Genomic DNA, 57,671 nt, shown 5'->3' with positions numbered 1-57,671 from the left:
CTATGCTGCGAACCAGAAATTTAAACCTGATGCTCCCTTTGAATTTATGGATGTAATGATCGGGGAGAGAATATTTTCTACTGTCGTGTGGGAAGCAAAAGCCAGGGCGCTCATCATGGCCGACTGGGTCTCTATATTTGCGCTGCTGATAATAATAATAGCGGTGATTTTCTACGTTGCCTTGTGCATGTACGCATTCATCATTTATCTTACCGCATTTGTGGGCATTACCTTTCTCATTGCGCTGATGCCCATCATGTTTATTGGTATAGTATTTTCCAGGTTTAGGAGCCTTTTTGACGGTTGGCTGACGCAGTGCATTAGTTTTTCAATGCAGGCGATACTAATGTTCACCCTAGTTGCGATGTTTGGCTCGCTTATAATGCACTACTATTACAGGATTTTTGGCTTTACCGCTTGCTACAACGAAGTTGTTCACATCAAGTTGTATTTTCTCGGGCACAGAATAATTGATCAGAGGTATTATGAGTGGACTCCTGGGCAGAAGTATAACCCTATATTGATAGGATGGGGTGGGGCCTATAGTAAATACTCGCAAGAGGATGCTGGGAGCTCTGCAAGGTATACATTTACCGGTGGTGGTGCAGTTATTAGGGTTCCCCCTGACTACAGAGACGAGGATTTCCGCTATGTGGACTATCCATTCCTTGATCCTGATGAAAGGGTCTCTGCGCCTCCTGGTGGGGTGTCTCCGATCAAAGGTGCCGATAAGCTGGGGCCTTTGGCTTCGATGACAAATTCGCTGATTGCCAGTTCGCGCGGTACATCAACTGCCAGATTAGTGGACAAAATAAAAGGCGAACTAGAAGTTCGTAGGAAAGATGGTACCGTGACAGATGACTCGGTGAATAAGTTCCTTGATGTTATCAAGAAAAGGGAAGATGAAGACAAAAAGGCGAGCAAAGATGTAACGTTGAAATACAAGGATTCCAGATTCAAGGAGGAATTGGTCAGAGTACTGACTGGAACTGTTATAAGCCGTGATAAGGTCATAAATCCCACTACTACGAGGGATTTAGAAAAACAATATGACTATAACATCATAAAGGATATCAAGAAGGGATACATAGTGGCATGGCCAGAGGTATTTGGGCTCATTCTTGTGGCGTTTTTGGTATGGCAGATGAGGGCATTCGTGCAGAATGTGGCGGTTGTTCTGGCAGGTGGTAGTATGCTGTCAAGGACTGTAGAGTCCATGTACAGTGAAGGGTTTATCAGAATATTCTCACACATACCTGTTGTGGGTACCGTGATAGATCGTCTCGATAGAGGTATAGACGGAATCAGGATCTTAATGAGGGCGAAAGCGGGGGACTTGGTTTCCACTGCAGCGAAAGCTCCGGAGAACATTCTAAGGAGAACTCCGATAGTTGGTGGAATGCTAGGCACGTTGGTTCATGGAACAAGGTCACTTGCCGGCGCGTTGACCACCCCGTACACAGAAGAATATTTGTACAAATCGCACTCCTCCATTTCGCCAAGATTTGATTATGCAAGGGCGTGGGTTGGTGCTCATTTAGGATACTCTCCTTTGGATGCTATGAAGTATCTGGGTGGGTACGCCATGGGGCGCGTAACAGGCTCTGAGACCGAGGGATTACTACACAACATTGCCCATGACAGGGCTGCATTTCTGAGTAGCCTTAAGTCACTCACGATTGGGCTTGATAAGCATCAGCCAGGGGAGTATGCGCCTGCGCAAAAGGATGATGATTCGAATCCGTTTACGCGCCCTGGGGTATCCGATGTTCTGGATGGTGAGCGTGGTCCCGATACTATCAGCCATAAGCTCTTCGATAACGACGGGAATTTGTGTGTTCACAAGGAAAATTTCTGGGATGCAGTTGACACACTACATGGGCTGGGTGTGCTACGTGAGCACGCAGAAGACCCAGAAGCAAGGGATAGAATAGATAGGGATATGAATAGGCTCAGAAGTGAGATTTCTGCTGTATCTCGCGAGAGGTCGGAAGAAGTTCCCGAGCTCCAGGAGTTTGTTTCCCCTTCGGGTGATGTCGATTTTGCAGGGTTGGTTGGACACTCTCTCACGAGGCGTGGCGCACAAATTGGTGACGATGCAGCGGGTTCCCGGGGTAGTGTCGAGGAGTCGGTTACGGGTGGTGGCGATGGACCCGGAAGGATGGCTGCTTCTGAAATGATGGATGATATTTTACGAGAACCCGACACTGACACTCTGAGCGGGATGACGAGTGAAGAGCGTCACGCAGACACTACGGAGGAGGGTAGATTATACGAGATGCAAGCCAGACCCGAAGAGGATGAGTCTCGTGAAATGTGGGGTAAACCCGAGGAAGAGGGTCTTTCAGGGGTCTCTGTGCCTGATGATTTGCTAGGAGATGTGCTTGCACGCAATGAGGAAGCCGAAGGTGACTCAATGATGGCGCAGACCAAGCCCGAGGAAACTGAAAGCGATTCAATGTTACAGACTAAGTCCGAGAAAACCGGAAGTGGTTCAATGTTACAGACCAAGCCTGAGGAAGCTGAAGGTGATTCCGAAAGTGACTCAATGCTGCAGACCAAGCCTGAAGAAGCTGAAGGTGGCGCAATGATGGCGCAGACCAAGCCTGAGGAAGCTGAAGGTGATTCCGAAAGTGACTCAATGCTGCAGACCAAGCCTGAAGAAGCTGAAGGTGGCGCAATGATGGCACAGGCTAAGCTTGAAGAAGCTGAAGGTGATTCCGAAAGTGATTCAATGCTGCAGACTGAGCCTGAGGAAACTGAAGGTGGCGCAATGATGGCGCAGACTAAGCCTGAGGAAGCTGAGGGTGATTCCGAAAGTGACTCAATGCTGCAGACTAAGCCTGAGGAAGCTGAGGGTGATTCCGAAAGTGACTCAATGCTGCAGACTGAGCCTGAGGAAACTGAAGGTGGTGCAATGATGGCGCAGACTAAGCTTGAAGGAGCTGAAGGTGATTCCGAAAGTGACTCAATGCTGCAGACTGAGCCTGAGACATCTACGAGCGACGTAACAGAAGGGCCTTTGGGACGGGATGAGCAGCATGAGTCTACCGAGGAGGTTGTGCACGGAGCGCCAGAAGATCACGGGGACACTCGTAGTGCGCAGGCGTTTGTGGGTTTTGAAGACATGCTCGCGGATGAGAGCCCGACTTCAGTTACTGAGGGACAGGGAGATGCTGCTGAATACGATGTTAACTACAGTGCGGCTCAGGATCCAGAAACGTGGGCAGGCGCAGAAGACGCCACTGATGATGGCAGCAGCGGCTACGGGGCCGTGGATATGGCGGATGCAGGCGATCAAGTGGAAGAAGAGCAAGAAGTGACAAGTGAGCAGGCAGAGGGTGCTACCGATAAAGCAATGGGTGCGTCGCAGGGGCTCGCTGCTGGTTTATGGGGAGCATCGGGGGGGCACTCTACCGGTAGGAGTGGTCGTAGTCAGAAGGAAAAGGAACGTAAGGAACAAATTAGTAGCTTGCAAGAAAGAATTGTGGAACTGAGGAAGGCTCTAGATATACCTGACATTTCGGACAACATGAAGCAGGAAATTGAATCTCAGATTCAGGCTCTAGAGACTGAACTCAACAATCTGTCAGGACAATGACGGGTGGTTGCATTCCGGTGATTTATCTATCACCGCTAGTTTCTAACTTCAATTAGTGGTATGCTGCGGCATCCATAGCTTCCATGTCCATCCAGTGAACAAGCGAGGAAGTCGGTGTCAAATCTGACTAGTACGTCAAATTCAAAGTCCGCATAGACGACCTCTGCATGTGCTGGTGGCTTAGCGAATTTAACCATTCCGTTGGGCGTTATTTCGTAATCCCTGTTACATTGCTGTAGCGCATTGTTCAAGCGTACCCTAACGCTGTCAATTACAGGTCTGCTAATTCTGCGCAGGTAAGAATGCTTTCCCGCTTGGTAACGCTTGACCAAACAAAAATCTGATGTTTGACCATCGCCCACTCCGATATCCTGCCAGGTTGCCTTGTAGTCGAACCAGTCCTTGAACCTGAAAGGTGTGGCCCTTCCTCTGTGCGCGTGAAAAAAGCTTACGAGCGTCGCAAATTGCTCACTGGACTTGGTGCTGTATATCACATTGTATCTGCCACGTGGGTGCGCCCAGTTAACTTTGCGTTGCTCCCTTCCGTCACTAAGTTCAGAAACTGAGGTGGAAAAGGCGGGCCCTCCCACGGACCCGTAAGATATATTTTCGGGAAACTTTGCTTCTCTGTCTGGCATCATATACCGGCTCAACTTTCTGAAAATTTTACATTCCTTTTTGTGGGGCGGTAATCACTTTCTGTATTCTCATTGTCGCGTGGGTCCTCGCACATATTATGGTGAGATTACAACTTACGGTGAAAGAAACATCCCTCAGTTGTTTTATTTGTATGGTTGTGTTATGTAGCGACCTGTGTGTCATTTGGGCTTATGTGGGACTCAAAATCTGTTGAAGCTGCGGCTTCGGGGTTGTGTCGCGGTGGAGACTGGGTATCTCCAGGTAGAATTTCTATAGACACTCGGTCCTTAAACCCGGGTGATGTGTTTCTTGCGATCAGGGGCGCAAATTTTGATGGTCACTGTTTTGTTAGAGAGGCCTTTGATAGGGGTGCGGTTGCTGCCGTTGTGAGCCGAGAATCAGCGTCGACTGCTGATTACGGTCCTGTAATTGTTGTAGAGGACACTTTGCAGGCGCTGCACGATATTGCTGCCTTTCGTATGAAGAATGTACACGCCAAGGTTGTGGCTATTACTGGAAGTGCCGGCAAAACCACCACTAAATACATGCTTTGTAGGGTTTTGTCCAAGTTTGGCAAGGTACATTACAACGAAGCAAATTATAACAATCTCATAGGTATGCCTCTCTATGCTGCGAATACACCAGCGGATGCGGAGTTTGTTGTGATGGAAATGGGCATGAATGCTCCCAAGGAAATAGACACACTGTCGCGCATTGCGAGACCGGATGTTGCCGTGATTACCAATGTTGGCCCCGCACATCTGGAATTTTTTGGATCCATTGAAGGCATTCTTGCAGCCAAACTGGAGATATTCAATCATGTGAAGAGTTGTGCAGCTGCTGTCATAAATTTTGATAGCGCATATTACGGCGAGATGCGTGCAGCTGCTGAAAGATATTGCTCCAACGTGATAAGCTTCGGTGCTGGTGCAGGGGCGGGTGTACAGATCTTGAGAGGTGATAAGCAAGAATGTTCTCCGACGGTAAATGTGAAGTACCTTAACAGGGAATTGCATCTGTCATTGAAAAACTGCTCCAGACACTTAGTGTACTCAGCCGCTGTTGCGGTTGCTGTGGGGTGTATCTTTGCGTTAGACTTGGGACAAGTGGGATATGCTCTTGAGGGATTTGCTCCAATTGATGGAAGGGGTAAGGTCCACATTACGACATTTAAGGGCAGGGAGATTGTTCTTATAGATGACGCGTATAACGCAAATCCACTCTCCATGGTTGTGGCCATAGAGAATCTTAGTGCTTTAGAACATGCCCAGATTTGCAGAAAAGTGGCGGTGTTGGGTGACATGCTTGAGCTAGGAAGTAGTAGCGGGAGCTACCACCGAAGTTTGTTGGGGCATATAGCACGCAGCAACATAGACCTGGTATACACCGTTGGCAACCACATGCTAGAGCTGCACAATGTTCTACCCAAGCGCCTACGTGGCAGACACTTTGCTGACTATAGCGAAGCGCTTAAACGCCTGGAACGTGTGGTAAGACCGGGAGATTGCATCTTAGTTAAAGGCTCATTCGCGACTAAACTATCGCTGGTCGTAAGGCGCATACTAGAACACCAAGAGCACGCGACCCAGCGGTCCTCCAAAACTGTTTGTATGCACCCAGGCTAAGCGCGGCACCTAGATTCCCGTGGAGCCAAACCCCCCCTCTCCGCGACTGGTAGCCGTTATGCTGCTTGCCTCCTCCCAATCTACTCTCTCCACGGGGGATATTACCATCTGTGCAACCCTGTCTCCGCGACTTATTATATAGTCCTCGCTGCCAAGATTTGACAGCACTACAGCTATTTCTCCCCTATAGTCGGAGTCTATGGTTCCTGGTGCATTCAATACGAAAATGCCGAAGTTAGCAGCTAAACCAGACCTGGACCTTATTTGTGCTTCATACCCGTCGGGGAGTTCTAAAGCAATGCCTGTCTTCACTGCACACCTACTTCCTGGACGCATCACCAGCTTGTCATCAACCGCAGCGTATAAATCCAGCCCCGCACTTTTGGGAGTAGCGTAGGATGGCAAAGGCAACCCATATCCGGACGCGAGTCTCAAAATTTTGACTTTCAACACAGCTGCACAACCTCAGATCTTCTGCAATCCTACTGTCTTTTCCGAGAATAATCAAGTACCAGGAGATTACTTGCGGAATCCGTATGTGCAAGTTTTGGCTGTAATCCCGATAACAGGCGCCGACGTGGCTACTGCAGCTTACCGCGATACGACACGTGCGAAACATAGAAACGCTATCTCCTACAGTGTATCTCCGTTGAGCTCCGGTAATTTAAACGTGATATTTTCTTTTACGCCGTCCATGGTATGTACCGTGAGGTCAGTGGCATGCAGATCTAAATAATCCACGATTCCCTGCACCAAGGTCTCTGGAGCGGAGGCGCCGGCGGTGATCCCAATTCTGCGTGCATCCGAGAACCAATCAAGGTTTATGTTTTTGTACGAATCCACAAGAAAAGCTCTAGAATTTTGCGCCTTGGCCAGGTCCAGCAAGCGGTTTGAGTTTGAGCTGTTCTTGCTTCCCACAACAAGAACTACATCTACCATTTGGGATAAAGACTCAACTGCAAGCTGTCTGTTTTGTGTTGCGTAGCATATATCTTTCAAGTCTGGACCTACGATTTCGGGAAACCTGAGCTTCAGGGCTTTTATTATTTCCGTTGTGTCACGCATGCTAAGGGTTGTCTGAGTAACATATGCGAGCTTTGTTGGGTTCGATACTTGGATGTTCCAAACATCTTGCACGTTCTGCACAAGAATCACTGGATCTGATATCTGCCCCATGCTTCCCTCCACTTCCCTGTGCCCCTCGTGTCCCACAAGTACCACTTGGTATCCGTTCCTGTCATATCTTTGTATCTCCAGGTGAACTCTGGTAACCAGGGGGCAGGTTGCATCGACTACTAAAAACCCCCTACGCTGCGACTCCTCCCTGATTTGCTGTGACACACCGTGTGCACTGAACACTAAGACGGCTCCCTCTGGGACCTCATGCAATGTGCTGACGAACGTCACACCCATCTTCTTGAAATCGTTTACAACGTGAAGGTTGTGCACAATTTCATGTAGTGCATACACGCTTCTGATCCCAGAATATCTTTTGGCTACACTTTCGAGAATACGAATGGCCCTTTCCACTCCGGCACAGAACCCACGGGGCTGTGCGAGGATGACCTCCAAATTACCAAGCACTAGACTAATCCTCCAACGGCAAGTACGGAACGGCGGCGCCCACGCTTGCACCCAGAGAGTGCAGAGGCGGAACAACGCAGACCCCGTTACCGCATGCTATACGGCGCTTGTATAATTTTTGGTCAGAGCTGTCAAGTGCTCTAGCAGGAGTTGCACCAAGCCCAGTTGCGGTGTAGGCGCAACTTTCGCATGGGCATCGGGGGTCTCGTGCTGGAGGTAGGAAAATTGGACAAGACCTCACCTTACTGCCTCACAACGGCCTAAATTCACTACCCCTGTAGGATTTGGCAAGACTTATGAAGTCCCTTATTATGTACTGCGAGTCATGTGGGCCCGGACATCCTTCCGGGTGGTATTGAACAGAAAACACCGGGTAGTCCAGCAATCGCATGCCTTCTACTGTGCCGTCAAACAGCGATGTATGAGTTACTTCGACATTCTTTGGTAGAGTACTTGCATCCACAGTGAATCCGTGATTTTGGCTGGTTATCTCAACGGATTTGGTTACGGTATTGTATACGGGGTGATTGCTGCCTCGATGTCCGTGCCGCATTTTTACAGTTCGTGCTCCCATAGAAATAGCCAGTAGCTGGTGTCCCAAGCATATACCAAGTATGGGTATACCGCATTTTATCAAGGTGCGTATCTGTTCTACCTTTTCTTGTGGAGCACAATGTGGGTCGCCGGGGCCATTAGAAATTACTATGCCATGCGGGCGCAGCTTCATTACCTGTGCTGCAAAGTCATCCTTGGCTGCTATAACATGTACTGCGCAACCAAGGGTGACTAGCGCGTTCAGCATGCCACGCTTTGCCCCTGCATCTATCACACAAATTTTTAAGCCATCATGCGAGACTTGGTAGTTTTTTAAGTGTGGGAGTTCAGTGCCCACAGTAGGTGTATCGGCTGCCGCAGCTGCCTCTCTGAGTTTTTGTAGATTAAGGAGATTATAGTCATCAAAGTGGTGTATGATTCCATTTTGTGAGCCGTGCTCGCGCAAATGTAGGATTAGCGCACGGGTGTCAACTCCAGATATTCCCCCAATCCCACTGGCGTCCATCCAGGAGTTTAGATCTATCCACGAGGATATGTGAGACGCGCATGATACCTCTCTGACGACCACACCCCTTGCAAGTGTGTTTTCATGCTCGAAATCCTTGTGGTTTATGCCTACATTCCCTATGTGTGGGAAGGAAAAGACTATTATCTGCCCGGCAAACGACGGGTCAGTGATAGTATACTGGTAGCCAGAGAATCCTGTGGTGAAACAAACCTCCCCAACGCAGCTGCCCTTTTTTCCTAAGGATTTTCCAAAGAAGCTACGACCATCTGACAGCACTAGCACTGCGTCATGGCGGTCATATATCATGCGGGCGACAAAAAATCAAAATCCCGGTATTGTAGTACGAAACTTTGCAGAAGTTAACGGGTTATTTTATAAATTTTTTGATATGTCCCGGCTTCTCCGGCCACACACGTGTTTCTGGTACTGATTCAGTGCTCATTGGGCAAGGGCGTGAGTATTTCCGTTGACGCTTACGCACGCGGCAGTTTGCGGTAGCTCGGTCTAGTTAAAAGCTTTGTAATGTGGTTTGCGACGTACGTAGCCAACGATAGTTGATTGCTATGGCACAGAAGGTATTGTAGAATCTGTGCTGTTTTCATTTAGCCAAGAATAATGTCGGGGAACGCTGTTGTACTTTGCATACTAGATGGATGGGGCAATGGCAATGGCGACAGCTGTGATGCCATACACGCTGCTGATAAGCCATTCTGGGAGTCTGTAGTTTCCAGGTGCCCCCGTAGCGAGTTGTCTGCTAGTGGGGAAGATGTTGGCCTCCCTGCTGGCCAGGTAGGAAATTCTGAGGTTGGGCATTTAAGCCTCGGTGCTGGTAGGGTGATATTGCAAGATCTTCAGAGAATCAATGCAGGAATCGGCGAGATCCACAGCAACCCATACCTGCTTGAGTTTGTGGAGAAGATTAGGCGCGGACGTGGGGTATGCCACATTGCGGGCCTGCTCTCCGATGGGGGAGTGCACGGGTTGCAGGACCATATAACAAAGCTTGCGTCGGTTCTTTCGGAGCTTGGAGTTAAGGTTCTGATACATGCGTTTTTAGATGGGCGTGACGTCCCCCCGCGCTCCGCAAAGAAGTACATAGCGTCTTTGAGTGAGTATATGAGCTTGCGTGATGTTAGTATCGCTACTGTTAGTGGTCGCTACTATGCAATGGACAGGGACAGCAGGCTAGATCGCACTGAGAAGGCCTATAGGACCATTGCTCTGGCGGAGGGACCAAGATACAGAGACGCACTCTCTGCCGTTGAGAGTAGTTACGATGATGGAATCTCTGATGAGTTTGTGGTGCCGTCTGCGATAGGTGACTATCAAGGGCTTTCCCCTGGGGATGGTGTGTTGTTTACCAATTTCAGGAGCGATAGAGTTCTGCAAATCTTGAGAATGATCTTGCATGAGTCACAGGAGACTCCCAACGTTCTTGGTATGGTGCGATACTCAGAAAAAATCCAGATCCCCTCCCTGTTCCCCCCTAGGGACATACGCAATACTTTGGGGGAAGTGATTTCCGGATGTGGTCTGAAGCAGCTGAGAATTGCAGAGACTGAGAAATACGCGCATGTCACGTTTTTCTTCAATGGTGGAAGGGAGGAACCATTTCCTGGGGAGGATAGAGTCATAATTCCCTCGCCCAAGGTTAGTACTTATGATCTCGAGCCGGAGATGTCCGCGTTTCAGATGACTGAAGTCCTGGTAGAGAACATTGGATCCAAGAAATATAGCCTTATCGTGGCGAACTACGCAAATGCAGATATGGTGGGACATACTGGTAATATGGAAGCTGTTAAGAGAGCTGTGTCCACGGTTGATGGATGTTTGCAAATGGTATTTGATGCTGCAAAGAAGACCGGGGCTATGGTGCTTATAACTGCTGATCATGGTAACGCAGAAAAGATGTTTGATTTACAATGTGGGACCCCATTTACTGCCCACACGTCAAGCACGGTGCCCTTAGTACTGTGTAATTGTAGTGAAAAGCGCGACCTGACCAATGGTAGGTTGTGCGACGTTGCTCCAACCATTCTGGAGTTGATGCAGATAAGGAAACCTGATGATATGACAGGAAGCTCCCTGTTAGCCTAAGCCGCGGTGTGGGCCCACACGAATGAAATAGAAGCTGTTGTCACCTATCTTTCGAATATGGATTGTGCCCTTTTCTGAAGATCATTCTTATCGGCACTCCTTGCATGGAAAAGCTCTTGATGAAGCTATTTCTGAGGTATTGCTGGTAGCTGTCCTCAATGTGTTCTGTATTTGTTGATATCATAAAAGTTGGTGGGAGCGCTGATACCTGAGTGATATATTTTAATCTTACTTTTTTATTGTCCTGCAGGTGGGGGGCATGATGCTCCAGTGCCGTGTTCAGCCACTTGTTAAGTTTCGCAGTGCTGATTCTACTGCTGGCAGACTTATAAAGCCCTATGGCTCTGTCCAGGACATCGTTGCACCCAGTGCCATGCAGCGCAGAGATTTTCATTATGGGTACGTCAAAATCCACTCTGCTGTGCTGCCTTATTGTCCGTAGTATCTCTTCCTGTGCGGCTTTGCTGTCTACAAGATCGGATTTATTCATAACAACAACCATACTCTTTCCTTCTCGCATAGCGGCCTCGGCTATGGAGAGATCTTGTCTGTTTATACCTAGCGTGAAATCGACCATTAGAACAACCACATTTGATCTCGACAGTGCATCAGTTGCCGATTGTACAGAGAGCTTTTCCATGCTCTCAACCACTTTTGTTCTTCTTCTGATGCCCGCTGTGTCGGTGAGGAGAAGCTTTACTCCCTTGTGACGGTATTCCACGCTTATGGAATCGCGCGTTGTACCTGCAGAGTCGTCGGTAATAACCCTCTTTTCTCCCAAAATACTGTTCACAAATGTCGATTTCCCAACGTTAGGTTGTCCAATTATCGAGATCGTGATTTGCTTGTCCCGGACATCCGCTTTGTCGTTGCATTCCAGTACGCGTGAGAGGATTTCGTACAGGTCGGGCATGCCAAGGCTGTGTTCAGCAGATATATACACTGGTCCCAGAAAGCCTAGATACTCCATGTCATCTATGAAGGCGCAATGTTTGTTACTTTCACACTTATTGACAACCAGGACCACTGGTTTATCTGTTTTCTTTCTGAGCCATTTTGCGAAGTCTGTTTCTTGAGCATCTGTACCTTTTTTGGAATCTACAACGAATAATATTACGTCTGTACATTCAATGGCGAGTTCAACCTGTTCAGTTACTAATGCCTGGATTCCCGTACCAGCACCCACTCCACCCGTGTCTATGGCAATAAACTTAAGCCCGCAAAAATTGACCGCGCCCTCTTTCCTGTCTCTTGTAACGTGCGCTACACTGCTGACTATAGCCGATTTTCTCTTGATCAGCTTATTGAAGAGGGTAGACTTCCCCACATTGGGAAGACCTACTATAGCCACTTTTTGCATTGTATGCCAGACCTACGGTGGAACCACGCCCCTGGGGATTATACCCATAATATTAGTGGTGTGAAACTACTTCTGAAAAAAGTCCCTCATCCGGCAATGCGCCGTGCCCAACACAGGTGTGTGCCTGCTATGTCTCTGTCTTGCAGGACTTCACACTTAGAATATTGTGCCTTGCTGAAGATGCGCTACTGTAGTGGAGATTTTGCGCAATACTAGGTGGCGTAAGCGCAAGGCAGGTAGACCAGACAAATTGATTGATTTTTAGCACGAGTTGTCAGATGATTGAAGTGATTTTTTCTGTTGCGCTGCACGCATATGTGGTTACTCGCTGCTATTCCGGCGTTCATCTGTCTATTTTGTGCTTCCGGGGCATCATTTGCCGGTCCTGCCAAGCAGTTGGCTATGTCGGAGCGGTTTCGGGCCCTTTCTGCGGCCTTTGTTGGCCCAGAAATTGTTCAGACGTTTTCTCGCGTTCGCAACGTAGCGGGCGTTTCCGGTGTCACTATACCGCCGGTTGTCGCAGACGGTCTGGTTGTGGTCCTGGATGAGTGGGGTAAGTTGACTGCGCTGAACGAGGGGGATCTCAATAACGCGGTGTGGTATGCGGAGCTTGCTGAGGGTGTTGACAGAGTGTACTCAGGCGGTCTGGCATACTCCAATGGGATGTTGCTCTGTGCTGTGGACAATCTGCTGTACGGGATAGACCTGAAGAACGGAAAGGTGAAATGGAAGAAGGTTCTGCGCAACCCTTTGAGCGGGAATCTTGTGACTCTGAACGATGGTGAGGCTGTTGCGGCGCTGGTTATTGACAACTATCTGTATGTTTTCAACGTGGCTGATGGGGGGTTGTTGTGGCACCATGAAGGGGTTAGTGCCCATGGTGTGCGGATGCAGGGCACGCTATCGGTTGCTTATTCCCGCAGGGGGAATGCGATTGTGGTGCTTTTCCCGGATGGTAAGGTGTTGTGCCTAGACGCCCACAGCGGCGATAAGATCTGGGAAGGTGCACTTCAAAAGAGGGACTTGGGCATTGTTGGGCGTAGCGTGGTTTCTCCAGTAGTTGTTGCTAGGGAGGTGTTATTGGTAGGTGGCTCTGGGGTTGTGGAGAGCGTAGAGCTATCATCCGGAAAGAAGGTGTGGTCTGCGGATGTCGGGGCGTGTGACGTCTTTGGCGTGGAGAAGGTCGGCGTCTTCGTTTTGACCAGGGATGGCAAGTTGTTGGCTTTTGACATAGAAAGTAAGATACAGCTATGGGCCTCAGATTTGGGTAAGATTAAGAGAGGTGGCTGGTGGAATTCTCCCGTGCTTGCTGCGGGGAAATTGTGGCTACTAGGAAGCGATGGTCGGCTTTTAGGTATTAACCCTCTGTCTGGTACTATTGAGGAATCGTATAAAATTTCGGGATTCTTTGCTCGCTCTTTTGCTGTTGCGAAAAACGTAGCATACGCCCCTGCGGGGAAGCAGGGATTGGTGGTGCTCTCATAATGGGTTTTTGAGTATGGGTGTGTGCGATTACGACGTTGCGATCATAGGTTCAGGGCCCGGTGGATACAAGTGCGCACTGAAGGCTGCGAAGCTTGGCCTTAAAGTTGTGTGCGTAGACAAGAATTCTTTGCTCGGGGGTACCTGCCTCAGGGTGGGGTGCATTCCGTCGAAAGCTCTACTAGATTACTCATATAAGTATTATGCTGCAAAGAATCTCTTTAAAAATTTTGGAGTCACGGCCAAAGATGTTAAGTTTGACCTCGGCAAGATGTTTGAGGTTAGGAGCAGGGAGATAGGTGCTCTTGGTGCGGGTATAGCGAGCCTGTTCTCTTCTGCGGGTGTTAAAAGATTATGTGGCACCGCGTCAGTGACACGCATCATCGATGGTGGTTTTGAAGTTAGCGTAGTGCACGAAGATAGCTCTTCGTGCACATTATCTGCTGGCAAGGTGGTGCTGGCCACCGGTTCCGTTCCGGCTTCGCTGCCTGGCATTGATATTGACGAAGTCAATATTATGTCTTCAGACGGGGCATTACACATGGATACTCCCGGTAAATTGCTGGTCATAGGGGGCGGAGCTATAGGGCTTGAAATGTCTTCTGTGTGGAGTAGGTTGGGTGCGGAAGTTACTGTGGTTGAATATGCGGACTGCATAGCCGCCGGTTTTGACTCAGAAGTTAGCAGGGCACTGTTGGGCTTTTTAAAACAGCAGGGCATTAATTTCATGCTGTCGCACAAAGTGGTGTCCATATCGGAAACGAAAGGAGGTAGGTTGTCTGTTAGCTGTACCGCGCTATCCAGTGGTGAGGTGTCCACTGTGGAGGTTGACAAAGTGCTTGTCTCAGTGGGGCGTAGGCCAAATGTTGATAAGGCGGTTTCCGTGGATGGGCTGGTACTCGATGATAGGGGTTTTGTTTCTGTAGATAGAAGATATGAGACCAGCATTAAGGGGATTTTTGCAATAGGTGATGTTATTGGCGGCGTGATGTTGGCGCATAAGGCAGAAATGGAGGGCTGTGCGGTTGCTCGGCTTATATCCGGTGATGGTGCTTCAAATGTTGATTATGGGGTTATTCCCGCTGTTATCTACACCCATCCTGCGGTGTCGTCTGTTGGGCGAAGCGAAGACTACGTAAAGAGCGTGGGGCACAATTATAGGGTGGGTAAGAGTAGTTTTGCCGCAAATGGCAGAGCGAGAATTACTGGTGAAAGTGAGGGGTTTGTTAAGGTGGTTTCGTGCGGAAACACGGGCACCATTCTTGGGGTGCATATCATCGGTGCGCATGCGGATACCATGATAAATGAGGCTGTTGTTGCTCTTGGCTATAGAGCCTCCTCTGAGGATATTTGCCATATATGCCACTCCCACCCGGATGTGAATGAGGTCTTCAGGGATGCGTGTGAAGTTGCTTGCTGTAGAAAAAGTTAGCGATATGTTTATGCATGTCCTGCGGCAGGTGACTGCGCGCCTAAGGTCACGCTATGGGCTCGCTGGTCTTCTGCTTACCGCGTGTGTGTTGTGGATCCTTAGTGGGCTGTTTTCAACGCGTGTGGCTAAGCAGCACGTTATTTCTGGTGTTCAGAAGCCATCTCAAATGATCAGTGTAGAGGAATCGCATGCTGAAGACAGGGAGCTGATTATGCATTTTGCCGGTGAAGTGCATGCTTCGAAGTTCATGGACATCCTGTCAGAAGTCAGTGGTAAGGTGGAGCGTATAATTGCTAAGAGTGGCAGGAAAGTTGAAGGTGGGCAAGTTATTCTCGAGATTGAAGAGCGCGGTAGAGCAGAGAGGTTGAAGCAGGCCGAAGCACTGTTAAAGCAGAGGCAGCTTGAACGCGATGCGTCAGAATCTCTCAGTAGCACCGGGTACAGGTCTGAAGCCCAAGACAATGCGGCACTTGTTGCACTTATGTCCGCGGAAGCTGATCTGAAAAACGCCCAGATAGAACTGAATAGCACACGAGTAAGGGCGCCGTTTTCTGGGATAATCGGTAAGATTATCCCCCAGGTAGGGAGTTTTGTGAGAAGAGGGCAGGCCGTGGTGCAGATTGCTAATTTTGATCAGCTGAGGGTTGCGTCACATGTTTCAGAAAAGAGCGTGTCAAAGCTTAAGCTTCAGGGGCCGGCTAGTGTTGTTCTCAGTAGTGGTGAAGTTATGCGTGGTAATATCGCCTTTATTGGAAGGATTGCTTCTCCGGGTACAAAGACGTATATGATCGAGGTTTTGGTCGATAATAAAAATGGGGTCTTTGTCACCGAAGGGATGGCTGCATCTGTCAAAGTACCTGTGGGCAAACTCAGGGCTCATAAGGTTTCTTCCTCTTCCTTGAGTCTCGATGATTCCGGTGCCGTTGGTGTTAAGGTTCTCGATAGTGAGAATACGGTGCGGTTTTTCGAAGTGGATATAGTTGAAGACATGGGGGGGCAGCTCTGGGTTTCTGGAGTACCTGATGATGTGAAACTTATAGCACGCGGTCACGAGTATGTGACAGTTGGTGCAGAAGTTAATATGTGACCTTAGAAGAGAATTTGAAACTAATTGCAATGGTACTGCGTATATTTTACAATGTCGGCCATGTAATTTCTTCTGGTATATGGTGAAAACTAAGGAGGGGGTAGTAAGAGTCGAGGGCGTAGTTACGAAGTTGCTCAGAGATGCCGTTTTTGTTGTAAAGCTGAATGACGGTTGTGAAGTCATGGCTCACGCTTCCGGTAGAATACGTAAAAGCAAAATACGGATCCTTATGCACGATCGGGTCATGGTTGAAGTGAGTTCCTATGGCATAAGCAAAGATGGTATCGGCAAAGGCAGGGTCGTTAGTAGGCTCAGGAATAAAGAATGCTAAAAATAGACAGTCTGGTACTGGCCTCTTCCTCTAAGTACCGGCTGGGCTTGTTGGGGCAGCTTGGTGTTATACCAGGCGAGGTAGTGCCTCCTGATGTTGATGAGGGCATACTGAAAGGGGAGCTACCAAGGCAGTATTGCATTCGCATGGCTAGGGATAAAACAGCTAAGGTGGCTGCTTTGCGGTCCGGTAGGTTTGTGCTTGGTGCAGATACTGTTGCCTATTGTGGTAGGAGGGTGCTGTTCAAAACGGAAGATAAAGATCGCGCAATGGAATATCTTGAAATGCTTTCTGGTAGAAGGCATAGAGTGTGTACCGCTGTCTGTCTATATGCTCCTGGCGGTCTGGTGCACGAGAGGAGCGTTGTGAGCGTAGTCAAATTCAAGAGTATGTCCAAAAGTGAGATGGACTTCTACGTGGATTCGGGACAGTGGAAGGGCAAAGCAGGGGGGTACGGAATACAAGGTCTAGCAGGTGCATTGATTTCTTGGATTCAGGGCTCATATTCCTCAATAGTCGGGCTTCCGTTGCATGAGACATATTGTCTCTTGAGCAGCTATTTCGATCTTAAACATATTCCTTGATAAAGGGCGTGGTGCCTGGTAACATCGTGCACCGGTGTGTTTTCTGCGCCGGCAGCGTGCCATTTCGCACATAGCTGTACAATGGTCCCGTGTATTCGGGTTGTGCTATGGTGGTTTAACTGTTGTAATATTTTGGAGTGATGATGGGCAATCTACCTGAGTTTAGTATCCGAGATCTAGTTGAAGCTGGGGTGCATCTTGGACACAAGGCTGGGCGCTGGAATCCAGCAATGGCTCCGTACATATACGGGGTGCACAAATACAAAGACATTCATGTTATAGATCTAAGAAAAACTCTGGTTCTGCTGAGGGATGCCTTGTCCGTGCTGTACGACATAGTACTCAAGAGGGGTAGAGTGCTGTTTGTCGGTACCAAGGTCCAGGCTTCAAACATGGTTGCTGAGGAGGCCATTCGCTGTAGCCAGTACTACGTAAATCACAGGTGGCTTGGGGGCACTCTCACGAATTGGGAGACTGTCTCTTCCTCAATTAGGCGCCTGGTTGAATTTGAAAAACTCATGAACAATAGCGATGGCAAGTTCACGAAGAAGGAACTTTTGATGCTTGATAAGCAAAGAGGGAAGCTGGAAAGATCGCTAGGGGGGATACGAGAAATGGGCGGGCTACCTCATGCTTTGTTTGTTATCGATACTAACAAGGAGCATATAGCAATCAGGGAGGCCAACAAGCTCAAAATTCCAGTAGTTGCAGTTCTGGATACAAATTCTGACCCGAACGGGGTGGATTACCCTATTCCAGGTAATGATGATTCCGTACGGTCAATAGACTTTTTCTGTCGTGCTGTGTCGAGCACAATTTTGGAGGCCATACGCTCAGACTTGGTAAATTCTGGGGTGGATGTTTCCTCTACTGCGAAGGCGGGTGATGATTTAGCATCTGGGAATGTGGTTCGGGATGAACGTGCACCGGGTAGCGAAATGCCCAGTGTTGATGGATCTGCTGTGGCTGATTCTGGTGTGCCCGAAGCCAGTTTGCCTAGCGCGGAAGAGGCTGCGCTGCCCGAATGTGGCCCGTTACCGGAGAATGCGTCCGGTGCTGATGTGCCTACAGGTGCATCACCGGATTCTGGTGTATAGACGCGATGTGACTTCCGAGTGGCGGATGCACTCTCTTGTTGTTGTTTGAGGTTGAGCATAATGAAGGTTGGTGTTGAAATTATCAAAGAGCTGCGTCAGATTACAGGTGCGGGCTTGGGTGATTGTAAAGAGGCGCTGGAGGCCTGCTCTGGCGATCTGGAAAAAGCTAAGGGATATCTGAGGGAAAGAGGGCTATCCAAAGCGTACAAGAAGTCACATAGGGACGCAGCTGACGGGTTGGTTGCGATCCGTGTCGAGGGAAATAGGGGGGCCATCCTGAAGTTAGGTTCTGAGACTGACTTTGTTGCGCGTAATGAAAAGTTTCGTTTCCTTATCTCGCAATTGGTTGGCAGCTTATTAAAATATGGGTCGGAAGACCTCTCCGGGTTTTCCTCATCTCCTTGCGAAGGTGTACCTGGCGTGAGCATTGCTGATGAAGTACTGAATGCTGCGGCTGTGCTTGGGGAAAACGTGGTTCTGAGCGGAATAGGGTTTTTGGAACTGGGTAGCTCTGGAGTTATTGGTAGCTACGTGCATGGCGCAGTGGCTGATGGTGTTGGGAGGTCTGGTGCCATAGTTTCCTTGGAGACAACCGCCGCAACGCAATCTGGGGAGCTGCTTGAGTTTGCGAAACAGCTTGCTATGCACGTTGTTGCGGCTAAGCCCGAATCTCTTTCGGTTGAGACCCTGGGTGGTGAGCTTGTTGAACGTGAAAGAGAAATAGTGGCAAAACAGGTGGAAGCGCTGGGTAAGCCTGAGTCTGTTGCAAGCAAGATAGTAGAGGGAAGGATGCAGAAGTTTTTTGAAGATATGGTGCTGCTGGAGCAGACATTTGTTGTCGATGGACAGACGAAAATTCGCGACCTTCTCAGTAAGAAAAGTCAAGATTTGGGATGTGAAGTGAGGCTTACCGCATATAGAATGCTCTCTATCGGATAGGGAGTAGTGAGATTGAGGCCTTGTCTTCCTTGTTGAATTCCATAGAGAGCTGCAGTGGGGCTAGCTTTACTGTTCGGGGGATTGTGTACAATGATTCCTCTGTCGTGTTTCCAGATCGTGTCGTAACGCTCACCTCGCGCGATCTGAAGCACTGTAATGTTGAGGTTGTACTCTCTCTAATGAAGGATGATTTGAGGATGGTGCCCATAGGAGTTGGCGGGGTTTTTGAGCAATTTTTGTGTACCCTTGCTGCCCGCTTTAGGGATTTGGGCATACGGCACGAAGTTATGTCGGTGGTTGCGGCGTGTGACACGTACAATGTTTTGCTACAGGAAAGTGAGCGCGTCTGTACTGTTCTACTTCTTCCCGGATTGTGATGTTTGATATTATTTCAGAGGATTTTTTCATTAACGGGATCCTCGCGATTCTGACTGCAAGCCTAATTACGGCGCCTCTGGGTTCGATTATGATCTGGAATAGGCTTGCGTACATGGGTGATAGTATAGCGCATTCATCACTCCTTGGTGTGGGAATTTCGCTGCTATTGCAGATAGATCTGTCCATAGGGGTGTTCGCTGTTGCCGTGATTCTTGCGCTGATAATCTCATACGCCATAGATAAAATACACTCTATAGATACCATTCTAAATATCACTACTAGTGTGGTTATGTCCCTCAGCATGATCTTGTTATCTCTGGTGCCACTGTCTAGCGAGCGTGTCATGAGTTCGCTGTTTGGTGATGTGCTCATGATAGAAGGGAGGGACCTGCTAGAAATGGCAGTGATCTCTGTGAGCGGTATATGCGTACTCATATGGAGATGGAAATACTGGGTGGCTGTTTCAATAAGTAGAGACCTCTCGTTATCTGTTGGTATTAAAGCACGTCGGATAAAAATGGAAATTTTGACGGTGTCTGCGCTTGCCATTGTGCTGTTTTCACGCTCGGTAGGGATATTGCTCATTACAGCGTTTTTGACGATACCGGCGTCAGGTGCCAGGTTGATCTCCCAAACTCCAGTACAGATGGTAATTATTTCTGTAGTAATCTCTGCAACCTCAGGTGTGTTAGGGTTATTATTTGCCGCGAAGTTTGACACATTTCCAGGTCCCATGGTTATTATTGCTTCCTTTTTCGTACTATTACTGATGCATCTTTCCAGGGGGTGGTTGGACAGGCGCTTTTTTGATTGAAACGCAAAGTGTAGGTGCCAGCTTTCCACTGTGGATAAAGCCTCTGTTTTTTTAATTGTTCTACAATCCAGTTGCTGCACGTGTAGGCAAGTACACCCAAGTAGTAAACCTGATCGTTTTTGGATTGAACACTAGCCCAGATGGGCATATCCACAATTATTTCCATCCCGAATAAAATTTTACGCTTGAATTTCTATATCAAAACTAGTATGCCTCTTGGGCCGTCGTTTTATAACATAAATTTGCTGAGGTGACAGAAGTGCTAAGATCTCGAAAGGTAGCGTCGCAATGTTTATCTGCTGCATGCGTTGCAGCAACAATTTCTGTTTTTTGCTCTAAGTATTTTGATGTGTATGAGGATGGTGAGGTTCTCAATGAATGCAAGAGGCTGAAGTCTGAGTTGGAAAACCTAGCGATCAAGCAATCCATAATGAAAAGCAGGGTGTCAGACCACTTCTCTTTGTTTTGCGTATTAGGCTCAATTGATACAGAGATTCCTGAAGGCTGGTTTCCGCCTGTAAACCATACTACTTGTATTGCACTTGATAAAACGGTGCGTACAGTTTGCAAGGTAGTTCTGGGTGCGGTGATTGGCTCTGTCATATTATTGTATGTGTTCAAACAACGTTTGGGGATTGGCCTTCATAAGGAAGGAGGCGGTGTGCTGTCTGACTTCGCAATTGCATTTATCGTGTCTTCGTTTGTAATCCTCGGCGTGCTCGGGTTTTGTTCTTCTGCAAGGCAGCAAGACTTCCAGAGAAAGCAAAGCCGTGAGCTCAAGAAGCTTGCCGACATGCATGCGAGGAGTCAGACAGATTGTGAGAAAATAGTTTGTAGTGCTGAGAGGTACAACTCTCTTCCTGAAGAGGTAAAGTGCAGCATAAGGAGTTCCGAGTATTTATCTGCGTTGGTGAAGGAGAAGATTGTGTCCGGGGTCTTCACAGATAAATCTGCGGAAGACATCAGGAAAAAGGTAGTGGGTAAATGTTGTGAAGAAGAAGCCGCTATCTGTGCCTGAGGTACCATGTGGGTTTATTGTGTTGCGACTCCTCGGAAGCATTCAATGTACATAATCTTCCTAGTGAGTGAGCTTCATTGCTCTTGTGTTGAGGACATATTTAAATACGGACTAGTGCAGCGACTTGTGGTTTGAGTTCGTGTATTTTACTAGGGCTGTGCAGGTGGGGTTTATTACGGCAAAATTTATTTGTGTTGTGTCTATTATTCACTATAATGTAGCCGCTGTGGCTCGTCGGTTAGGGTTCAGTGTACATGCGGGGGTGTTGCGGTGGTTGACGAAGAGGGCAAGCGTGTTCCGCGTATCGAGATGGAGCGTAGGGATTTTCTAGGTCTCACTACGCTTTCCATGGCGTGTGTGGGTTTGGCTTCTTTTGTGTATCCCTTGGTTGCATCCCTGAATCCTGCAGCAGATGTTGTTGCCCAGGCTACGGTCGAAGTGGATCTGTCTAGTATTAAGGAAGGTACCACTAAGATTGTTAAGTGGCAAGGGAAGCCGGTTTTCATACGCAGGAGGACGCCTGAGGAGATCGAAGAGGCTAGGGCGGTTGATGTTTCAAATTTGCGCGATCCTCAAAGTGACCAGCAGCGTACACGAATGGAGAGCGGTGAGTGGCTCATCATGCTAGGTGTTTGTACGCATTTGGGTTGCGTTCCCGTGGGTGCGAAAAACGGGGAAAAGGGGTGGTACTGTCCGTGCCACGGTTCTAAATACGATACTTCTGGTAGGGTGGTTTCGGGTCCGGCGCCCCTGAACCTTCCTGTGCCCGATTACTACTTTCTGAATGACAACACTGTGGTGATCGGTAAGAAGGGTGCCGGGTCTGCTGTATAGGGAGCACAAGATATGTTTGGCGGCAAAAGTAATTCTAGTAGACCGCTTATCAAGGGGATTCGTTCGTGGGTTGAGTATAGGCTGCCTGTGGGTAGCTTCCTGAAGCATGCGGGTGGCTACCAAGTGCCGAAAAACCTTAACTATGCGTGGAATTTCGGATCTCTTGCCGGCATTGCTTTGGTGCTTCAAGTCTTAACCGGTATATTTCTTGCAATGCACTACACACCGCATGTTGATTACGCGTTCGATAGTGTGGAGCGCATAATGCGGGATGTGCGCTATGGGTGGTTAATACGCTACACGCACGCGGTTGGTGCATCCTTCTTTTTTATTGTGGTGTACGTCCACATTTTTCGTGGGCTGTATTACGGCTCATACAAGAGGCCCAGGGAGCTGGTTTGGTTTTTTGGTATTATCATTTTCTTTGTGATGATGGCCACTGCGTTTATGGGGTACGTACTACCTTGGGGGCAGATGAGTTTTTGGGGTGCTACAGTGATTACCAATCTTTTTTCTGCTATTCCGCTGGTAGGAGAAAGTGTTGTTAGGTGGCTTTGGGGGGGATTTTCTGTTGATAATCCCACGCTTAACAGGTTCTTTGCGTTGCACTACCTACTGCCGTTTGTGCTTGTAGCTCTTGCGATGCTGCATATCGTGGCATTGCACAGATTTGGTTCAGGCAATCCCAGTGGTGTTGAGGTGAAGTCTAAGCGTGATACTCTACCCATGTATCCGTACTTTATAGTGAAGGACTGTGTGACTTTCGGGCTGTTTTTCGTCCTTCTGTACCTGTTTGTGTTCTATGCTCCAAATTATCTTGGGCATCCTGATAATTACATAGAAGCTAATCCGATGGTGACGCCGGAGCACATAGTGCCTGAATGGTACTTTCTGCCGTTTTATGCGATGTTGCGCTCTATTCCGGATAAGTTGCTTGGGGTTCTTACTATGTTTTGCTCCATAATAGTATGGTTTTTGCTGCCCATTCTTGATACGTCACCTGTGAAGAGTGGAAAATATCGCCCGATTTTCAAGATTTTTTACTGGGCATTCGTTTTAGATTTTTGTGCGCTCATCTGGTTGGGTGGGCAGGAGGTCAGAGAGCCATTTGTATCAATGAGCAGGTTGGCGACTTTCTATTATTTTTGTTACTTTTTTATCGTGTTGCCAGTGCTTTCTAGGTACGAACGGTGTGGTAAGCTTCCGGAGACTATCAGCGATGCCGTGCCGGAGATGAAATAAGATGTGGGGACGTGCACTAGCTTTGTTGGCTGCTTCCCTAGTGGTGTCTATTGTATGTTTTGATGGGGTAGCACGCGCTGGAGGGGCACATGCCGCTGCTAAACAAAAGTGGAAGTTTAGTGGCATCTTTGGATCTTTTGATAGGAGCGCAATACAGCGTGGTTACCAGGTGTATCGGGAGGTGTGTTCTAGCTGTCATTCCATGAATAGGATCGCATTTCGAAATCTGCGCGATGTGGGGTTTTCCGAAGAAGAGGTAAAAGTTATAGCTGGATCTCACTCCATAAGTGATGGGCCCAATGAAGTAGGCGAGATGTTTGAGCGGCCCTGCACGCCTGCGGATTATTTTCCCAGTCCCTTTCCCAACAAGGAGGCTGCCGCTGCATCAAATAATGGGGCTTACCCGCCCGATTTGTCTTTGATGATAAAGGCCCGCCACAATGGTGCCGATTACGTATACTCTCTGCTGACTGGCTATGGTGGGGATCAAGCTGATGAGAGTGGTTTGTATCCAAATAAATATTTTCCAGGAGGCAAGATTGCTATGGCACCCCCACTGTTTGAGGGTGTGGTTAGCTATTCTGACGGGACCGCGCCTAGCGTTGAAAATATTGCCCGTGATGTGGTAAATTTTTTGCAGTGGGCGGCAGAGCCTGAGATGGAGCACAGAAAAAAATTAGGGATGAAGGTAGTGCTTTTGTTGGTGGTTGGGACTGTTTTGGTTACAATAATCAACCATAGGCTTTGGAAGCCGCTGCGCAAGTAGTCGGGGGAGTCATTTCCCGATTCTAATATCATATCCTAAAGGGTGTTTGACGGGTGCTTTACGTGTGGGGTCTATTGTGCCCAGCTTGGTGTAGCGCGCTATCCGGGTTTTTTGATTGAATACCTCCTCCAGTTTAGTTGCGTAGAAGTTGCCTGAGTGAGTTTATACTCAAGCTCCAATAGATAAAATTCTGGATTGCGGGAGGGGCTTGTATCCGTGGATCAGCCTTGGGAGCATGTTGAGTGGTCTATACTCGTATAGCTGCACATTTTTGGTTGTATTATGGTTACAAATGCTGTAGTCTACCGCAGCGTGTTGCTTCTAGGGTTGATTGTATGCGAATCCTGCTGGCATTTTGTGCAGTTTGTTGTGGGCTGTTTCCCAGCTTTTCCCTCTTCGGTGATTCTATTTATGGTTCCTCTGATAGAGGTGGGATTGTGCCTCATGGTCGGGGCGATGCTGCGCGCGGTGCGGATGATGGGTTCTCGTTCGATGGTGAGATCCTCTTTTACAGCTGGAGAGGGCGTGCGATGCTTCCTAAGTTCTCGGGTGGTATTGGCCCCATGAGCTCGTTTGGAGACTCCATGAGGGCTGAGGGTAGAATCTCGAAAGATTTGGAATGGAGCGGAGATTGTGATTTCATTGGAAACTTGGCGTTTGAGTATGCTGCGGATTCGGGCATTTTGTACGGGGCGGATTTCCAGCTGTTGATACCAGAGGTTAGGAGTGCTGTTGAAGGTTCTGGTAAGGCGGTGGTGAATCGTGGTAGCAGGGTTTTCGCGCTTACTCCATATGGAAAGTTTTCCTTGGGATGTCAGGAGGGTGTTGAGTCTGTTGTTGCTTCTTTGAGTTCTGGCGGCGCGTTTGACGATTTTGTGCGCGGGCGGGACCTGACTTTGGTTAAGTACAAGCTTCCTACGCTAAAGGGTGATTTTCTGACTCACGGTGAGGGGTGGTGGTGGCTGCGTAGTAATGCGGCGCTGCTGTACCCCGGCCTTTATAGCGAATCCGTTTTTCGTGAGAATAGCGTAATAGATTACTATGGCTCTGATGAGCGCAGTAGGCATTACAGTAAGTATTTTGTGAATAATTTGCCGTTCAGGTTCTCTTATCAATCCCCCAAGCTTTTTGGGATCAAGTTTGGTTTAAGTTATTCTCCCACTGGATACGATGAGGGACTCTTCAGAGCGTATAACTATAAAGATGTGTTGTACGATGGAGAGCAGTGGGAGTTCGTTGATAATTATGCCGATGTGAGTGCGGAGCACGTGCGCCGCAGTGGCGGTGGTGCGCGCAGTAAATTGGGAGGTGGCGCACCTCAAGGAAGGCTTGCTGCCAGCGGGGGTGCTGCTCTTGGTTCTTCTAGGATTTTGCTCGCCGATGACGTGTTGTACGCTCCCGCCTATAAGCACGTCATCAGTGCCGCTGTATCAACTGACAGTACGTTGACTTTTGGCAGGGAGGCGGTCAGGGTTGGTGCTGCCTTTGCCGCAGAGTGGGCTCCTGCACGTGGGGTTGAGGGCTATGGGAGTATAGCTCCTGATGGTGGTTTTTGTGCGCTTTCGGCAGTTGGTGTTTCCGCTGGTCTTGGGGTGCGTGGTCTCGATTTTGGATTTGGGTATGGGTACCTGGGTACGTCGGGTTACTCGAGGGGTCGTATCGTTGGCACTGCCATAGAGTGGGATCGCGGTGGTGCGGACCCAGCTTGGCGCCCTTCGAGTTACCTTGTGGCTGGTTTGGGGTATGGCACCGGGCCTGTCCGTGCGGAGTTGTCGTATTTTACCAGTGTGAGGGGTGGGTATTTATTCTCGTCGGAAGTTGATGATTTTGGTGCGAGGGTTAGCTACGAGCTGTATCGGAGCATTGATGTGCAATGTGCGCTATTTCTCCAGCTGCACAGGGTTTCTGTGGGATATGATTTCGCTAAGGGTTTTGTGAGAGATAGCGGCGCTAGTGGCCACCTCTCTTATGATTTTGATGTGTTTATGTCAGGCGTGAAGTTGGTCTTCTAGTTAGGTCTAGTTTCGGGGGTGTATATGATACGTAGAGGTTCTCTTATAGCTCTGGCTGTGGCGGTGTCTCTTCTTGCTTCTGCTCGGGATGCGGTTGCTGCTCCCGATTCTCAGGAAGTGGGGAGGGGGCACGCCTTCGTCACTGGTCGGGTGCTCTCCTACGCGTGGCTGCTGGACGACGATCCAGTTGGGGATGAGCATGAGGGTCACAGGCGGGTTCGCGGTGATGAGAGCGTTCCCTGGCGTCGCAGCAGGTACGACGCGGGCGGAGCGCACGTTTTTGATCACAATCTTGGTAGCTGGGGGACGAATTACGATGCGGCGCTTGCTGTTGGTATGAGGTCGAGGAGTGATAGGCTGGGGTTGATTTATGGTGCGGATTTTGCGCTATCTGTGCCTATAGGGTCTTTTGGTAGGTCGTTCTATGATGAGATGGTTGGTGCTGGTAGCAGGATATTTGCCGATACTCCTTACGGTGATTTCTTCTTAGGATACCAGGAGGGCGTAGAGTCATCCATGAAGACGGATGTGCTGGGCCTGGTGCCCGGAGGAAGTAGCAGTGCGTGGGGTAAGTACCTGAGGTGCTTCTTGGGATATGCTTCTGGCATGCCGTTTCACATGTATCCCGGGTTGTACAGCGAAAATCTATTCCGGTCCATTGGCAGCTTTGATAGGGTTGGGGTCTTCAGGGAGACTCGCAGGTTTTTGGGAGTTTTGCCGATGAGGCTTTCGTACATTTCCCCAAAAGTCGGGGGGTTTTCACTGGGAATCAGCTATTCTCCGTCTGGCTACAGGGACGATCTTTTCAGAGGTGATGCCCATAAGCTCGGGGTTGTCCGCAAGGTCAGTGGCGGCGCGAGCAGCGCCTCTGCTAGCGGCAGTGCAAGCGGCGGCTCGGCAGCTGTTACAACTGCGGCAACAACACCCGGTAAACCAGAGCTTGCTCTTCTTGCTGTGCAACCTACTTTCGACTTGGGGCCCGTTTACAAGAACATACTAAGTGGTGCCCTGCGCTATGATTGGAAGTCTGAGGATGCGACATTTGGTGTGTCTGTTACTGGTGAGTACGCAAAGTCCAAGAGGTACACCGACATATACGTTCCAGGGGCGGATGATCCGTTTGTTGAGTACAACAATCTTGCTGCGCTGTCTACCGGTGCCGAGATAGGGTTTGCTGGGCTCAGGGTGGCTTTATCATACGGTTATTTAGGTAACTCTGGGCGTCCCAAGGTTATGAGCCGAGGTAACAAAGTGTGGGAAGTGCCGTATGGAGCTAGCCTTCCTTCCTATTACTTTGCTTCTTCCTTGGGGTACAGGTATGGCGACCTTTATTCCAGTGTTGTGTACTTTGTCAGCAGGGTTGGCCACACTATAGGTGCTTCTAGTGGTGGTGCGGCGCACAATGATTACAGGCTTGGGTTTGATGGAAAGCACATACTCAGAGACTTAGCTGTTGGGCTTGATTACAGCTTATACGATAGGAAGAATACGAGGCTAGGGTTGTTCGTAAGTTGTCACGCGTTCTCCTTAAAGCAGGAGCTCGGTGAGTTTAAGTTTGTTGAGGGCAGCGGTGGTGATGACGGCGATTATGCGCGCGTTGATCCAGACGAGCGGAAGCGAAGTAAGCACAGTGGAGTTGTAGTCCTATCGGGCGTCAAATTTGACTTCTAAGAGAGAATTCCGGGTTTTATGCTTGAGCAAGCCCGGGCTTCTTCTTGGCGATACTGGTTGTGGTTGGTGGCTGTTGTGTGTTCCTGCGGTCTGGTGTCGGGTGTTCGGATAGAGCCCGCTCTTCCGTCGCAGGCGTTGTTGTGCATTAAGTCATAAATTTATAGTTGTGTATCCTAATAATATTATGCTATATCCGTATTAATTCCTTGACATGCGTATTCCCGCTCATTAAGTATAGCCTGTACAGCTAACGTATTTTCAATGTTTAATCAGGTAATACACAATGACGAGAGTTTCTTTGTCCACTGCTCTTGCGTCTCTTTTGATGTTATGTGGGGTAAGCGATGCGCTTGCTACACCTCGTGACCAAAAATCGCAAGGCAACGGGAGTGCCGCCTCTGCTGAGCGGCGATACGAATATGATACCGAGGTCGAGCACTACGCGAGCACCGTGCCTTCTGTGGATATAGGTGGAATCCTGATTACTCATGGGTGGTTTTCATCCCAAGATGACTATTACAGAGGTAAGGGCATAGAGAGAGGCGGATTTCCTTCTGAATATTCACGAAAACACGGGTTTGCCTCAGACGGAATGTTGCACATATCTGCTGAAGGAGGTAACGATGCATTGGGTATATCATATGGTGGGAGCCTTGAGCTTGATATTCCACACGTGCAAAGAAGTGAATATGTGTCCTTTAAGCAGGTAGGTAACAGGGGTGCAAGTGTGTTCCTAAATACACGCTTTGGTGACCTAAGGGCTGGGTATCTAGAGGGTGTTGATGCACTGATGAAGGTTGATGCTTTCAGCATAGCAGCCGGAGATAACAGCAATCTTTGGATGCGGTATGTAAATCTGAGGGATATTCACGATCCTTTGGAAAATTCTGATGCAGCTGTAGATCTTCCTAGCGAGATGAGGAAGCGGTACCTGGAAAACGCATTTTATTTGTCTACGGGGCTGTACAGTCAGAGCATATTAGAGGGTGGTAACAGGTTTTCCAGAGGGGCTTTGAGCCCTTGTCATGGTACCTCCTTGAACTTGGTTAATGCAATGCCCTTTAGGTTTTCGTACACCTCTCCAAGTCTGGGTGGGTTGAGACTGGGTGTGAGCTATTCACCGTTTGGTTATGATGAAGATAAAGTTACTAGGGCCCATGTTGCTCGCAAGCTTGTTACTGTGCCGAATCCTGATGGGATCTTGGGGCTAAATTTAGGTCTACGAGGGAACGCTGGTACACCAGTAGAGGTAAGAAACGCCAGATCGCGCTACATAATGCCTCTGTATGAACATGTGGTCAATGTTGCTGTGACATACAAAGCATATATTGGGGGCATGGATTTTAAGGTGTCAGCTGTAAGCGAATATGCGAAAAGTAAGACCGAGCTGCTGAGCGAGCACGTTTCCTTTGCCAGAATGGATGACATGAGAAATGTGGCCCTTGGTGGAATGCTAGGCTATAAGAATCTGAAGTTAGCGGCTTCTTACGGATATCTTGGTGCGATAGACAGAGTCAATAACATGTACGACTATGACGAGAACAGCGGTAAATTCGCGCTCAATGACCAAGATAAGGTACTAATCAAAACAGAAAGCACCTCCTTCTGGACGATCGGAGGCGGCTACGAATACGATAGAGCTTACATTTCTGTTGTCTATCGCGGTAGCAATTATAGTGGTAACGAGCTAGACGAAATTGCATTTGGGGCAGAGTATTACCTTTCAAGCGATGCTTCAAGGGTTGATTGTTCGATCTTTGCGAATCATCACTATTTCCGGGCGCAGTCTTCTGCAGTGTTGGATGGTGCGAGAACTAGTGGAGTAAACAAAGGCCGGGTTGTACTCGCTGGGATGAAGGTTAGGTTCTAACTGAAGCCTAGGGTGTCACGAGAAACTCTAAGTGAAATGGGGTTTCTCGTGCTACGGCTGATCTTTCACCCGTTCACTATGCCGTGCCCGAGCCATCTTCTTGCGGGCAGTAGCCAAAATTGTGATTATACGCAGTGTTTGAAGTGGTGCGTGATCCATGGGTTATAACATTCAGAGTCAGCTCACAAAACATGCTTAGGAAACGGTTTTGCCTGCCACTTCCGTATTTTTTCTATGCAATTAGCGTGGCAGTGCAACTCTGAGCGCATATGCAGTGACTTCTAGGATAATGCCTTCCAACCAGGTGGCAGCCGTGGCCATAAAAGTGCGACCCTAACTAACAAAAAACACTACCCCAAATACTGTTCCCAACAACTCCTCAGGTTCATAACACTGTGCTTTGCAGAAAACCGCCCAGGGAGGGAATTTACCCGAGGTTGCCTATCCATGTAGACAGCCTTATTTCAGAAAAAATCTCAACCTTCCTATGCACTCTTCCTGACCCAATATTTCCATGATCTCCAGTATACTTGGAGTGCTCAGCCTGCCGACTATTGCTGCGCGCAATAGGTGGTAGATGTTGCTAATCTCTATGTTACTGCGCTTTGTGTACTCCTTTATGTATGACGATAAGCATTCTTTCGTCCAGGTTTTTTGTTCCATCTTCAACATCGAATCTACGAGCTCGGCTAGAAGCTCAAGTTTTTCTGAGATAGTCTGTTTTGCTTCGTCACTAACGGAAATGGGAACATCTTGTACGTAAAACACCGAATCTCTCGCAAGGTCTACCAGGGTACTAGCCCTCTCCGTAAGCTTTTTCAATCCTAGGGAAAGGCGGGCAATCTTTTCCTTGGGAACTGGATAACCCAACTCCTGCTCCAAAAACGGCAGTAAGGCCTTTGACACCTCGTCCTCGCTTTTGTGGTTCATGTAATGACGATTTAGAAACAGTAGCTTTTTGCTATCCAGGCACGCATGTGATGTGCCTATATTTTCAATGGAGAACAGTTGAATTGCGTTCTGAATTGCAATGATCTCCTCATCCTTGTGGCTCCAGCCCATTCGTAGTAGGTAATTGCATACAGCCTCCGGTAGGAAGCCCAATTTTCTATACTCATGCACCCCAGGTGCACGATTTCTCTTTGATAATTTAGTTCCCCCCTCATCATGTATCAGAGGTATGTGACAAAACTTCGGGCTATTCCACCCCATGGCTTCAGCGAGCAGTATCTGTTTTACTGTATTTGTTATATGGTCGGAACCTCTGATGATATGGGTAATACCCATATCGTGATCGTCAGTCACCACCGCAAGGAGGTACGTAGGGTAGCCGTTTGAGCGCAGTATTACCATGTCATCGATCTGCGCACTGTTTACTGATATTTTCCCGTAGACCCCGTCTGTAAACTGTATCTCCTGGGCTTCGGGGCTTTTGAGCCTTATGACTCCGGCTACAGCTGTGTTGTGCGGGCGGCTATTGTTGTCTTTCCACGGACAGCAGTGCCTGTAATATTTACCTTCCTTTTCGAACTCAATTCTTTGGTGAGCTATTTCATCTTCTGAGCAGTAGCAGTAATAAGCTTTATTTGACGCAAGCAACTCCTTGGCCACTTGCACGTGGCGCTCCTTTCTTGTTGATTGTACAACCACATCCTGGTCATGGTGGAGCCCAAGCCACGATAGATCCTCTATGATAGACCGTGCAACGTCCTCGGAAGATCTTTCTTGATCTGTGTCCTCCATACGAAGCAAAAACCGGCCACCGTGGTGCCTGGCAAATAGCCAATTAAACAGTGCAGTTCTTGCTCCGCCCAGATGCAAACTTCCTGTAGGGGATGGAGCAAACCTGGTAACGACGCTCACTGCCTGAAGCTCCAAGAAACCTGTTGGGGATGGTATAGCAAAAGTTCTAAAATGGCAATGAGAGTGAGGGAATACGGGTTCCTGAGGCTAGGGTGGCTAATTGTGTTTATACTCTGCAATTGCGTAGGCGTTGCATGTTATGGGTTTCCCCATTAGACACTTACCTGGGTGGCCTGGCAATACGCTACCCCTGCTTTTTTGATGGACACCTGCCTTTCAGTAAGGGAAGAGTTACTGGCCAATCCTCAGGGTGCCGTTACCGAGAATCGAACTTGGGTTTCGTCCTTACCAAGGACGCGTTTTACCATTAAACTATAACGGCGGAAAGGGATTGTAGTTTTTTGTAATGGGTAAGTCAAAGACAAACATCAACACTGAGGACAGAAAAAAGAGGCTGGCTGAGCTCTTGAAAAAGAACATTGCTCGCCGCAAAAAGAAAAAATCTTCTGGTACTGAAGATGCCAGAACTACCAGAGGTTGAGGTAATTACCAGCTTTTTTGCTGAGAAAGCGGCTGGTAGATTTATAAAACACGTCACAATAAACAGGCGGGATTTGCGCATTCGCATAGCAGATGGTTTTGAGGATGCTGTTGTGGGTGAGAGGATTAAATCTGTGCATAGGGTTTCTAGGCACCTTGTGTTTTTACTGAGTGGAAGTAAGCGGATTATGTTTCACTTGGGTATGAGCGGTAAGATGACTTATGCCGCACCTTACGTGCAGAGCAAGCACGATCACTTCGTTATGCTCTTAGATGATGAGTTTCATATAGTATTCAACGATCCGCGCAGATTCGGGGCTGTATTACTGGTGAATTCCCGGCAGTATGAAAGCATTGTGAAAAAAATCGGGCCTGATCCACTTTCTGATACATTTAATGCCGAATATCTGAGGCAATTTAGAAAGTCATGTGTAAAGAGTGTGCTCATGAACAATGCTATAGTGGCTGGTATAGGGAACATATATGCATCTGAGATTCTATTTAGGGCCGGTATATTACCCATGCGAGCTATGTGCGATGTTTCGCATGTAGAATGCGAAAGAATAGTACAAGAGGCCAAGTCCACCCTCAGACTTGCAATAGATACTGGTGGGTCAACCATCAGAGATCACAAAATACCTACTGGCGCGAAGGGAGGCTTCCAACAGTACTTTATGGTTTACCAGAGGAAGGGTGAACCCTGCCGTGTTTGTGGAGCTTGCATACTTTCGGAAAGGCATAGAGGGAGAAGTACATTTTTCTGTACGTCGTGTCAGCAGTGAATTTAGTGACTGCTCCGTGTTATAGTGGTTAACGCCCCTTATGAGAGCCAGCCATGCGGTGTCGGATTAATCTTGCGCGTATGTTATACGGTCTGTACCTTGCCCTAGAGAATTTGGCGTTTCAGCCGGTCTTAGCGCGTAGCAATGTTTGGGTGTTTAACAAGAAAATTAAGCAACCGCTGATGTGTATGTTGGTCTGGAATCGCCTATGGTTCTGGGGAATTTATGTATTGTAAATAGGTTGTTGTACAAAAGATGAAAAAATCAGGAGATTTTTTGGTATAATCCCACATTCTACGGTTTTATTTTCCAGGTGCGTAATGTGTTCCGCGGTTATTCAAGAGTTAGAGAGTAGAAAGTCCAAGCTCAAAGCGGGTGGTGGCATATCCAGAGTGGAGAAGCAGCACAATAAGGGCAAGCTTACCGCTAGGGAGCGGCTTGAGGTTCTACTCGACGAAGGCTCTTTCCAGGAATACGGAGTGTTTGTAGAGCACAGATCCGTCAACTTCGGCATGGACAAGGCAAAAATTTCAGGGGATGGTGTTGTTACGGGCTCTGGCACAATATACGGCCAGAGAGTGTGTGTATATTCGCAGGACTTCACAATATTTGGTGGGTCTTTGGGTGAAATGAACTCAAAGAAGATATGTCACGTAATGGACATAGCTGCCAAGGTTGGGGTGCCCGTAATAGGTATTAACGATTCTGGAGGTGCCAGAATACAGGAGGGAGTGGATTCTTTATCTGGGTATGGCGAGATCTTCCGTAGGAATGTTGAAATGTCTGGAGTTGTTCCTCAGATATCTTTAATCATGGGCTCATGCGCTGGTGGTGCAGTGTACTCTCCTGCGCTCACCGATTTTGTCTTTATGGTACGCGGCAGCTCGTGCATGTTTGTTACTGGGCCTGACGTTATTAGGAAAGTTACCTTTGAGGAGGTTACCCAGGAAGAGCTGGGTGGCTCCGCTGTGCACGCCAAAAAGACGGGAGTTGCAGATTATGCCTTTAGTGACGAAATTGATGCGTTACGTCAGGTTCGAAGGTTCTTCTCGTTTCTTCCTGCGAACAACAGAAGTACCGCCAAATTTAGGCAGACCGAGGACGCTGTGGACAGAGAAAGCGAGTCCTTGAACACTCTAGTACCACAGAGTAGCAGCACGCCATATGATATGTACGAGCTTGTGCGAAAGGTGTGCGATGAGGGAGTATTTTTTGAGCTAAAGCCAGACTTTTCAAAGAACATCATAACGGGGTTCGGCAGAATAGGTGGTTACACTGTAGGGTTTGTAGCGAATCAGCCCATGCATTTGGCTGGGTGTTTGGACATCGATGCTTCTAGAAAAGCTGCAAGATTTGTGAGATTTTGTGACTCCTTCAACATACCCATTGTTACGTTTATTGATGTTCCTGGGTTTATGCCAGGTGTATCGCAAGAATATTCAGGCATAATATCTCATGGTGCAAAGCTGCTGTATGCTTACGCGGAAGCTACGGTACCAAAAGTAAGCGTTATCGTGCGTAAGGCGTACGGAGGCGCCTACATTGTGATGAATTCTAGACATTTGTGTGGCGATGTGAATTATGCTTGGCCTAGCGCTGAAATAGCGGTCATGGGTTCGGAGGGTGCGATCGGCATCATTTTCCGTAGCGAGCAAGATCAGGAGAGTTTGCAGAAACTGATCCGAGAATACAATGACAAGATAGTTAACCCGTACGTTGCGGCTTCAAGAGGATTTATAGATGATGTAATAGTGCCGTCTTCCACCAGGAAGCACTTATACTCCGCTCTAAACCTATTGCGTGATAAACAAGTGACGCGGGCCTGGCGCAAACACGATAACCTGCCGCTGTAACATGGTACAGGGCCTGGTTTCGCGCCCGCTGCGTGCGCCGTCGGTTCGTCCGTCTGCTGCGATATGTGTTGTAGGAGCGCGAGTAAAATTAAGTAGAAATCTGCCGCAATTTGTTTGCCTGATCATCAGCGATGAGAGCGTCGACAAATTCGTCCAAATCTCCTTCTCTCATTATGTGCTCAAGTCTATATGAGGTCATATTTATTCGATGATCAGTGATTCTGGACTGCAGAAAGTTATAGGTTCTGATACGTTCCGAGCGGTCACCCGAGCCTATTTGACTTTTGCGCATTTTTGAGATTTCGTCTTCTATTTTTTGTTTTTCGAGGTTGTACAACCTTGCTCTGAGCACCTTCAGAGCCTTACTCTTGTTTTTGTGCTGAGACTTTTCATCTTGTTGAATTACAACTATACCGGTAGGGATGTGTGTGATCCGAACAGCGCTGTCGGTTGTGTTAACGGACTGCCCTCCCGGTCCGCTTGACCTGTAAACGTCTATCCTGAGATCTTTTTCATCAATTTTGAGGTCTACTTCCTCAACTTCTGGTAGCACAGCTACAGTGGCTGCGGAAGTGTGCAGTCTGCCGGAGGACTCTGTTTCCGGCACGCGCTGTACTCTGTGTACCCCTGATTCAAACTTCAGTCGTGCAAATACATCTTTCCCTCCAATGCACAGTGATGCCTCCTTGTACCCTCCAATACCGGTTGTGGATATGCCTATAGGCTCCACCTTCCATGATTTTCTTTCTGCATATTTTGTATACATCTTGTACAGATCGTACACGAATAATGCCGCTTCTTCCCCCCCGGTTCCTGCCCTGATTTCTAAAATCGCACTGCGAGAGTCGTCCTTATCCTTTGGTAGCAGCGACAACTGCAACTTATGCCTTAATTTCGGGATTAGCTTCTGCTTTGTGTGAAGCTCCTCTTTTGCGAGACATGCCAACTCTGCGTCAGTTTCCGTACCATTCACAAGTTCTTCCAATTCCCCAATTTCCTCTTGCGCAGACTTGTACTCTTCGATCAGGGACATTATGGGTAACAGATCTGAATACTCCCTGGATGCGGCAACGAAGCCCTGAACTCCAAGGGATTCAGGATTCGATAGTTGCTGTTTAAGAATACGAAATTTCTCGCATAACCCCTCTAGGCTGTCTTCAAAGCTCATAATCTTACCTGTGTACCCAACTGTGGGGCAATTACCGTACTAAAAAATGCACACGAACCGCGGCCATGTTAGCACCTATGCAACACGTTGTAAATTTTTGTGCTGTTTGTATACACTGAATAAAGAGAATATTTTTGTTTACCGTAGACGTTTTTGCGTCCACTCTATTCGACGTGGTATACGCCAACATGCTTTCGGGCTCACCCCCGTCTTTCGGTTGTGTAGCAGAATTTGTGCGGAATGGATTCCATAGAACTTTTGTTGCAAGAGAACAGTAAATTTTTGATACTACGCCTATGTGTAATGCGCACTAGGCGCCACAAGATGTGACCGTTATGTTATCTAAGTGTAGATTTGTTGCCGGGGTACAAGATAAGCACCTGTTGCCGGACTTTTCGGTGCCTGAAATTGCTTTTGCAGGGAGATCTAACGTTGGAAAGTCGAGCTTAATTAATGCAATAACGCAGAATAAGAGGAATGCCAGGGTTTCTTCCAATCCCGGGTCTACCAGGCAAATAAACTTCTATCTGAACGAGGGGGTACTTGCACTTGTTGATCTGCCTGGATATGGATACTCCAAAGCGTCAAAGGAAAAGGCGGGCTCCTATATGTCGTTGGTGGAACATTACTTACTAACCAGAGAGGCTTTACAGTGGTTGGTTTTGCTTATAGATTCTAAAGTCGGACTCAGGGAAATAGACATGGATTTTATATCCTGGCTCGAGGAGCGCTGTGTGCACTACAGTCTGGTTCTAACCAAGATTGACAGGTTGCACGACAGGGAGCTGAGCAATGTTCTGTCTTCTGTACGGGATAGGGTGAAGGAATGTCGTATGCTGCTTCATCCGACGATGGGTATAAGCAGTAAGTCTGGGAAGGGAGTAAGGGAGTTGGTTCATGAAGTCTCAAAATGTATCAGAGGGTGGCCGAGGGAGCGCAGTGCTTGAGCTTAACGCCAGCCAGTTTGCGGGAAATAGTGAGTGGTTACGTGATGTTAAGGTGCTATCTGAATCCCTGCCGCATATACAGAGATTTTCAGGAGAGGCCTTGGTCATCAAATACGATGGTGCCGTTATGGAAGACGCGAACCTTTCTGCACGGTTCGCTAGTGATGTGGTGCTGTTGAAGCAGGTTGGCATAAATCCGATTATTGTGCACGGTGGTGACCGCAAAGTCGGGGAGATTTTGGCGCGATTCGGCAAGGAGTGCTCCTTTGTCAATGGTTTGCGTGTTGTAGATGTGGAGACCTTAGAAATTGCGGAGATGGTTCTATCAGGTCTTGTAAACAAAGAGGTAGTGCGGCGGATAAACGATGCCGGAGGTTGCGCTGTAGGGGTGAGCGGGAAAGATGCATGCTTGGTGGGTGCAAGAAAAATGTGTTGCACCTCACGCGATGGTGGGCCGAATAATATAGAAAAAATTATGGACGTGGGGTTCGTCGGGGAACCCAGCGAGGTGAACACCGACTTGCTCTTTCTCCTTGAGGAATCGGATTTTATTCCAGTTATTTCACCGATTTGTGGCGGGGCAAACGGGGCAACATACATGGTAAACCCTGATCTCATGGCCGGTGCAATAGCTTCTGCGGTATCTGCGGCTAGACTGTTAATTTTGGCAGATGTCGCTGATTGTGTGAAGGATGCGGGGGGCCACTTAATACGGGAAATCTCATCAGATGAGGCAGAAAAACTCCTTGGTGGCGAAGGAATCAGTGCAAGCGTTTTACACAAACTGCAGGCATGCATAAAATTCGCTCGGGAGACATGTGGTACATCTCACATAGTAGATTGCACCATACCGCACATTCTACTCTTGTCGCTATTCACCGCGCATGGCGCCGGCACTACACTCTGTTGCGAGTTCGGAAAAGAGTAATCGTATCACTGTTTGTGTGCTTGATATCCAAATAGTTGGGTGTTTCTTCCTCCAGTGTTGACTAGTGTTTGCGTTTTATGTACATATACCGCCCGAGCCTTGTCTGTAGTTTTGTGCTCATATTTTGGAATTAAAAGCTAGGCAAAGCCGCCACTTCTGTTGCCTGAATTGGGCCTACGTACGCGTGTTGATGATCAGGATTTGTTATGGACGCAAAAAAGAAAAGGGCCGCACGGTGGTTTTCTGAGTTACAAGATAGAATTGCTGGTGAGTTTTTGGCGATTGAGAATGAATTCTCCGACGATATTCCAGAAGTTAAACGTAAAAAATGGGATCGAGAAGGCGGAGGGGGAGGTGAGTCAGTTGTAATTACTGGCAGGGTGTTCGAGAAAGCTGGAGTGAACTTCTCGGTAGTCCACGGTGTGATGGATGATAACTTTGCCGGCGAGGTGCCTGGCGCCAAAGAAAACGGGGGAAATTTTTGGGCCAGTGGGATCTCTGTAGTCGCACATATGCAGTCCCCCTTCGTGCCGGCTGTGCACATGAACACCAGATTTATGTGCACTTCGCAAAGTTGGTTTGGTGGTGGCATGGATCTAACTCCGACATATTATGATGAAGAAGATGAGGCCGTGTTCCACGATGGAGTACGCGCCGCGTGTGACAAATTTAATTCTGGGTACTACAGTGAATTTAAGCGGAGATGTGATGAGTATTTCTATCTTCCGCATCGCAAGGAAGCGCGCGGTGTAGGGGGGATATTTTATGATAACTTATGCACGGGAGATTGGGAAAAAGACTTTGAATTTACGCGAGAGGTCGGGGAATGCTTTCTGCGAGTCTACCCCCATATAGTTAGAAAGAACATGCGCAGAGAGTGGGGGGAGGAAGAGCGTAATCTCCAGCTCCTTAAACGTGGTAGATATGTCGAATTTAATTTGATATACGATCGAGGGACAAGATTTGGCATCATGACGGGCGGGAATCCAGACGCGATCATGATGTCGATGCCGCCTTTGGTAAGATGGGAATGAGACACAGGTTGCTGCAGTTCAAGACTGTGTAGAGTGCCGGGTTTGCGTTATAACATCCAAGTTGGCTGCTATGCGGTATAAGCGAAACATTCATCGCTTTGCTGCTTGGGTGGGTATTGTGTGTAATGTGCCTAGAATGCCCACGGAGTTGCACTGAGGCGTTTTTTGGCGTGCCTGACTATTCGTTACATGTTTTGGTGTGTTGAGCATGCATGCCGATTGACGCATACGAATAATCAGTAAATATGTTAAGAAAATGTATTGAAATTACGATAATACATGATAGCCTAACTCACGTTAGGGGCGAGCTTGCTTTATAAAACACGTCGTTGGAGTGTACGATGAACAAAATGGAACAAGTAACTGTAACTGCGTGCGTCTCAGCCCTAATCCTTGCGATTGGTGCCGCCTTTGCGATGTGTGCGTTTCATGCTGCTGGTAAATTTAATTACAATTCAAACTTTGTAACAGAAGTAGTGGTGCTTAGCTCGATATTTTGCTCCCTGCTTTGCTGCCTTGGGCTTGTTGGGTGTTTCTATTCGCTGAGGCAGTGCATTTCTGGTGCTCATAGCCCATTACCTAAAGCTTTACCAGATGGTGCTCTGCTCGATAAGGGGAAGCAGCGCTTGCCAAATTGCGAGTCAACAAGTGTTGGTACCTCAAGCAATTTGACCAAGGTGGCTGCTTTTAACTGTGATGCTGCCAACGCTCATATGCCATCAAGTTCAATATTGAAAAACCAGGGCTACCAGAGGGCATCTCACGCAAGTGCCGGGGGATCAGGCGTGGCTCATGTTTCTGATTCTTATGCTGTAATAGGTTGTGGCGGGGATGCGCATGCTCCCCATTCTTATCAGCCACGAGTCATATCTGTACCTGTATTGCGCATGCCCGTATTACGTATTATTGGGGGATAAATACGTGATTTACTATCGCATCAAGTTTATGTCCGGAGACATTGGGTGAGCTTCAAGTGGGCAGTGGAGTACAAAGTTTTTCGTCAACTGAGAATTTTACATGATGACAAAGCGCTCTATGATTGTAATGACATGTACAGTAATTCTGGCATCTGCAGCTATTGCTGCGGTTACATTTGCGCTCATTCCCGCCGGTAGTGACGAACTAGGTGGCGTGGAGCGTATACTACTTATTGTTCTATCGGTAGCGCTGTTTATTGCAGCGGCTTGCTGCGCACGTTTCTGTGGTGGCACAGACAGAAACGGAAGTAGGGAATATTACATCAGTGCTGAGCTGATAGGCACCGATGCGCGTAATATACCGCTGCGCGGCAATTTCCATATAGATAATTGCCTCAAAGTCCACAACTCAAATGGAATTGAAGCTCGCATAAATCCTGATAGCTACAATCTTACGGTGGCTAAATGTTTTCCCTCACGTTTGGGTCTTAAAAGAGGGCACATGGTATTCAAGCCTAAGTTCTCAACCATGTGGGAGAAGCAGTATTTTGAGCAATTGGTTGAGCATGTACTGGGCGCTCAGCCAAGCGATGCACAAGCTGGTAGGAGCTCTGCCATAAGTGCAAAAACCAGTCATGGCCGCGTTAAGTTGAGTGTAGAAGTGCCCACAGAGGGGAGAGTAGTGGAGCACATATTTAATACAATGTCATCTACAGAAAAGCTAAATAGCGGTGAGGGGGTCAGGTTTTTTAGATGGTATTGTCAGGTTTGTAAGGGGGTATTGAGTCGTTCATCCCACCTTTCCGCAGATGCTGAAGGCAGCCCCTATGAACCCTTATTCCAAGATTTGCCCTCTGTGTGGGTTGCCGCGTATTACTATGACGAAAGCTTTAGAAGAGTTGCAGAGTACAGTAAGGCTGTATGGTATGACAGCCTTAGATATCAAGGACCTGTGAGAGAGTGTCTGTTGCGAGATGAAGTAAAGTTTTTAGAGGATGTAAAGCTCGCCTCCTTCTCATACCAACTAAGCGGTGATGCCCGTATTTGTGCAGAGCAAGAGCTAGAGCGTATGCTTATCGCAATGTACGTATTTTCTGTTTCCGACATGTGTAGGGATTTGCGCAGAGACAATGTACTAAGTTGGTTAAAAGGAGTTTTAAGTGACGGCGCGGGCGAGAAGCGCACCGCATTGTGCATGGCTCTTTCTCCAATTGGTAGCGGAAGATTTTTTGGCAAATTTTTACGTAGATTATACGCAGGTTTGTGCGCTGATGATCTTGTGTTGAGTACTTTTAATGATTACATGTCTGGTCTAATAGAGCTCTGTGATAGCGAAATCTCAGATGATAGAGTGCTAGAAATCTGCAAGTTGCATGGTATGGACATATGTGCCGCAAGCGCTGTGTTACTACCTCACTTTGTTCAGACCAAAGCGCACAGAGTTATGCTGAGAGATAGTGCATACAAGGATAGGCTTGCCAGTATCATGCGAGGAGTGCGCACTTTTGAAAAACTGTACAACCAAAGAGCTGAGGTTCCGGGGTCGGCGTCGTCAATATTGCGCTACGACTGGGGAGAGCGCTTATTCGGCCGAGGACGAGACAGCAGAAGACTTGAAACGCCCATATTGCTGTGTAGGCTTCGGGTTCTTAAAATGCTTAAAGAATTTCCCGTACTCGATGTTGTATGTAATGGGTCTGAGACTGATAGCCCGAGCAGCGTGCTGAAATTCATTGTGTATTTGCGTGTTTGGATGTGGGAGGCCAAGGAACTTACGCTCATTAGCGGCCCTCTAGATCGTAAGTTTTGCACATTTTTGTGCACATTAAAGGCCCTACTGACCCGTTACTCTTACGTTTACTGGGAACGTTTTGGTGATTATATGGTCATGAGCATGCAGCCAGAATGTGATCCGGGCCGTTTCTTCTTCCGGGACAGAGTTAGAACTGAGTTTTTGGTTGAGCCAGATGAAAAGTCGCTCAAAGTTGGCTATGGTGGCGCATTATCTAACGTTATTCCAAGCTTGATTCATAACCAACAAGAAGGTCAGAACCAGAGTTTGTGAGGTGCATTGCCTGATTGATGATACAGATGCCTAAGTGTGTGGGGGATGGACTGGATTTGCGCCAGTTCCCCTTCTAGTAATTACTTCAGATTCTATGGTCTAGGGCAATGCATTCTCGGAACGCACTATTGTGCTTGTTCCTATGTATTTCCTCAGAGCATCGGGGACAGTGACGGAACTGTCCTCGTTTTGGTAGTTTTCCATAATGGCTGCCATTGTTCTACCAATGGCGAGCGCTGAGCCGTTCAGGGTATGTACCAAGGCAGTGCGTTTCGTATTGCCTTCAAAAAAGGAATACTTTGCTCCCATTCTCCTTGCTTGAAAATCCCCGCAGTTTGAACAACTAGAAATCTCTCTGTACTTGCCCTGGGCCGGCATCCATACCTCAATGTCGTAAGACATGCTTGCGGAAAACCCCATATCTCCAGAGCATAGGAGCACGACCCTATACGGAAGCTCAAGCCTCTTGAGTACATCTTCCGCAACTGAAGTCATTCTATCAAGTTCAAGACTTGATTGGCTTTCCGTAGTTATGCTGACCAGCTCTACCTTGCCAAATTGGTGCTGCCGTATCATGCCGCGTGTATCTAAACCAGCGCTTCCAGCCTCTGCTCTAAAGCATTGTGAATATGCAGTAAATCTCATGGGCAAGGAATCGCGTGGGACCGTAGTGCCTGACACTAGATTTGTCAGCACGACCTCACTGGTTGGGATGAGTCTTAAGTTGTTTGTGGTACTGAAAGAATCACCATCAAACTTGGGCAATTGACCTACATTGTACATTGCGGACTCGTTCACTAGCAGTGGATGTGCTATTTCCGTATATCCAAACTCTTTGGTGTGTATGTCCAACATAAAGCCCGCCAACGCCCTTTCAAGCTCTGCAAGTTGGCCCGTGAGTATGGAGAATCTAGACCCGGAAAGCACCGCGGCGCGCCTGAAATCCATTAAGTTCAATGTTTCTCCAAGCTCATAATGAGGTTTTATATCGAACGAGAACTCCCTCTTTTTTCCATAAAGCTTTACTTCAACATTGTCGTTCTCATCCTCTCCTATAGGGACCATGGGGTCTGGGATATTAGGAAGTCCTTCAAGTAGTGAAGAGAGCTCTTTGTTCTCCTTAACTGCGCGCTCTAGAGCCTCGATTTCTTCAGCTAGCTTTTTAGAGGCTTCAATCTGAAGTGCGCACTCCATTCCTTTTTTTTTCAGAAGGGCCACTTCTTGTGTAACCATATTGCGCTTCTCCCGCAAAGAATACAACTCAGACAGCTCCTTCCTTTTTTTCGTATCTAGCCTTAGAATGTTCTCCGCTTGCTTATCGAAGCCGCGGGATATCATCGCCCTGTCGAAAAGTTCGGGGCTTTTTCTAATGAGCTCAATATCGTGCACTGAAATTCCTGAATCACGCCCTAAAAGAACTTAGACATACTATATGATAAGCTCTACAATTGTAAGACCATTTTGTAGAGTGGTGCCTCAATGATTTTGGATGTTACGTGGCACACTGTGTTTGTGTTGGCTATGGAAGCACTTTGTGTGTTTTCTATCACATATGTCGTTGCGCTGAGAACGAGGGTATCAAGCCGCGCTTATAGTGATGTTAGTGCAGCGAAGAAAAATCTTGAGGAGAAACTCCAAGTGGCACAGCATGAAAACGAATCCCTGAGGCAGGAAGTGCAAGCTTTACAGCTTGGGCTGCAGGACGCCAAAGATAGAGCGCTGGTGCTTGAAGTTGAAAAAAGGGGTTTGGAAAAGGCAGGTGCGCAACTGGATAGCTTTTTAAAACTTGTTGATGAGCAGTGCAAGGTGCACTTTGAAAACTTAGCTAATAGGATTTTTGATGAGAAGGTTGATAAGCTGAGCAAAATATCGCGTGAGGGGCTGAGCGGGATATTAGAGCCAGTGAAGGAGAATATGAAGGTTCTGAAGCGTGAACTAGAAGAGGCGTTTATCAGGCACGGTAAAGAGCAGTTTTCCCTCAAGAATGAGATTCAGCGTATAGTGCTTGCTAATGAGAAGATCACGCTGCAAGCTGAAGGGCTCACCAATGCGCTGAAAGGGGAGGCGAAAATTCAAGGAAATTGGGGTGAGGTTGTTCTAGAGAGAGTGCTGGAGGATTCTGGTCTGCGCCGGGGGCAGGACTACAAGTTATATGGTGCGGGCATGGACCTTCGGGGCGTAGAAGGAGGAAAGCAGTACCCAGATGTGGTAATACTTTTGCCTGGAGGAAAACACATAATTGTGGATTCAAAAGTATCTCTAGTGCACTACGAGAAATATTGTTCAGATAGGCAAGAAGGCGCGCAGTCTACGCACCTCAAGCATTTTGTGAACTCGATTAGGTCTCACATCAACGATCTTTCGAGTAAGAGATACTCCGATATGGAACGAATCAACGCTCCGGATTTTGTTCTTATGTTCATTCCGATAGAGAGCGCCTACTTTTTGGCTGTGCAAGCTGATGCCGAACTTCACAAATATGCCTGGTATCGGAAGATAGTGGTCGTGTGTCCTTCCACGCTGTTAGCGACCCTGAAAACAGTTGAGTCCCTGTGGAAATTAGAACATCAAAATCGCAATACATTGGAGATTGCTCGCCAGGGAGGGGCGCTGTATGACAAAATTGCGTCTTTCATCCAGGATATGCAGAAGTTAGGAAAACAAATAGATGTTGCAGGTGGTGCGTATCGGGATGCGATGAAGAAGCTTTCTGAGGGGCACGGTAACATACTTGCTCGTACGCAAACTCTGAAGAATCTCGGAGTCAGAACTTCAAAAAGTATAGAAGCGGACGTGACCGACGGCTAGCAGACCACGGGTTTCATTGGAGAGCTTTGCCTAAGTTTGGGTTGTGGAGCACATATATTGTTACATTATTAATATATGTGGACTTTTGGCAATAGACGTGCGATCATCCCCATAGTAGGTAAGGTTGCTGACTCATCAATATAATGGCAACTGTTTTGATGTACCCTGCGTACGCGAGGGGCTCCAAGGAGATTGTGGGGTTGTTACCGCTATCCAATATCAGTAGTAATCCACAAGATAATGAGTGAGTTTGTTGGTGAAAGCGAAAAGTACTTCGAGGACGCCCTGGGGTGGTATTGTCGTAAGTACTTGGTAGCCGTTAGTGAGAGGGCATGGCTTTGCGCCTCGCTAGCGGTCTTTGTCACCTTTCTCTTATTTTTATTGCTGGATGCCTATTCTATGTTCCCCACCAAGACTGACTTCAGCTTTATAAAATACACTGATAGATATAGCGACGAGTTTTTACGGATTAAGAGGCTGAGCGTTGATGTTGAGGAGAAGGAAGAAGATCTTCTCTCGTCATACCTCGCTGGGGAATATGTGAAACGGTATGAATCTTATTCTCCCTCTGGTATGGAGGCACAACTGGGTTTTATAAAGAACAATTCCTCCAGAAGAGTATTTGTTGCGTTTAAAAATGTTATGGAAAGGGGTGCGGTTCTGCATCCACTAATCTCCAAATACAGAACTGATTCAATAGCATTAGAAGCGGTAATCGACAGTGTTGAGCTGCTGCCACACAATGTGGCTTCACTTAACAGTGCGGTTGTGAAGTTTAGGGTAAAGCACCTAGTACATGGTGTACTGGCCGCAACTGAACACCGCAAGGTGCTAGTTTCCTTTTCCCTGTCAAATGTTAGAATGGCATCAACCGGGGTTGTACCGTTCGAGTTTAACATTAATACCTACAGATATATAGATTGATCCGCAACGCACTGTGCGATCACGTCCGTGGAGCGGTCGGTAGGCGTCAGCGTGCTGGTCAGTTTGTTGTTATGACGGACATTAGGTGGTGTACTACAGATTCCTGCGTGTCAAAGAATTCCGAATCTTGTGGTAGCTGCCTCCTGAACCAAGTGTACTGGCGTTTTGCGTATAGCCTGGTATTTCTCTGTGCGGTCTCTATAGCTTGAGACAGGTTTATGTTTCCGCACAAATACTCCGAAATTTCTCGCACGCCTATTGCCTTGGTAATCTGTGTGTCCTCAGGCAGATTGAGAGACATCAAATATTCAACTTCTGATATGGCTGATGAATTCATCATATCTATGAGTCTTCTGTCGATTTTGGGGTACAGCTCCTCCTTTGGAGGCAGTAACACACAGATCTTGCAGTTCTCAAAAAGGCGCTTTCTTGGGTACTGCTCCTGCCAGGTAAATATCGAAATCCCCGTGCTTTCTATAACTTCAAAGGCGCGTAAAAGCCGATGCGTATTTCGTCGGTCAAGTCTCCAAGCGTTAGCGTCCCTTTGGAGCAGAAGCTCAAAGAAATTATCATTCCCGATTTCGCTTAGTAAAGTTCTACTTCTTTGTCTGGTGGCAGCATCTACTAAGGGGATTTCTGAAAGCCCGTAGATCAGGCTGCTGATGTAAAAACCGCTGCCCCCAACAACTATGGGCATTAACCCTTTATTCCACGCGAGTGATATTTCCCTTTTTGTGTCTTCCAACCATAATCCCACTGAGTAATTGTCGCGTGGGTGCACGTAACTATAAAGCCTGAATCTAGGGTCCCCCCGTAAGAACTCCGCCTGGTCCGTAATTGTTGGGACATGCTGGTAGATTTGCTTAGAATCACAGTTTATTATCACGCAACCAAAACGCTCCGCAACTATTCTGGACGCTTCAGATTTCCCTGAAGCTGTTGGTCCTGCGAGTATCAAAAGCTTTTTCATAATTATCTGTTATCAAAAGGCGACTGTCGACCGCAAGGGTGACACCCTGTACACCAAATTGTATGACTTCGCTCACACATATGGTGATGTTTTTGGTAGTCAAATGTCAACTGCTGTGACCGAATAGTGTTGAACTTGGGTATAGCACATGATACACTTCGCCCAGGCTACTGCTTTGCTGTACTTTTGAAGGATTTGCACAATGACAGATCAGGGAGATTCCGCTGGCAGCGGGAAGGGGTTTGCTTCTAGGTTCAGTGGAGGAGGGTCTTTCACCCAAAGGAGTGGCAGCAGAAGAGGCTCTGCCGCGGGCGCTCCGTTTGCGAAGCTCGTAGAGGGAAAAAATAGTAAACCTGCTGTTTTTAGCGAAAGTAAAGACATTCTCAAAACAACTAAGGCAACTAAGGAAGGTTTCGCTAGCGCAACCAGGAAGAGCAGGTTAGATTGCCTGTTTCTTGTGCGAGGCAAGGACAAAGGCCGGGCGGCTTGGCACTATGTGCTGGTTGACAAGGGTAAGAGGGAAATGTTCCTTGCAAAGAGCAAAAGTGGTTCCATGGATGTTGCACTCTATGGAGAGATCCTTTACTCCGGATGGGGTGAGAACCCACCTGATGATGTAGTGAAGCGAATTGAAGAGGAATTTGGCTCCTAGGCGGGTTGAGTCTGTTGATAGTTTCTGGCAGCGTGTTGCTTGTGTCGTTTGGAGGGTCTTTTGCAAATTAAGAAATTAGCGATTATAGATCCAACTTTATCCAACATTGGAGTCATAAACAATCTGGTTTCTCTCGGGGTTGAGTCCGTACTTTTCTGTGATGATGTTGCCGAAGCTTCAAAAAGGCTTGGTAAGCGGGTTGAACTGCGAGATTTTAATCCGAAAGATTGCGATTTAAGCCGGGTGGATTGGGTTGTGGAGCTCATTGATGGAGGGGTGGAAGAGAAAGCAAAGTTCTATAATGCGATATTCCTGCGCAAGTCAGGGTGCGTTTTGTCTTCCAGCGTGCGGCCCGCGCTATGGGATGAACTAAGTACAAAGATTCCGGAGCAATTGATAAATGAGCTAACTGTCATACATTTCCCCACCTTTTTCCGCGGAGAATCCGTGCTTGAGTTTGTTTTTGGCATCAAGGGTTTTGGCGACCAAATACGTGCTATCCAGGAGATCTGTAAAGGCAGACTAGAAGTGTTTGCGCATTCGTGTCGGGGAGGGCTCTTTGATAGGGTAGGATACTTCTGGGTGATTGCGTGTTTGTCGGCGGCTTGTGAGTGCGGTGTTGGAGTTGAAGTAGCTGACTATCTTATCGCCAATAAGCGCACGGGCATTCCCCCTCCGGGCCCATTGTCCGTTTTGGATGCGCTTGGGGTAGACAATTTTGTTACTGCCCTTGATGATCTAATACAACTCCTGGGTCGAGATGACCCATTGTGTGCAATGCGCGCAAAGCTACCGTGGATTGTCTCCGCAATGATATCTGATGGGCTTACCGGCTTTAGTGGCTGTAGAGGGGGATTCTACCGAGCGTATGACATGCGCAATGGGAAGGTAGAGCAGGTTATCGATCTTACTAGCGGTTTATACAGGAACGCTGAGACTCTTACCTCCCTTCCGCAAGATATCCACGCCAAGGACAAGCACAACAGGTTTTTGCAATTGGTTTGGGAGCAGTTCTTCTCTTACGTAGAGCACCTAATTGGATTGTATGGAGAAGGGGTACTTGGCGCCATAGACGACGTTTTGCAGACAAGTTACAAGTGGCAGTACTCGGCCCGTGAGCTTGCTAGCAGGGTAAATGTGAAATTTGATTGGCAAAAATAAGCAGTGCCATTCCGCTTGGGTTTGCTGTTCTTGGAATTGTGGGTTAGTATCTGTTTGTTCTCTCACTTGGAGTAATGAGTGAAAAGCGAGGATGCAGTATTTACCAACCTTGCTGGCCTGGAGTGCCCGTATCTAGAGTCAGCAAAGAGGCGCGGCACGTGGGATGGTACAGGGAAAATACTGGGGTTGGGATCCGATAAAGTAATTCAGGAAATCAAAGATTCTGGACTCAGGGGGAGAGGAGGCGCAGGCTTTCCTACCGGAGTGAAGTGGGGTTTCATGCCTAAAGTGCGTCCGCAAGGGCGTCCAGCATACTTAGTGGTTAATGCTGATGAGTCAGAGCCGGGCACCTGCAAGGACAGAGACATAATTAGATACGAGCCGCACAAGATTATAGAGGGCATCTTGATTGCAGGATTTGCCATGGGTGTCACCACTGCCTACATTTACATAAGGGGTGAGTTTTACCGAGAATACTTGGTGTTGTCTCGGGCTTTGGAAGAGGCTTATCAACACGGACTGATAGGCAAAAACGCATGTTCTTCCGGCTATGACTTAGATGTTTTTATCCACAGGGGCGCTGGTGCGTACATTTGTGGGGAGGAAAGTGCGCAGCTTGAGTCCCTGGAAGGGAGGAAGGGGATGCCTAGGTTGAAGCCCCCCTTTCCTGCGGCTGTTGGCCTGTACGGTTGCCCTACAACTGTAAACAATGTTGAGACTATAGCCGTGGTCGCAGACATAATGCGCAGAGGATCCAAGTGGTTTGCATCTTTGGGAAGGCCAAATAACACGGGAACCAAGGTTTTCTGTATCTCTGGGCATGTAAACAACCCATGTAACGTGGAAGAAGAGCTTGGAATTCCCATGCGAGAACTCATAGAAAAACACGCTGGTGGCGTCATTGGTGGCTGGGATAATCTTCTTGCAGTGATACCTGGGGGCTCTTCTGTGCCCATGTTGCCTAAGTCTATCTGTGATGATGTAATGATGGATTTTGACTCTTTGAAGGCGGTGCAATCCGGCCTCGGCACTGCTGGATTGATAGTCATGAATAAGTCAACGGATTTGATAGAGGCAATAGAAAGAATATCGCGCTTTTATATGCACGAGTCGTGTGGCCAATGTACTCCCTGTAGGGAAGGCACGGGGTGGATGTGGAGAATGATGCGAAAGATGGTTGATGGAACAGCCGAGAATTACGAGATAGACAAACTGCTCGATGTCGCATCGCAAATCGAGGGCCACACCATCTGTGCTCTCGCTGATGCAGCAGTATGGCCAATACAAGGCCTTTTCCGGCACTTCAGACATGTAGTTGAAGATCGCATAGGCATACGAAGCGAAAGCGCTAAGTCGGGTTTGTAGACACAGCGCCATAAACCCACAGCCCACAGGTTTTGGTTTTGTAATCGTTAAGTGCGCTCCATGCATTTTGGTTAGCCTGTACCAGGCTCCGAGAAGTGGGACTGGAATAGACTTGCGCCTGGATATCGTTATGCTATCATTCCGGGTGTTATTGCCGTGGGGGACCGGGTGATCAGCTTTTTGTTCTTCTGCTTTGCGGGAGTAATGATACTGTCAGCTGTAGGTGTAGTTCTGATACCTCATCCCGTGTACTCGGTCTTGAGTCTGATTCTGACCTTTTTTGTTTCTGGTGCCGTGTTCATCATGTTAGGGGCTGAGCTGGTGGCCATGCTGCTTGTCCTGGTATATGTTGGGGCCGTAGCGGTGCTTTTTCTGTTTGTTGTGATGATGCTAGACATAAGCATGGTGAGAGCAAAACATGGCTTTGTTAGGTACTATCCCCTGGGCGTTGTATGTATGTTTCTATTCTTCGGGTGTATGGTATACCTGATCTCTCATACCAGGCCAGAGGAAGTTTATGCTTCAGGGGAGGTAATAAGCGGCGGGGCCAGCAACGTGTTTCTTATAGGCCTGCAACTTTACACCGAATATGCGTGCGCATTTCAGATGTCAGGGATCCTGCTGTTGGTTGCTGGGGTTGGCGGCCTGATTTTGGCGATGAGCAATGAACGTAGATCTCTGCGGCAGAACGCAGGCCAGCAACTCAGCAGGTCATCTAAAGTTAGATTGTGCTCACCCGGGGTTGGTACTGGGGTTGCTGATGTAGACTGATTGTTTGTACGGGTGCTGATTTGTTGTTGTCATGGGGTGGTGCGTATGGAGTTTTTAATCAATGCCGGTGTGTCACTAAATCACTTTTTGGTGCTCTCAGCTATCCTCTTCGTTATAGGTGGGTGCGGCATAGTGGTAGGGCGCAAGAGCGCAATTAATGCACTACTGTCTCTCGAGCTCATGTTGCTTGCCGTGAACATGAATTTTGTGGCTTTTTCGGCATACAAGGGAGATATTCATGGGCAGATTTTCGCTATATTTGTGCTTGTTGTTGCGGCTGCAGAGTCTGCTGTTGGTCTGGCTGTGATGCTGGCCCATTTTAGGAATGTTGGCAACATTGACCTGAGTGAAGCGAGCTCACTAAAGATGTGAGGTGAGAATATGTGTACCCTTGATGTTTTTGTACCGAATATGGGTTTTTGTCTGGTGACCTGTGACTTCGTGTGGTAGTTGTGTGTTCGGTGTAGAGTTTTTGTGTGTCTCACTTCCCCTGGTTGGGGTCTTCGTGGGACAGATGCTGAAGCGGTATGGGCTGCTGTCCTGTTGTGTTGCTTCCACGTGTGTGTGTGTGTCTTCTGCGTTGTCTTGGTATCTCTTCCTCACTTTACAGCGGAGCTATAGCGTTGATGTTATGCCGTGGTTTCGTATTGGGGATATGGAAATTCTCTGGTCAATCTGTATTGACAAATTGTCTGCCTTGATGCTCGTGGTTGTCACCACTGTGTCATCAATGGTGCACCTGTACTCTATAGGGTATATGAGCTCTGACAATGGCAGAGTCAGATTTCTTACGTACCTCTCTGCTTTTACCTTTTTCATGATGATCCTGGTCGCCAGTGGGAATTTTGCGCAGCTATTTTTCGGCTGGGAAGGCGTTGGATTGTGTTCCTACCTGCTTATAGGGTTTTGGTTCAGGAAGGACGCGGCGAATAAATCGGCCATAAAGGCGTTTGTTGTGAACAGGGTAGGGGATTTATTTTTTCTATGTGGAATGCTGGCAATTTTTTATGTGTTTCACTCGCTTAACTTCAGTGAAATTTTCGAACAGATCACGAGTGGCAAGGGTCTTGATGTTGTTGATGTGTTTGGATATCAGATACAGATTGTAAGCATTGCATGCATTCTGTTATTTCTTGGATGCATGGGAAAATCTGCGCAGCTCGGTCTTCACACATGGCTTCCTGACGCTATGGAAGGCCCCACTCCCGCTTCTGCGCTAATACATGCGGCAACTATGGTCACTGCCGGTGTTTTTTTGGTTGCGCGATGTTCCCCCATTTTTGAGTTATCACAAGCCTCTAGGGATGTAGTGATGGCGGTCGGAGTATCCACATGTTTAGTTGCCGCGCTGATCGCAACTGTCCAGGAGGACATCAAGAAAATAATAGCTTATTCTACATGTAGCCAGTTAGGGTATATGTTTGTGGCTTGTGGTACTTCTAGCTATCACTTGGCAATTTTTCACCTGGCAACACATGCACTTTTTAAATCGCTCTTGTTCCTCTCTGCGGGTAATGTAATTCACTCCAATGCTGGTGAACAGAGAATCGCACACATGAGTAGGAACTGCTGGAAGGACATACCGTTAACCTACGTTTTGATGTGGATTGGCTCTTTGGCCCTTATGGGTGTGTTTCCTTTTGCCGGGTTTTATTCAAAGGAGCTCATAATAGAAAGCAGTTATGCTAGCGGTATTGGATTTGCGGTGACAAATCTGGTTGCGTGCCTCACCTCCGTTTACTCGTGCAGACTTATGCTCAAGGTGTTTCACAATCCCTCTACTGAGCGCGTAAAGTCTATACACGAATCTGGTAGCGTTATGCTACTTCCGCTGCTGGTGCTGGCAATCGGGGCTGTGTTTTCTGGTATGTTACTAAAGAATTTTTGGGGTATAGCGGAGAGTGGGTTTTGGTCCGAAAGTCTGAAGGTACCTGTGCACGAGAGCATCGGTAAATTACCCTCCCTACTTCCTGTGGTGATGGGCTTTACTGGCGTCCTAATGTACCTCGCTTACTACTACTACAGATTTTTTGTTATTGCGCCCTTGAATAGGCTTTTGCAACCTGTCTATGCGCTCCTGAGAAATAAGTTCTATTTTGATGAATTGTACGATCTAATGCTGGTCCGTCCCGTGGGCAAGATGGCTACCACCTTCCGGATTGTTGTAGATCAAAAAGTGATTGATTATTTTCTGTTGGGTGGTATTACTGGGGCTGTTAGCACATGTTCCAGATATAGTGTTAAGATGCAGAGTGGGCGTGCGTTCGACTACGCTTTTGTCATGTTATCTGGGGTGGTGGCTGCTGCACTGTTGGTGATATACGGTTTTAGAATACGGTGATATTTCTGATGATTCTAATACCAGTGTTGGGGTCCTGTGCAGTGGCGTCCATGCGTGGTACTCTGTCCAGAGCTGTGGGGCCGGCTTCTGTTGCTGTGACGCTGGCGGTGTTGTGTGTAGGTATCGCGCTGCTTGTTTATGGGAATCACTGCGTTATAGGAGGAGGTGCCTATCTTGCCCTGGTGGAGCGCGCCTTTTCTGCTGATGCGCTGTCTACACCGCTGATAGTTCTGTCTGCCCTTTTGTTTTTCATATGTGCGCTTTTTAGTGTTTTTGGCCCTAGGGGAGGAGCGCCTTCTTCTCCTGCCTTTTTTGCCTTGCTGCTCTTGCTTGAGGCACTTGTAGTTGCCGTTTTTTCCGTGTGCGATGTTTTGCTGTTTTACGTCTTCTTCGAAGCCTCCTTAATCCCGATGTTTTTTATGATTGGATTTTGGGGCCATGGTGATAAAGTGGGTGCCGCATTTAAGTTTCTGATATACACGGCTACAGCTTCTCTGGTGTTTTTGGCTGCTTTGGTTTGCATGAATGCCATAATTGCTGTGCCTTTGGGATCCTTTGACAGTGTTGCCGCCAGCTTGGCCACGAATACGAATTTTCACTGGCAGATGTACTTTTGGATTGCGTGTCTTTTTGCATTTGCCGTTAAGTTGCCGATGGTTCCGTTCCACACATGGTTGCCGAGTGCGCATGTGCAAGCGCCGACTGTAGGTTCTGTGCTGCTAGCTGGTTTACTTATTAAGCTTGGTGGCTATGGGATTTTGAGGTTTTGTGTGCAGATGTTGCCAGCGGTCAGTACGCACTTTGCAAAGTTTGTAGTATGCCTTAGTGCTGTATCGCTAATTTACTCATCGTTGGTTGCCTTTGCTCAGCGAAATATGAAGATGTTGGTTGCGTACTCTTCCATTGCCCATATGAGCTTTGTCTCTGCGGGCATGTTTTCTCTCAATGAGGCTGGGATACTTGGGGCCATTTTTCAGATGCTCAGTCATGGGCTGATATCCGCTGCGCTGTTTCTGTGTGTCGGAATGATATACTCCAGAACTGGTACTATGGAGATGTCTGAGTGTGGTGGCCTTGCCTCGTCTATGCCACGGCTTTCCGTGATGATGATATTCTTCAGCATGGCGTCCGCAGGAATTCCTGGTACTTCCGGGTTTATGGGGGAGTTTTTGTCAATGTTGGGGATTTTTAAATCTTACGGCCCAATGGTGGCCCTTTTTGTTGTTGGTATGGTATTGAGTGCTGCCTATATGTTGCGTTTATGCAGGGAAGTTGTTTGGGGGACTGTGCCAAGTGAGGCAAAGGATGAGTTTGACGATATAACCGTCTGGGAGTTTGCTGTTTTGATAGTATTGGCTGTTCTTGTTTTGGTGCTTGGAGTTTTTCCCGCCCCGCTGCTTGCCCTACTTAAGCCTGGTGTAGAGCATTTGCTTGTGCATATGCATATGCTTCAACCTTCCTGGGGGTGAGATGTATTGGTACGGTTTGTTACATATGCTGCCGGAGCTCTGCCTTCTAGGTTCGGCGGTAGTTGCGCTACTGTTGGGTATGGTGGTGAATGCCAAACTGGTGTGCAGGCTGCTGGTGGCTTCCATGGGCGCAGTGGTCCTTCTCGCATTTCTTGATTTCATTCACCACGCCGAAGATGTTTCCTTGTTCAATAGCTTTCTGTTGCACACTCAGTGCACGCGTGCTTCCAGAGTTATGGTGGGCATGGCCGGATTTTTGTCGTTGTTTTTGTATTTATGTGCAGGAAGCAAGTTACGTTATGAGTTTCCGGTTGTGGCAATGTTTGCCGTGCTCGGTGCGATGCTCTTGGTTCAGACTAATCATTTTCTTTCCTTCTATTTGTCATTTGAACTTATTGGCATACCGTCTTGCATCATGGTGTGTTTCAATCGCGATTCTAAGCGTTCATCTGAAGCTGCTGTTAAGTTTTTCATTTTGGGGGCATTGACTTCCTGCATAATGCTATATGGTACTTCTCTACTGTACGGATACTCGCCCGGACTGGGATGTGAAATCGTGCGTAAGGTGAGTGAAGGGGGTGCCTCACTGGGTGCCAGTTTGGGATGCGTATTCATTGTGGTAGGAGTGCTATTCAAGCTTTCTGCGGTGCCATTTCACATGTGGGCTGTAGATACCTATCAAGGGTCTCCAACGGCGGCTTTGGCGTTCTTTTTTATGGTGATAAAGACCGCGATGACTTTGCTGCTTGCCCAAATTATTGGGGGAAATCAGGCACTTACGGAGAGTTTTGCAACTATGTTTGTCTGTGTTGGCGGATTGTCTACGATTGTTGGAGAGCTTGGTGCCTTACGGCAGAGTTGTATAAAAAGGCTGCTTGCGTATTCGAATATAGGGCACTTGGGGTATGTGCTGCCTGTGATTGTCCTGAAAGGCACTTCTTCTTATGCGATTTTTCAGTACATATTCACCTACTGGATTATCAATGCGTGGACTCTTTCTGTGCTGCTCAGGTATAAGGATGACGGGCCCGAATTGACAGATCTTACGGGAATGTGCAAGAACAATCCTTTTGTGGCCTTTTCCCTGGTTGCTTCCATGATCTCGGCTGCGGGAGTTCCCCCATTCCCAGGGTTTTTTGCGAAGTATTCCTTACTCAAATCTATAGCTATGTCGGGGCTTCCTGCGGCTGTAGCTTTTCCATATGTTTTGTTTCTGTGTGTGGCCGGGATTGTACCATGTTTCTACTGTTTTCGTATTGCTAAGGTGGTGTATTTTGATCAACCAGTTGGTGCAAGGGCAAAGTATCTTACGGAGTTGCCACACAGTCTAGGGCTTTCGGCTGTCGCGGTCGCTTGTGCGCTATTAAGCATCATTGCGTTGTTCTCGGCTAAATATTTTGATATCTTACTCTCGCGAGGGGGGCCTTTTGCGTAGAAACCTAAGTGGCTGGCTCTAGGGCTTAGATCTCAGAAGTTGTGTGTTTGTATGGGCAGAAAGAGAGTCTCGGTATTTGGTTCGACCGGGTGTATTGGACAGAAGGCAATTCAAATTCTCCTGGATAACCCAAGTGATTTTGAGGTTGTTGCTCTGGTTGCAAAAGAAGATGTGCGTCTGTTGGCATCACAAGCCAGGCTACTGAATGCGGAAGTTGCTGTTGTAGCGGAGGATTCTGCATATGGAGAGTTGCAGGAATTGCTACGTGGTACTTGCACCAAAGCAGGGGCGGGTAAGGCTGATGTTATAGGTGCAGCGTCTTTGAGTGCGGACAGCGCGGTCATGGCTATCACAGGCATAGCTGCTTTAGATTCGGTTGCTAGTCTAATTGAGTCAGGTGTAAAGTCAATTGCCTTGGCTAGTAAAGAGAGCGTGGTTTGTGGAGGTGCGCTTCTTATTGACGCGGCCAGGCGTGCGGGAGTTAACATCATTCCTGTGGATTCTGAGCATAGCGCCGTGTTCCAGATACTATCTTGTAGCAGCCGCGTTGATAAAGTAACTTTAACAGCTTCCGGAGGGCCATTTTTGCGATGGACCAGCGAACAGATGAAATATGCGACGCTCAGCGATGCCCTTGCGCACCCTGTGTGGAAAATGGGACGTAAAATTTCCGTAGACAGCGCAACTATGATCAATAAGGCCCTGGAGGTCATAGAGGCTCATTACCTTTTCTCGCTGGACCCAGACAGGATTGGTGTTATAGTACATCCTGAGTCCGTAGTTCACGCCTTGGTTGGGTGTTCTCGTGGGTCGGCCATTGCTTTTATGTCTATGCCGGATATGAGTGTGCCCATACTCCACGCTCTGTACTGGCCTCGGGAAGCGAGTATGCACGGTAGCGAGCTTGATTTAGTGTCCTGTGGTAAGCTTACGTTTATGGAGCCTGATCTAGAGCGCTTTCCAGCGCTGAATTTTGGGTTCGAGGTTCTGAAGTCCTCTAAGCCTCATGCCGCTGGTGTAGCGCTGAACGCCGCAAATGAGGTTGCTGTGGAAGCTTTTTTAAATTCTGAGATCGCGTTTTTGGATATTGCTAAGGTGGTCGCTGGTGCCATGGATAAATTTGCCTACGACGATATTGGCTCTATGTCGGAAGTCTGTGAATACGATCTGCTGTGTAGGGTTGGTGCTCGAGAGGTGGTGAACGCACTGAAAATTTCCGAGCTGGCGTGGTAGATATGCACTCCTGCATGCTTTTTGTGCAATAAGTGTTGTGCTGCTGCGAGCAATGGTGTACATAGCGGTGTGCGTTCCTCTATGGGATAGCAGGTGTTGTGCTTGCTACCTTAATCTGAGTGAGGTGTGTTGAGTGCGTGTTATTGTGTCAACTTCTTGGTCGGTTCCATGTCAAGATTAGTATTTTCGTTGTTGGGCTTAGTGCTGTTTATGACTTCCTGTGGTGGGAAGTATGCGTTTGAAATGAGTCGGAACTATATTCCCCCGTACAATCCGGGCGGAGATCTTTTTGATGAAGATGAGGATTTTGCTCAGTCTTATGAGGTGTATAAGAAGCGTAGGGATGATGTCCTGGCGGATACCGCTGGGGCTCGTGGGTTGCGTTCTGGTAAGGAGGGCTATCCCGAGGGGCGTGTAGGCGGTCGCTCCGGTTTGCGAAAGCGTGACGTTATGGAAAAGCTACGCGAATACGGTGCAGTTCCTGTCGATAGTGTAGAAAGCGATGACCTTGGTATGGTGAATAATGAGGGGGTGGACCTTTCTCGGGTTGAGGGTGCTAGGTTTCTAGATGTGGGCCTTAAGCCTAAGAATGAAGAAAATGAAAAGCCAATGCTTCCTGCTGGTAAGAGTCAGAAAAGGCTGACGACGCGATTTGCTGTTGACGGTAAAGTTGCGGCAAAGAGGAAGGGTGGTGCAGCGCCATCTTCTGTGCCTCCAGCTGCAGACGTGAATGCTGGCTCGGGTAAGATTACTCCCAAGGGTGGCGCTGCTCCGAGTGAGGGCGCTGGTTCGGGCAAGATTACCTCCAAAGGTGGTGCTGCTCCAGGTGGGGGTGCTTTGCTTCCGAGTGCAAAATCTACTGCTGATAAAAAAGGTGGAAGGGCTGTCGATGCTAAGCGGTCCCGGAGCGCGAAATCTGGTGGTAGTGGCACTGCAGGTGGCTCTGCTCGGGAATCCAAGGACGTGAAGGCTACCAAGA

Annotated in this window: 48 protein-coding genes and 1 tRNA gene (1 of these 49 only partly in view); 39 read left to right on the top strand and 10 right to left on the bottom strand. The window is 48.0% G+C overall.

Annotated features, from left to right (window positions below; translation table 11 throughout):
• On the top strand, positions 1-3,601 hold the 3' portion of the coding sequence (locus OC187_RS00320; protein ID WP_263008470.1) for a type IV secretion system protein. It extends 1,154 nt beyond the left edge of the window; only the last 3,601 of its 4,755 coding nucleotides appear in the window; its start codon lies off the left edge, out of view; it ends in the stop codon at positions 3,599-3,601.
• 35 nt (positions 3,602-3,636) lie between these two features.
• Here OC187_RS00320 and OC187_RS00315 read toward each other — a convergent pair whose 3' ends face one another.
• The gene (locus tag OC187_RS00315) at positions 3,637-4,242 is read right to left on the bottom strand and encodes a DUF2460 domain-containing protein (RefSeq protein ID WP_262997926.1); all 606 of its coding nucleotides are present in this window, start codon (positions 4,240-4,242) and stop codon (positions 3,637-3,639) included.
• 174 nt (positions 4,243-4,416) lie between these two features.
• On the opposite strand from OC187_RS00315, the gene OC187_RS00310 reads away from it, so the two are divergent.
• Positions 4,417-5,865, top strand: coding sequence for a UDP-N-acetylmuramoyl-tripeptide--D-alanyl-D-alanine ligase (locus OC187_RS00310; protein ID WP_263008469.1), 1,449 nt, complete (start codon positions 4,417-4,419; stop codon positions 5,863-5,865).
• Positions 5,866-5,874: 9 nt separating this feature from the next.
• On the opposite strand, the gene dut is transcribed toward OC187_RS00310, so the two are convergent.
• The 3 genes from dut to carA all read right to left on the bottom strand — a co-directional run bounded on the left by dut (position 5,875) and on the right by carA (position 8,818).
• Positions 5,875-6,318 (bottom strand): dUTP diphosphatase, encoded by a 444-nt coding sequence (gene dut / locus OC187_RS00305; RefSeq protein WP_262997928.1) that lies wholly within the window; start codon positions 6,316-6,318, stop codon positions 5,875-5,877.
• Positions 6,319-6,498: 180 nt separating this feature from the next.
• Positions 6,499-7,437 carry a 4-hydroxy-3-methylbut-2-enyl diphosphate reductase gene (gene ispH, locus OC187_RS00300; RefSeq protein ID WP_263008485.1) on the bottom strand — a complete coding sequence of 313 codons (939 nt, stop codon included), beginning with the start codon at positions 7,435-7,437 and terminating at the stop codon, positions 6,499-6,501.
• Positions 7,438-7,699: 262 nt separating this feature from the next.
• Positions 7,700-8,818, bottom strand: a complete 1,119-nt coding sequence (gene carA / locus OC187_RS00295; RefSeq protein WP_262997929.1) for a glutamine-hydrolyzing carbamoyl-phosphate synthase small subunit — start codon at positions 8,816-8,818, stop codon at positions 7,700-7,702.
• Positions 8,819-9,127: 309 nt separating this feature from the next.
• On the opposite strand from carA, the gene gpmI reads away from it, so the two are divergent.
• Positions 9,128-10,609, top strand: coding sequence for a 2,3-bisphosphoglycerate-independent phosphoglycerate mutase (gene gpmI, locus OC187_RS00290; RefSeq protein WP_262997930.1), 1,482 nt, complete (start codon positions 9,128-9,130; stop codon positions 10,607-10,609).
• A gap of 40 nt (positions 10,610-10,649) precedes the next feature.
• Here the strand turns inward: gpmI and der are convergent, their stop codons facing one another.
• Complete coding sequence (gene der / locus OC187_RS00285) at positions 10,650-11,969, bottom strand: ribosome biogenesis GTPase Der (protein ID WP_262997931.1); 1,320 nt, start codon at positions 11,967-11,969, stop codon at positions 10,650-10,652.
• 315 nt (positions 11,970-12,284) lie between these two features.
• On the opposite strand from der, the gene OC187_RS00280 reads away from it, so the two are divergent.
• From OC187_RS00280 to OC187_RS00205, 16 genes are all read left to right on the top strand, one after another.
• Positions 12,285-13,454 (top strand): PQQ-like beta-propeller repeat protein, encoded by a 1,170-nt coding sequence (locus tag OC187_RS00280; protein ID WP_262997932.1) that lies wholly within the window; start codon positions 12,285-12,287, stop codon positions 13,452-13,454.
• Positions 13,455-13,467: 13 nt separating this feature from the next.
• Entirely contained in the window at positions 13,468-14,883 is a 1,416-nt protein-coding gene (lpdA, locus tag OC187_RS00275; RefSeq protein WP_262997933.1) for a dihydrolipoyl dehydrogenase, read from the top strand.
• Positions 14,834-15,970 carry an efflux RND transporter periplasmic adaptor subunit gene (locus tag OC187_RS00270; RefSeq protein ID WP_263008468.1) on the top strand — a complete coding sequence of 379 codons (1,137 nt, stop codon included), beginning with the start codon at positions 14,834-14,836 and terminating at the stop codon, positions 15,968-15,970. The genes lpdA and OC187_RS00270 overlap by 50 nt, the downstream gene beginning before the upstream one ends.
• 82 nt (positions 15,971-16,052) lie before the next feature.
• The gene (gene infA / locus OC187_RS00265; RefSeq protein WP_458693104.1) at positions 16,053-16,301 is read left to right on the top strand and encodes a translation initiation factor IF-1; all 249 of its coding nucleotides are present in this window, start codon (positions 16,053-16,055) and stop codon (positions 16,299-16,301) included.
• Positions 16,295-16,885 (top strand): Maf family nucleotide pyrophosphatase, encoded by a 591-nt coding sequence (locus OC187_RS00260; protein WP_262997936.1) that lies wholly within the window; start codon positions 16,295-16,297, stop codon positions 16,883-16,885. The genes infA and OC187_RS00260 overlap by 7 nt, the downstream gene beginning before the upstream one ends.
• A 143-nt stretch (positions 16,886-17,028) precedes the next feature.
• On the top strand, positions 17,029-17,982 hold the full coding sequence (gene rpsB / locus OC187_RS00255; protein ID WP_396124679.1) for a 30S ribosomal protein S2: 954 nt from the start codon (positions 17,029-17,031) through the stop codon (positions 17,980-17,982).
• A 60-nt stretch (positions 17,983-18,042) separates the two neighbouring features.
• Entirely contained in the window at positions 18,043-18,921 is an 879-nt protein-coding gene (gene tsf / locus OC187_RS00250) for a translation elongation factor Ts (protein WP_262997937.1), read from the top strand.
• A 20-nt stretch (positions 18,922-18,941) separates the two neighbouring features.
• Positions 18,942-19,298 carry an Mth938-like domain-containing protein gene (locus tag OC187_RS00245; RefSeq protein WP_263008467.1) on the top strand — a complete coding sequence of 119 codons (357 nt, stop codon included), beginning with the start codon at positions 18,942-18,944 and terminating at the stop codon, positions 19,296-19,298.
• Positions 19,298-20,113 carry a metal ABC transporter permease gene (locus OC187_RS00240; protein ID WP_262997994.1) on the top strand — a complete coding sequence of 272 codons (816 nt, stop codon included), beginning with the start codon at positions 19,298-19,300 and terminating at the stop codon, positions 20,111-20,113. Before OC187_RS00245 ends, OC187_RS00240 begins: the two co-directional genes overlap by 1 nt.
• A gap of 259 nt (positions 20,114-20,372) precedes the next feature.
• Positions 20,373-21,131 carry a hypothetical protein gene (locus OC187_RS00235; RefSeq protein ID WP_262997938.1) on the top strand — a complete coding sequence of 253 codons (759 nt, stop codon included), beginning with the start codon at positions 20,373-20,375 and terminating at the stop codon, positions 21,129-21,131.
• Positions 21,132-21,440: 309 nt separating this feature from the next.
• On the top strand, positions 21,441-21,965 hold the full coding sequence (gene petA, locus OC187_RS00230) for a ubiquinol-cytochrome c reductase iron-sulfur subunit (RefSeq protein WP_262997995.1): 525 nt from the start codon (positions 21,441-21,443) through the stop codon (positions 21,963-21,965).
• A 12-nt stretch (positions 21,966-21,977) separates the two neighbouring features.
• A complete protein-coding gene (locus OC187_RS00225) occupies positions 21,978-23,207 on the top strand; it encodes a cytochrome b (RefSeq protein WP_262997939.1) in 1,230 nt (409 codons plus the stop codon).
• Position 23,208: 1 nt separating this feature from the next.
• Positions 23,209-23,973: a cytochrome c1 gene (locus OC187_RS00220; protein ID WP_262997940.1), complete on the top strand. Its 765-nt coding sequence runs from the start codon at positions 23,209-23,211 to the stop codon at positions 23,971-23,973.
• Between the two features lie 335 nt (positions 23,974-24,308).
• Positions 24,309-25,985 carry a hypothetical protein gene (locus OC187_RS00215; protein WP_263008466.1) on the top strand — a complete coding sequence of 559 codons (1,677 nt, stop codon included), beginning with the start codon at positions 24,309-24,311 and terminating at the stop codon, positions 25,983-25,985.
• A 24-nt stretch (positions 25,986-26,009) separates the two neighbouring features.
• Positions 26,010-27,656 carry a hypothetical protein gene (locus tag OC187_RS00210; RefSeq protein WP_263008465.1) on the top strand — a complete coding sequence of 549 codons (1,647 nt, stop codon included), beginning with the start codon at positions 26,010-26,012 and terminating at the stop codon, positions 27,654-27,656.
• A gap of 283 nt (positions 27,657-27,939) precedes the next feature.
• Positions 27,940-29,526 carry a porin gene (locus OC187_RS00205; RefSeq protein ID WP_262997943.1) on the top strand — a complete coding sequence of 529 codons (1,587 nt, stop codon included), beginning with the start codon at positions 27,940-27,942 and terminating at the stop codon, positions 29,524-29,526.
• A 459-nt stretch (positions 29,527-29,985) separates the two neighbouring features.
• On the opposite strand, the gene gltX is transcribed toward OC187_RS00205, so the two are convergent.
• Together gltX and OC187_RS00195 are read right to left on the bottom strand one after the other, a co-directional pair.
• Positions 29,986-31,389 (bottom strand): glutamate--tRNA ligase, encoded by a 1,404-nt coding sequence (gltX, locus tag OC187_RS00200; protein ID WP_262997944.1) that lies wholly within the window; start codon positions 31,387-31,389, stop codon positions 29,986-29,988.
• 251 nt (positions 31,390-31,640) lie between these two features.
• Positions 31,641-31,711, bottom strand: a tRNA-Thr gene (locus tag OC187_RS00195).
• Positions 31,712-31,735: 24 nt separating this feature from the next.
• Between OC187_RS00195 and OC187_RS00190 the strand changes: the two genes are divergently transcribed.
• The 3 genes from OC187_RS00190 (at position 31,736) to OC187_RS00180 (ending at position 34,504) form a co-directional block, all read left to right on the top strand.
• Complete coding sequence (locus OC187_RS00190; RefSeq protein ID WP_262997945.1) at positions 31,736-31,870, top strand: hypothetical protein; 135 nt, start codon at positions 31,736-31,738, stop codon at positions 31,868-31,870.
• Complete coding sequence (gene mutM, locus OC187_RS00185) at positions 31,848-32,651, top strand: bifunctional DNA-formamidopyrimidine glycosylase/DNA-(apurinic or apyrimidinic site) lyase (protein ID WP_262997946.1); 804 nt, start codon at positions 31,848-31,850, stop codon at positions 32,649-32,651. The genes OC187_RS00190 and mutM overlap by 23 nt, the downstream gene beginning before the upstream one ends.
• Before the next feature lie 320 nt (positions 32,652-32,971).
• Positions 32,972-34,504 carry an acyl-CoA carboxylase subunit beta gene (locus OC187_RS00180; RefSeq protein WP_262997947.1) on the top strand — a complete coding sequence of 511 codons (1,533 nt, stop codon included), beginning with the start codon at positions 32,972-32,974 and terminating at the stop codon, positions 34,502-34,504.
• 88 nt (positions 34,505-34,592) lie between these two features.
• Here the strand turns inward: OC187_RS00180 and prfA are convergent, their stop codons facing one another.
• Positions 34,593-35,672: a peptide chain release factor 1 gene (prfA, locus tag OC187_RS00175; protein ID WP_262997948.1), complete on the bottom strand. Its 1,080-nt coding sequence runs from the start codon at positions 35,670-35,672 to the stop codon at positions 34,593-34,595.
• A 335-nt stretch (positions 35,673-36,007) separates the two neighbouring features.
• Here prfA and yihA point away from each other — a divergent pair, with 335 nt between their 5' ends.
• The 5 genes from yihA (at position 36,008) to OC187_RS00150 (ending at position 41,563) form a co-directional block, all read left to right on the top strand.
• Entirely contained in the window at positions 36,008-36,619 is a 612-nt protein-coding gene (yihA, locus tag OC187_RS00170) for a ribosome biogenesis GTP-binding protein YihA/YsxC (protein WP_263008464.1), read from the top strand.
• Positions 36,570-37,547 carry an acetylglutamate kinase gene (gene argB, locus OC187_RS00165; RefSeq protein WP_262997950.1) on the top strand — a complete coding sequence of 326 codons (978 nt, stop codon included), beginning with the start codon at positions 36,570-36,572 and terminating at the stop codon, positions 37,545-37,547. The genes yihA and argB overlap by 50 nt, the downstream gene beginning before the upstream one ends.
• A 206-nt stretch (positions 37,548-37,753) precedes the next feature.
• On the top strand, positions 37,754-38,581 hold the full coding sequence (gene hemF, locus OC187_RS00160) for an oxygen-dependent coproporphyrinogen oxidase (RefSeq protein ID WP_262997951.1): 828 nt from the start codon (positions 37,754-37,756) through the stop codon (positions 38,579-38,581).
• Between the two features lie 341 nt (positions 38,582-38,922).
• Positions 38,923-39,498, top strand: coding sequence for a hypothetical protein (locus OC187_RS00155; RefSeq protein ID WP_263008463.1), 576 nt, complete (start codon positions 38,923-38,925; stop codon positions 39,496-39,498).
• Between the two features lie 118 nt (positions 39,499-39,616).
• Entirely contained in the window at positions 39,617-41,563 is a 1,947-nt protein-coding gene (locus OC187_RS00150) for a hypothetical protein (protein WP_263008462.1), read from the top strand.
• Between the two features lie 99 nt (positions 41,564-41,662).
• Here the strand turns inward: OC187_RS00150 and serS are convergent, their stop codons facing one another.
• Positions 41,663-42,952 carry a serine--tRNA ligase gene (serS, locus tag OC187_RS00145; protein WP_262997954.1) on the bottom strand — a complete coding sequence of 430 codons (1,290 nt, stop codon included), beginning with the start codon at positions 42,950-42,952 and terminating at the stop codon, positions 41,663-41,665.
• Between the two features lie 90 nt (positions 42,953-43,042).
• On the opposite strand from serS, the gene OC187_RS00140 reads away from it, so the two are divergent.
• Positions 43,043-44,371, top strand: a complete 1,329-nt coding sequence (locus tag OC187_RS00140; RefSeq protein ID WP_262997955.1) for a DNA recombination protein RmuC — start codon at positions 43,043-43,045, stop codon at positions 44,369-44,371.
• A 240-nt stretch (positions 44,372-44,611) separates the two neighbouring features.
• Positions 44,612-45,295, top strand: coding sequence for a VirB8/TrbF family protein (locus OC187_RS00135; RefSeq protein WP_263008461.1), 684 nt, complete (start codon positions 44,612-44,614; stop codon positions 45,293-45,295).
• A 58-nt stretch (positions 45,296-45,353) separates the two neighbouring features.
• Here OC187_RS00135 and miaA read toward each other — a convergent pair whose 3' ends face one another.
• Positions 45,354-46,265: a tRNA (adenosine(37)-N6)-dimethylallyltransferase MiaA gene (miaA, locus tag OC187_RS00130; RefSeq protein WP_262997957.1), complete on the bottom strand. Its 912-nt coding sequence runs from the start codon at positions 46,263-46,265 to the stop codon at positions 45,354-45,356.
• A 202-nt stretch (positions 46,266-46,467) separates the two neighbouring features.
• Here miaA and OC187_RS00125 point away from each other — a divergent pair, with 202 nt between their 5' ends.
• The 10 genes from OC187_RS00125 to OC187_RS00080 all read left to right on the top strand — a co-directional run.
• The gene (locus OC187_RS00125; RefSeq protein WP_262997958.1) at positions 46,468-46,917 is read left to right on the top strand and encodes a hypothetical protein; all 450 of its coding nucleotides are present in this window, start codon (positions 46,468-46,470) and stop codon (positions 46,915-46,917) included.
• A 60-nt stretch (positions 46,918-46,977) separates the two neighbouring features.
• On the top strand, positions 46,978-48,078 hold the full coding sequence (locus OC187_RS00120) for a 3-hydroxyacyl-CoA dehydrogenase (RefSeq protein WP_263008460.1): 1,101 nt from the start codon (positions 46,978-46,980) through the stop codon (positions 48,076-48,078).
• Between the two features lie 78 nt (positions 48,079-48,156).
• The gene (nuoF, locus tag OC187_RS00115; RefSeq protein ID WP_262997960.1) at positions 48,157-49,443 is read left to right on the top strand and encodes an NADH-quinone oxidoreductase subunit NuoF; all 1,287 of its coding nucleotides are present in this window, start codon (positions 48,157-48,159) and stop codon (positions 49,441-49,443) included.
• 156 nt (positions 49,444-49,599) lie between these two features.
• A complete protein-coding gene (locus OC187_RS00110; protein WP_262997961.1) occupies positions 49,600-50,214 on the top strand; it encodes an NADH-quinone oxidoreductase subunit J in 615 nt (204 codons plus the stop codon).
• 45 nt (positions 50,215-50,259) lie between these two features.
• Positions 50,260-50,586 (top strand): NADH-quinone oxidoreductase subunit NuoK, encoded by a 327-nt coding sequence (nuoK, locus tag OC187_RS00105; RefSeq protein ID WP_262997962.1) that lies wholly within the window; start codon positions 50,260-50,262, stop codon positions 50,584-50,586.
• A gap of 82 nt (positions 50,587-50,668) precedes the next feature.
• A complete protein-coding gene (gene nuoL, locus OC187_RS00100) occupies positions 50,669-52,555 on the top strand; it encodes an NADH-quinone oxidoreductase subunit L (protein WP_262997963.1) in 1,887 nt (628 codons plus the stop codon).
• Entirely contained in the window at positions 52,552-54,024 is a 1,473-nt protein-coding gene (locus OC187_RS00095; RefSeq protein WP_263008459.1) for a complex I subunit 4 family protein, read from the top strand. Before nuoL ends, OC187_RS00095 begins: the two co-directional genes overlap by 4 nt.
• A 25-nt stretch (positions 54,025-54,049) precedes the next feature.
• Positions 54,050-55,459 (top strand): NADH-quinone oxidoreductase subunit N, encoded by a 1,410-nt coding sequence (locus OC187_RS00090; protein WP_262997965.1) that lies wholly within the window; start codon positions 54,050-54,052, stop codon positions 55,457-55,459.
• A 51-nt stretch (positions 55,460-55,510) separates the two neighbouring features.
• Positions 55,511-56,692 (top strand): 1-deoxy-D-xylulose-5-phosphate reductoisomerase, encoded by a 1,182-nt coding sequence (gene dxr, locus OC187_RS00085; RefSeq protein WP_262997966.1) that lies wholly within the window; start codon positions 55,511-55,513, stop codon positions 56,690-56,692.
• A gap of 168 nt (positions 56,693-56,860) precedes the next feature.
• Positions 56,861-57,671, top strand: an 811-nt coding sequence (locus tag OC187_RS00080) for a TRP75-related protein (protein ID WP_263008458.1), incomplete at its 3' end; no start/stop codon positions are given.

The organism is Anaplasma capra (assembly GCF_025628805.1).
Lineage (GTDB): Bacteria > Pseudomonadota > Alphaproteobacteria > Rickettsiales > Anaplasmataceae > Anaplasma > Anaplasma capra.
This window is presented reverse-complemented; position numbering and strand designations above follow the sequence as displayed.

Bases quoted from the DNA above. Each gene is read 5' to 3' on its own strand.
- miaA (WP_262997957.1), bottom strand. From the start codon at position 46,265: ATGAAAAAGCTTTTGATACTCGCAGGACCAACAGCTTCAGGGAAATCT.
- OC187_RS00090 (WP_262997965.1), top strand. From the start codon at position 54,050: ATGCTGCCGGAGCTCTGCCTTCTAGGTTCGGCGGTAGTTGCGCTACTG.
- OC187_RS00155 (WP_263008463.1), top strand. From the start codon at position 38,923: ATGAACAAAATGGAACAAGTAACTGTAACTGCGTGCGTCTCAGCCCTA.
- nuoK (WP_262997962.1), top strand. From the start codon at position 50,260: ATGGAGTTTTTAATCAATGCCGGTGTGTCACTAAATCACTTTTTGGTG.
- OC187_RS00180 (WP_262997947.1), top strand. From the start codon at position 32,972: ATGTGTTCCGCGGTTATTCAAGAGTTAGAGAGTAGAAAGTCCAAGCTC.
- OC187_RS00210 (WP_263008465.1), top strand. From the start codon at position 26,010: ATGATACGTAGAGGTTCTCTTATAGCTCTGGCTGTGGCGGTGTCTCTT.
- yihA (WP_263008464.1), top strand. From the start codon at position 36,008: ATGTTATCTAAGTGTAGATTTGTTGCCGGGGTACAAGATAAGCACCTG.
- gpmI (WP_262997930.1), top strand. From the start codon at position 9,128: ATGTCGGGGAACGCTGTTGTACTTTGCATACTAGATGGATGGGGCAAT.
- OC187_RS00315 (WP_262997926.1), bottom strand. From the start codon at position 4,242: ATGATGCCAGACAGAGAAGCAAAGTTTCCCGAAAATATATCTTACGGG.
- OC187_RS00215 (WP_263008466.1), top strand. From the start codon at position 24,309: ATGCGAATCCTGCTGGCATTTTGTGCAGTTTGTTGTGGGCTGTTTCCC.
- OC187_RS00140 (WP_262997955.1), top strand. From the start codon at position 43,043: ATGATTTTGGATGTTACGTGGCACACTGTGTTTGTGTTGGCTATGGAA.
- OC187_RS00190 (WP_262997945.1), top strand. From the start codon at position 31,736: ATGGGTAAGTCAAAGACAAACATCAACACTGAGGACAGAAAAAAGAGG.
- OC187_RS00205 (WP_262997943.1), top strand. From the start codon at position 27,940: ATGACGAGAGTTTCTTTGTCCACTGCTCTTGCGTCTCTTTTGATGTTA.
- petA (WP_262997995.1), top strand. From the start codon at position 21,441: ATGGAGCGTAGGGATTTTCTAGGTCTCACTACGCTTTCCATGGCGTGT.
- tsf (WP_262997937.1), top strand. From the start codon at position 18,043: ATGAAGGTTGGTGTTGAAATTATCAAAGAGCTGCGTCAGATTACAGGT.
- rpsB (WP_396124679.1), top strand. From the start codon at position 17,029: ATGGGCAATCTACCTGAGTTTAGTATCCGAGATCTAGTTGAAGCTGGG.
- der (WP_262997931.1), bottom strand. From the start codon at position 11,969: ATGCAAAAAGTGGCTATAGTAGGTCTTCCCAATGTGGGGAAGTCTACC.
- OC187_RS00220 (WP_262997940.1), top strand. From the start codon at position 23,209: ATGTGGGGACGTGCACTAGCTTTGTTGGCTGCTTCCCTAGTGGTGTCT.
- hemF (WP_262997951.1), top strand. From the start codon at position 37,754: ATGGACGCAAAAAAGAAAAGGGCCGCACGGTGGTTTTCTGAGTTACAA.
- argB (WP_262997950.1), top strand. From the start codon at position 36,570: ATGAAGTCTCAAAATGTATCAGAGGGTGGCCGAGGGAGCGCAGTGCTT.
- lpdA (WP_262997933.1), top strand. From the start codon at position 13,468: ATGGGTGTGTGCGATTACGACGTTGCGATCATAGGTTCAGGGCCCGGT.
- carA (WP_262997929.1), bottom strand. From the start codon at position 8,818: ATGATATATGACCGCCATGACGCAGTGCTAGTGCTGTCAGATGGTCGT.
- dxr (WP_262997966.1), top strand. From the start codon at position 55,511: ATGGGCAGAAAGAGAGTCTCGGTATTTGGTTCGACCGGGTGTATTGGA.
- OC187_RS00270 (WP_263008468.1), top strand. From the start codon at position 14,834: ATGAGGTCTTCAGGGATGCGTGTGAAGTTGCTTGCTGTAGAAAAAGTT.
- OC187_RS00135 (WP_263008461.1), top strand. From the start codon at position 44,612: ATGAGTGAGTTTGTTGGTGAAAGCGAAAAGTACTTCGAGGACGCCCTG.
- OC187_RS00260 (WP_262997936.1), top strand. From the start codon at position 16,295: ATGCTAAAAATAGACAGTCTGGTACTGGCCTCTTCCTCTAAGTACCGG.
- OC187_RS00125 (WP_262997958.1), top strand. From the start codon at position 46,468: ATGACAGATCAGGGAGATTCCGCTGGCAGCGGGAAGGGGTTTGCTTCT.
- mutM (WP_262997946.1), top strand. From the start codon at position 31,848: ATGCCAGAACTACCAGAGGTTGAGGTAATTACCAGCTTTTTTGCTGAG.
- OC187_RS00150 (WP_263008462.1), top strand. From the start codon at position 39,617: ATGATTGTAATGACATGTACAGTAATTCTGGCATCTGCAGCTATTGCT.
- OC187_RS00240 (WP_262997994.1), top strand. From the start codon at position 19,298: ATGTTTGATATTATTTCAGAGGATTTTTTCATTAACGGGATCCTCGCG.
- OC187_RS00225 (WP_262997939.1), top strand. From the start codon at position 21,978: ATGTTTGGCGGCAAAAGTAATTCTAGTAGACCGCTTATCAAGGGGATT.
- prfA (WP_262997948.1), bottom strand. From the start codon at position 35,672: ATGAGCTTTGAAGACAGCCTAGAGGGGTTATGCGAGAAATTTCGTATT.
- OC187_RS00280 (WP_262997932.1), top strand. From the start codon at position 12,285: ATGTGGTTACTCGCTGCTATTCCGGCGTTCATCTGTCTATTTTGTGCT.